The sequence below is a fragment of the Roseomonas sp. BN140053 genome, from assembly GCF_047690175.1.
Classification (GTDB): Bacteria; Pseudomonadota; Alphaproteobacteria; order Acetobacterales; family Acetobacteraceae; genus Roseomonas.
This window is the reverse complement of record NZ_JBLLEB010000036.1, coordinates 1-42,447: the sequence shown is the minus strand read 5'-3', so window position 1 is coordinate 42,447 and position 42,447 is coordinate 1. Positions and strand designations below refer to the sequence as shown.

53 protein-coding genes and 2 pseudogenes are annotated in these 42,447 nt (G+C 67.4%); 29 read left to right on the top strand and 26 right to left on the bottom strand.

Annotated elements, in window-relative coordinates:
- The 7 genes and pseudogenes from ACLIBK_RS21575 to ACLIBK_RS21545 form a co-directional block, all read left to right on the top strand.
- Positions 1-349, top strand: a pseudogene (locus tag ACLIBK_RS21575) (DDE-type integrase/transposase/recombinase); the annotation flags it as partial.
- Between the two features lie 230 nt (positions 350-579).
- A complete protein-coding gene (istA, locus tag ACLIBK_RS21570; protein ID WP_415389373.1) occupies positions 580-2,082 on the top strand; it encodes an IS21 family transposase in 1,503 nt (500 codons plus the stop codon).
- The gene (istB, locus tag ACLIBK_RS21565) at positions 2,079-2,900 is read left to right on the top strand and encodes an IS21-like element helper ATPase IstB (RefSeq protein ID WP_415389370.1); all 822 of its coding nucleotides are present in this window, start codon (positions 2,079-2,081) and stop codon (positions 2,898-2,900) included. The genes istA and istB overlap by 4 nt, the downstream gene beginning before the upstream one ends.
- A 122-nt stretch (positions 2,901-3,022) precedes the next feature.
- Positions 3,023-3,328 (top strand): annotated as a pseudogene (locus tag ACLIBK_RS21560) (integrase core domain-containing protein); the annotation flags it as partial.
- 34 nt (positions 3,329-3,362) lie between these two features.
- A complete protein-coding gene (locus tag ACLIBK_RS21555) occupies positions 3,363-3,647 on the top strand; it encodes a hypothetical protein (RefSeq protein ID WP_415389369.1) in 285 nt (94 codons plus the stop codon).
- A gap of 66 nt (positions 3,648-3,713) precedes the next feature.
- Positions 3,714-3,983 carry a hypothetical protein gene (locus ACLIBK_RS21550; protein ID WP_415389368.1) on the top strand — a complete coding sequence of 90 codons (270 nt, stop codon included), beginning with the start codon at positions 3,714-3,716 and terminating at the stop codon, positions 3,981-3,983.
- Between the two features lie 1,717 nt (positions 3,984-5,700).
- The gene (locus tag ACLIBK_RS21545; protein ID WP_415389367.1) at positions 5,701-5,991 is read left to right on the top strand and encodes a hypothetical protein; all 291 of its coding nucleotides are present in this window, start codon (positions 5,701-5,703) and stop codon (positions 5,989-5,991) included.
- A 125-nt stretch (positions 5,992-6,116) separates the two neighbouring features.
- Here the strand turns inward: ACLIBK_RS21545 and ACLIBK_RS21540 are convergent, their stop codons facing one another.
- The 3 genes from ACLIBK_RS21540 to ACLIBK_RS21530 all read right to left on the bottom strand — a co-directional run bounded on the left by ACLIBK_RS21540 (position 6,117) and on the right by ACLIBK_RS21530 (position 9,172).
- Positions 6,117-6,371 (bottom strand): DUF6894 family protein, encoded by a 255-nt coding sequence (locus ACLIBK_RS21540; protein ID WP_415389366.1) that lies wholly within the window; start codon positions 6,369-6,371, stop codon positions 6,117-6,119.
- Between the two features lie 151 nt (positions 6,372-6,522).
- Positions 6,523-7,751, bottom strand: a protein-coding gene (locus ACLIBK_RS21535; protein ID WP_415389365.1) for an IS3 family transposase whose coding sequence is annotated in 2 segments (ribosomal slippage) — positions 6,523-7,415 and positions 7,415-7,751 — 1,230 coding nt in all. Because the reading frame shifts where the segments join, the coding sequence is not laid out codon by codon here.
- An 848-nt stretch (positions 7,752-8,599) separates the two neighbouring features.
- Positions 8,600-9,172 (bottom strand): hypothetical protein, encoded by a 573-nt coding sequence (locus ACLIBK_RS21530; protein WP_415389364.1) that lies wholly within the window; start codon positions 9,170-9,172, stop codon positions 8,600-8,602.
- A 381-nt stretch (positions 9,173-9,553) separates the two neighbouring features.
- Between ACLIBK_RS21530 and ACLIBK_RS21525 the strand changes: the two genes are divergently transcribed.
- The 3 genes from ACLIBK_RS21525 to ACLIBK_RS21515 all read left to right on the top strand — a co-directional run bounded on the left by ACLIBK_RS21525 (position 9,554) and on the right by ACLIBK_RS21515 (position 11,197).
- A complete protein-coding gene (locus tag ACLIBK_RS21525; RefSeq protein ID WP_415389363.1) occupies positions 9,554-9,796 on the top strand; it encodes a DUF6894 family protein in 243 nt (80 codons plus the stop codon).
- Positions 9,797-9,964: 168 nt separating this feature from the next.
- Positions 9,965-10,711: a Crp/Fnr family transcriptional regulator gene (locus ACLIBK_RS21520; RefSeq protein WP_415389362.1), complete on the top strand. Its 747-nt coding sequence runs from the start codon at positions 9,965-9,967 to the stop codon at positions 10,709-10,711.
- Positions 10,712-10,900: 189 nt separating this feature from the next.
- Positions 10,901-11,197: a hypothetical protein gene (locus ACLIBK_RS21515; RefSeq protein ID WP_415389361.1), complete on the top strand. Its 297-nt coding sequence runs from the start codon at positions 10,901-10,903 to the stop codon at positions 11,195-11,197.
- Between the two features lie 14 nt (positions 11,198-11,211).
- Here the strand turns inward: ACLIBK_RS21515 and ACLIBK_RS21510 are convergent, their stop codons facing one another.
- From ACLIBK_RS21510 to ACLIBK_RS21490, 5 genes are read right to left on the bottom strand one after another with little or no spacing between them, the layout of a single operon-like run.
- On the bottom strand, positions 11,212-11,541 hold the full coding sequence (locus tag ACLIBK_RS21510; protein WP_415389360.1) for a hypothetical protein: 330 nt from the start codon (positions 11,539-11,541) through the stop codon (positions 11,212-11,214).
- Positions 11,538-11,909, bottom strand: coding sequence for a hypothetical protein (locus tag ACLIBK_RS21505; RefSeq protein ID WP_415389359.1), 372 nt, complete (start codon positions 11,907-11,909; stop codon positions 11,538-11,540). The genes ACLIBK_RS21510 and ACLIBK_RS21505 overlap by 4 nt, the downstream gene beginning before the upstream one ends.
- Positions 11,906-12,142 (bottom strand): hypothetical protein, encoded by a 237-nt coding sequence (locus tag ACLIBK_RS21500; RefSeq protein WP_415389358.1) that lies wholly within the window; start codon positions 12,140-12,142, stop codon positions 11,906-11,908. Before ACLIBK_RS21500 ends, ACLIBK_RS21505 begins: the two co-directional genes overlap by 4 nt.
- 3 nt (positions 12,143-12,145) lie before the next feature.
- Positions 12,146-12,457 carry a helix-turn-helix domain-containing protein gene (locus tag ACLIBK_RS21495; RefSeq protein WP_415389357.1) on the bottom strand — a complete coding sequence of 104 codons (312 nt, stop codon included), beginning with the start codon at positions 12,455-12,457 and terminating at the stop codon, positions 12,146-12,148.
- Entirely contained in the window at positions 12,454-12,780 is a 327-nt protein-coding gene (locus tag ACLIBK_RS21490; RefSeq protein WP_415389356.1) for an addiction module toxin RelE, read from the bottom strand. The genes ACLIBK_RS21495 and ACLIBK_RS21490 overlap by 4 nt, the downstream gene beginning before the upstream one ends.
- Before the next feature lie 306 nt (positions 12,781-13,086).
- Between ACLIBK_RS21490 and ACLIBK_RS21485 the strand changes: the two genes are divergently transcribed.
- On the top strand, positions 13,087-13,542 hold the full coding sequence (locus ACLIBK_RS21485) for a hypothetical protein (RefSeq protein ID WP_415389355.1): 456 nt from the start codon (positions 13,087-13,089) through the stop codon (positions 13,540-13,542).
- Between the two features lie 192 nt (positions 13,543-13,734).
- Here the strand turns inward: ACLIBK_RS21485 and ACLIBK_RS21480 are convergent, their stop codons facing one another.
- The 7 genes from ACLIBK_RS21480 to ACLIBK_RS21450 all read right to left on the bottom strand — a co-directional run bounded on the left by ACLIBK_RS21480 (position 13,735) and on the right by ACLIBK_RS21450 (position 17,225).
- Entirely contained in the window at positions 13,735-14,298 is a 564-nt protein-coding gene (locus ACLIBK_RS21480; RefSeq protein WP_415389354.1) for a DUF4337 domain-containing protein, read from the bottom strand.
- A gap of 100 nt (positions 14,299-14,398) precedes the next feature.
- Positions 14,399-14,797 (bottom strand): hypothetical protein, encoded by a 399-nt coding sequence (locus ACLIBK_RS21475; RefSeq protein ID WP_415389353.1) that lies wholly within the window; start codon positions 14,795-14,797, stop codon positions 14,399-14,401.
- Positions 14,794-15,543, bottom strand: a complete 750-nt coding sequence (locus ACLIBK_RS21470) for a hypothetical protein (RefSeq protein ID WP_415389352.1) — start codon at positions 15,541-15,543, stop codon at positions 14,794-14,796. The genes ACLIBK_RS21475 and ACLIBK_RS21470 overlap by 4 nt, the downstream gene beginning before the upstream one ends.
- Positions 15,544-15,769: 226 nt before the next feature.
- A complete protein-coding gene (locus ACLIBK_RS21465; RefSeq protein WP_415389351.1) occupies positions 15,770-16,078 on the bottom strand; it encodes a hypothetical protein in 309 nt (102 codons plus the stop codon).
- A gap of 183 nt (positions 16,079-16,261) precedes the next feature.
- Complete coding sequence (locus ACLIBK_RS21460; protein WP_415389350.1) at positions 16,262-16,507, bottom strand: hypothetical protein; 246 nt, start codon at positions 16,505-16,507, stop codon at positions 16,262-16,264.
- A gap of 86 nt (positions 16,508-16,593) precedes the next feature.
- Positions 16,594-16,788 (bottom strand): hypothetical protein, encoded by a 195-nt coding sequence (locus ACLIBK_RS21455; RefSeq protein ID WP_415389349.1) that lies wholly within the window; start codon positions 16,786-16,788, stop codon positions 16,594-16,596.
- Positions 16,788-17,225 carry a hypothetical protein gene (locus tag ACLIBK_RS21450; RefSeq protein WP_415389348.1) on the bottom strand — a complete coding sequence of 146 codons (438 nt, stop codon included), beginning with the start codon at positions 17,223-17,225 and terminating at the stop codon, positions 16,788-16,790. Before ACLIBK_RS21450 ends, ACLIBK_RS21455 begins: the two co-directional genes overlap by 1 nt.
- An 88-nt stretch (positions 17,226-17,313) precedes the next feature.
- Here ACLIBK_RS21450 and ACLIBK_RS21445 point away from each other — a divergent pair, with 88 nt between their 5' ends.
- The 4 genes from ACLIBK_RS21445 (at position 17,314) to ACLIBK_RS21430 (ending at position 19,493) form a co-directional block, all read left to right on the top strand.
- Entirely contained in the window at positions 17,314-17,568 is a 255-nt protein-coding gene (locus ACLIBK_RS21445) for a helix-turn-helix domain-containing protein (RefSeq protein WP_415389347.1), read from the top strand.
- Between the two features lie 474 nt (positions 17,569-18,042).
- Positions 18,043-18,531, top strand: coding sequence for a GNAT family N-acetyltransferase (locus tag ACLIBK_RS21440; protein WP_415389346.1), 489 nt, complete (start codon positions 18,043-18,045; stop codon positions 18,529-18,531).
- 49 nt (positions 18,532-18,580) lie between these two features.
- A complete protein-coding gene (locus ACLIBK_RS21435) occupies positions 18,581-19,222 on the top strand; it encodes an AAA family ATPase (RefSeq protein ID WP_415389345.1) in 642 nt (213 codons plus the stop codon).
- Positions 19,203-19,493: a hypothetical protein gene (locus tag ACLIBK_RS21430; RefSeq protein WP_415389344.1), complete on the top strand. Its 291-nt coding sequence runs from the start codon at positions 19,203-19,205 to the stop codon at positions 19,491-19,493. Before ACLIBK_RS21435 ends, ACLIBK_RS21430 begins: the two co-directional genes overlap by 20 nt.
- A gap of 29 nt (positions 19,494-19,522) precedes the next feature.
- On the opposite strand, the gene ACLIBK_RS21425 is transcribed toward ACLIBK_RS21430, so the two are convergent.
- The 4 genes from ACLIBK_RS21425 to ACLIBK_RS21410 all read right to left on the bottom strand — a co-directional run bounded on the left by ACLIBK_RS21425 (position 19,523) and on the right by ACLIBK_RS21410 (position 21,988).
- Positions 19,523-19,780: a hypothetical protein gene (locus tag ACLIBK_RS21425; RefSeq protein ID WP_415389343.1), complete on the bottom strand. Its 258-nt coding sequence runs from the start codon at positions 19,778-19,780 to the stop codon at positions 19,523-19,525.
- Positions 19,781-19,868: 88 nt separating this feature from the next.
- Positions 19,869-19,994 (bottom strand): hypothetical protein, encoded by a 126-nt coding sequence (locus ACLIBK_RS21420; RefSeq protein WP_415389342.1) that lies wholly within the window; start codon positions 19,992-19,994, stop codon positions 19,869-19,871.
- Between the two features lie 46 nt (positions 19,995-20,040).
- Positions 20,041-21,110 (bottom strand): IS630 family transposase gene (locus ACLIBK_RS21415; RefSeq protein WP_415389341.1). Its coding sequence is split into 2 segments (ribosomal slippage): positions 20,041-20,601 and positions 20,604-21,110, totalling 1,068 coding nucleotides; the frame shifts between segments, so codons are not numbered across the junction.
- Between the two features lie 338 nt (positions 21,111-21,448).
- Positions 21,449-21,988 carry a hypothetical protein gene (locus tag ACLIBK_RS21410; RefSeq protein ID WP_415389340.1) on the bottom strand — a complete coding sequence of 180 codons (540 nt, stop codon included), beginning with the start codon at positions 21,986-21,988 and terminating at the stop codon, positions 21,449-21,451.
- Between the two features lie 142 nt (positions 21,989-22,130).
- Between ACLIBK_RS21410 and ACLIBK_RS21405 the strand changes: the two genes are divergently transcribed.
- Entirely contained in the window at positions 22,131-22,367 is a 237-nt protein-coding gene (locus tag ACLIBK_RS21405; protein ID WP_415389339.1) for a hypothetical protein, read from the top strand.
- A 179-nt stretch (positions 22,368-22,546) separates the two neighbouring features.
- Here ACLIBK_RS21405 and ACLIBK_RS21400 read toward each other — a convergent pair whose 3' ends face one another.
- Both ACLIBK_RS21400 and ACLIBK_RS21395 read right to left on the bottom strand, forming a co-directional pair.
- Positions 22,547-23,545 (bottom strand): hypothetical protein, encoded by a 999-nt coding sequence (locus ACLIBK_RS21400; protein ID WP_415389338.1) that lies wholly within the window; start codon positions 23,543-23,545, stop codon positions 22,547-22,549.
- A gap of 254 nt (positions 23,546-23,799) precedes the next feature.
- On the bottom strand, positions 23,800-24,771 hold the full coding sequence (locus tag ACLIBK_RS21395; RefSeq protein ID WP_415389337.1) for a tyrosine-type recombinase/integrase: 972 nt from the start codon (positions 24,769-24,771) through the stop codon (positions 23,800-23,802).
- 294 nt (positions 24,772-25,065) lie between these two features.
- Between ACLIBK_RS21395 and ACLIBK_RS21390 the strand changes: the two genes are divergently transcribed.
- The 8 genes from ACLIBK_RS21390 to ACLIBK_RS21355 all read left to right on the top strand — a co-directional run bounded on the left by ACLIBK_RS21390 (position 25,066) and on the right by ACLIBK_RS21355 (position 33,411).
- Positions 25,066-25,965 carry a hypothetical protein gene (locus ACLIBK_RS21390; protein WP_415389336.1) on the top strand — a complete coding sequence of 300 codons (900 nt, stop codon included), beginning with the start codon at positions 25,066-25,068 and terminating at the stop codon, positions 25,963-25,965.
- On the top strand, positions 25,943-26,245 hold the full coding sequence (locus ACLIBK_RS21385) for a hypothetical protein (protein WP_415389335.1): 303 nt from the start codon (positions 25,943-25,945) through the stop codon (positions 26,243-26,245). The genes ACLIBK_RS21390 and ACLIBK_RS21385 overlap by 23 nt, the downstream gene beginning before the upstream one ends.
- Before the next feature lie 152 nt (positions 26,246-26,397).
- On the top strand, positions 26,398-26,709 hold the full coding sequence (locus ACLIBK_RS21380; protein WP_415389334.1) for a hypothetical protein: 312 nt from the start codon (positions 26,398-26,400) through the stop codon (positions 26,707-26,709).
- Positions 26,706-27,113 carry a hypothetical protein gene (locus tag ACLIBK_RS21375; protein ID WP_415389333.1) on the top strand — a complete coding sequence of 136 codons (408 nt, stop codon included), beginning with the start codon at positions 26,706-26,708 and terminating at the stop codon, positions 27,111-27,113. Before ACLIBK_RS21380 ends, ACLIBK_RS21375 begins: the two co-directional genes overlap by 4 nt.
- A gap of 175 nt (positions 27,114-27,288) precedes the next feature.
- Positions 27,289-30,963, top strand: coding sequence for a toprim domain-containing protein (locus tag ACLIBK_RS21370; protein ID WP_415389332.1), 3,675 nt, complete (start codon positions 27,289-27,291; stop codon positions 30,961-30,963).
- A 143-nt stretch (positions 30,964-31,106) separates the two neighbouring features.
- Positions 31,107-31,727, top strand: a complete 621-nt coding sequence (locus tag ACLIBK_RS21365; protein ID WP_415389331.1) for a hypothetical protein — start codon at positions 31,107-31,109, stop codon at positions 31,725-31,727.
- Positions 31,724-32,044 carry an HGGxSTG domain-containing protein gene (locus tag ACLIBK_RS21360; protein WP_415389330.1) on the top strand — a complete coding sequence of 107 codons (321 nt, stop codon included), beginning with the start codon at positions 31,724-31,726 and terminating at the stop codon, positions 32,042-32,044. The genes ACLIBK_RS21365 and ACLIBK_RS21360 overlap by 4 nt, the downstream gene beginning before the upstream one ends.
- A gap of 192 nt (positions 32,045-32,236) precedes the next feature.
- Positions 32,237-33,411 (top strand): IS3 family transposase gene (locus tag ACLIBK_RS21355; RefSeq protein WP_415389329.1). Its coding sequence is split into 2 segments (ribosomal slippage): positions 32,237-32,504 and positions 32,504-33,411, totalling 1,176 coding nucleotides; the frame shifts between segments, so codons are not numbered across the junction.
- An 18-nt stretch (positions 33,412-33,429) separates the two neighbouring features.
- On the opposite strand, the gene ACLIBK_RS21350 is transcribed toward ACLIBK_RS21355, so the two are convergent.
- On the bottom strand, positions 33,430-33,630 hold the full coding sequence (locus tag ACLIBK_RS21350) for a hypothetical protein (protein WP_415389328.1): 201 nt from the start codon (positions 33,628-33,630) through the stop codon (positions 33,430-33,432).
- 1,141 nt (positions 33,631-34,771) lie between these two features.
- On the opposite strand from ACLIBK_RS21350, the gene ACLIBK_RS21345 reads away from it, so the two are divergent.
- Together ACLIBK_RS21345 and ACLIBK_RS21340 are read left to right on the top strand one after the other, a co-directional pair.
- Entirely contained in the window at positions 34,772-35,452 is a 681-nt protein-coding gene (locus tag ACLIBK_RS21345) for a recombinase family protein (protein ID WP_415389372.1), read from the top strand.
- Positions 35,445-37,928: a PAS domain S-box protein gene (locus ACLIBK_RS21340; protein WP_415389327.1), complete on the top strand. Its 2,484-nt coding sequence runs from the start codon at positions 35,445-35,447 to the stop codon at positions 37,926-37,928. The genes ACLIBK_RS21345 and ACLIBK_RS21340 overlap by 8 nt, the downstream gene beginning before the upstream one ends.
- A gap of 334 nt (positions 37,929-38,262) precedes the next feature.
- Here ACLIBK_RS21340 and ACLIBK_RS21335 read toward each other — a convergent pair whose 3' ends face one another.
- Positions 38,263-39,003: a Crp/Fnr family transcriptional regulator gene (locus ACLIBK_RS21335; RefSeq protein WP_415389326.1), complete on the bottom strand. Its 741-nt coding sequence runs from the start codon at positions 39,001-39,003 to the stop codon at positions 38,263-38,265.
- A gap of 323 nt (positions 39,004-39,326) precedes the next feature.
- Here ACLIBK_RS21335 and ACLIBK_RS21330 point away from each other — a divergent pair, with 323 nt between their 5' ends.
- Positions 39,327-40,043 carry a Crp/Fnr family transcriptional regulator gene (locus tag ACLIBK_RS21330; protein WP_415389325.1) on the top strand — a complete coding sequence of 239 codons (717 nt, stop codon included), beginning with the start codon at positions 39,327-39,329 and terminating at the stop codon, positions 40,041-40,043.
- Between the two features lie 49 nt (positions 40,044-40,092).
- Here the strand turns inward: ACLIBK_RS21330 and ACLIBK_RS21325 are convergent, their stop codons facing one another.
- Positions 40,093-40,329 carry a DUF6894 family protein gene (locus ACLIBK_RS21325; RefSeq protein WP_415389324.1) on the bottom strand — a complete coding sequence of 79 codons (237 nt, stop codon included), beginning with the start codon at positions 40,327-40,329 and terminating at the stop codon, positions 40,093-40,095.
- Between the two features lie 39 nt (positions 40,330-40,368).
- On the opposite strand from ACLIBK_RS21325, the gene lpxD reads away from it, so the two are divergent.
- Positions 40,369-41,397, top strand: a complete 1,029-nt coding sequence (gene lpxD / locus ACLIBK_RS21320) for a UDP-3-O-(3-hydroxymyristoyl)glucosamine N-acyltransferase (protein ID WP_415389323.1) — start codon at positions 40,369-40,371, stop codon at positions 41,395-41,397.
- Between the two features lie 47 nt (positions 41,398-41,444).
- On the opposite strand, the gene ACLIBK_RS21315 is transcribed toward lpxD, so the two are convergent.
- On the bottom strand, positions 41,445-41,714 hold the full coding sequence (locus tag ACLIBK_RS21315) for a hypothetical protein (protein ID WP_415389322.1): 270 nt from the start codon (positions 41,712-41,714) through the stop codon (positions 41,445-41,447).
- On the bottom strand, positions 41,711-42,301 hold the full coding sequence (locus ACLIBK_RS21310) for a hypothetical protein (RefSeq protein WP_415389321.1): 591 nt from the start codon (positions 42,299-42,301) through the stop codon (positions 41,711-41,713). Before ACLIBK_RS21310 ends, ACLIBK_RS21315 begins: the two co-directional genes overlap by 4 nt.
- Here ACLIBK_RS21310 and ACLIBK_RS21305 point away from each other — a divergent pair.
- On the top strand, positions 42,283-42,447 hold a 165-nt coding region (locus tag ACLIBK_RS21305), incomplete at its 3' end, for a transposase (protein WP_415389371.1). The two genes, ACLIBK_RS21310 and ACLIBK_RS21305, sit on opposite strands and share 19 nt — an antisense overlap.

Sequence of the window (42,447 nt, the reverse complement as noted above, 5' to 3'; positions counted from 1 at the left end):
GCGGGTGGAGCGGATCTGGCGGGCGGAGGGGCTGAAGGTTCCGGCGCGCCAACCCAAGCGCGGGCGGCTGTGGCTGAACGACGGGTCGTGCGTGCGGCTACGGCCGGAGCGGGCGAACCACGTCTGGGCGTACGACTTTGTAGAGGACCGCACCCGGGACGGGCGCAGGTTCCGCATGCTCAATATCGTGGACGAATACACCCGCGAGTGCCTGGCGATCCGGGTGGGCCGCAAGCTGAGCTCGACGGACGTCATCGACGTGCTGACGGACCTGTTCATTCTGCGCGGTACCCCTGGCCACATCCGCTCGGACAACGGGCCAGAGTTTGCAGCCACTGCAGTGAAGGACTTGTAGCGCGGCGATCAGGGTGGTTGTGAGCGTCAATCAGGATGGTGATCGCCGGAGCTGACCGGAGGTTGGGCGTGGGCCGGCCGCAGGTCGGCCCCGGCACGGGCGGGCCCGGATGGGCCTGGTGGTGGCTGCGTGAGGCGCGCGGCGGGATGGAGTGGTCTCCCTTTGCCCGGGAGATCGCCTTCGTGCCCGGCACGCACATCACCGACCAGCAGGCGAGACTGTACATGCACCACCGCAGGACCCAGACCCGGCAGATCGCCGCGGCCCGCGCCGGCATCAGCGCGAGCACCGGCGCGCGGCTCGACGCCGATCCCCGGCTACCCTCCCAGGCACGCGCCCCGCGCGGCCGCCGCCGGCCGGACCCGCTGCTCGCGGTGTGGGAGGCCGAGATCATGCCCATGCTGCAGGCCACGCCTGGGCTGCGGCCGGTGGCGGTGTTGGAGGAGATGCTGCGCCGCCATCCCGAGCTGTCGCCCGGGGTGCGTCGCACCCTGGAGCGGCGGGTGCGCCACTGGCAGGCGCTGCACGGCCCCGAGCGAGAGGTGATCTTCCGCCAGACGCACCCGCCCGGGGCCCAGGGCCTGTCCGACTTCACCGACGCGGGCGGGCTCGGGGTGAGGGTCGCGGGCGAGGTGCTGGCACACCGGCTGTACCATTTCCGCCTGGCCTTTTCCGGCTGGGCGCATGCCGAGGTGGTGCTGGGCGGCGAGAGCTTCGCTGCCCTGGCGAGCGGGCTGCAGAACGCCCTCTGGGCGCTGGGCGGCGCCCCGGCCGAACACCGCAGCGACAGCCTCTCGGCGGCGTTTCGCAACCTCGAGCGCGACACGGCTGCCGACCTGACCCGGCGCTACGAGGCGCTGTGCGCCCACTACGGCATGCAGCCGTCCCGCAACAACCCGGGCCTGGCGCACGAGAACGGTGCCATCGAGGCCCCGCACGGCCACCTCAAGGCCGCCCTGGAGCAGGCCCTGCTGCTGCGCGGCAGCCGCGACTTCGCCGACCTCGCGGCGTACCGGCGCTTCGTCGACGAGATCGTCGGCCAGGCCAATGCCCGGCGCCGCAAGGCGGTGGAGGCCGAGCGCGCCGCCCTGCGGCCGCTGCCGCCACGGCGCACCACCGACCACGACGAGGCCCTGGTCACCGTCACCCGCAGCGGCGGCTTCCTGCTGCGCAAGGTGTTCTACACCGTCCCCTCGCGCCTGATCGGCCACCGCCTGCGGGTGCACCTGCACGACGATCGGCTCGAGTGCTTCCTCGGCGGCACCCTGGTCGTCACCCTGCCGCGCGGGCGGCCCTACCAGGGGCGCCACGCGCCCAACCGCATCCTGCACGTCGTGGACTACCGCCACGTCATCCACGCCCTGCGCCGCAAGCCCGCCGCCCTGCTCAATCTGGTCTACCGCGACCAGCTGTTCCCCCGCGACGCCTACCGCCAGACCTGGGAGGCCTTGGTCGCCGCCCTGCCGCCGCGGACGGCATGCCGCACCATGGTCGGCCTGCTCGCCCTCGCCCACGAGCGGGCCTGCGAGGCCGATCTCGCCGCCGAGCTGGAGCGCCGCCTCGCCGCGGGTGACCTGCCGGACCTCGTCGCCCTGCAGCGCCACTTCGCCCCGGCCGATGCCGCCATCCCGGCGGTAAGCGTGACCTTGCCCGCGCTCGCCACCTACGACGCGCTGCTGCGGGTGGATCCGGCCGGCGACGAGGACTGCGCGGAGCTGCCGGCATGAGCCGCCTCGAGGTCGACACGGCGCGCCTGCCGCTGCTGCTGGGCGAGTTGCGCCTGCCCGCCATCGCCCGGACCTGGCCGGAGATGGCCGAGCGCGCCGACCGCGAGGGCTGGCCCGCCGCCCGGCTGCTCTCCGTCCTCGCCGAGCTCGAGATCGCCGAGCGGGCCCGCCGGCGTATCGAGCGGCACCTCGCCGAGGCCCACCTGCCGCCGGACAAGACGCTGGAAGGCTTCGATTTCGCGCATGTGCCCATGCTGAGCAAGGCCCGCATCATGGCTCTCGCCGCCGGCGACGCCTGGCTGGCCCAGGGCGCCAACCTGCTGCTGTTCGGCCCACCCGGCTCCGGCAAGAGTCACATCGCCGCCGCCCTGGCGCGCACCCTCGTCGAGAACGGCTTTCGCACGCTGTTCACCCGCACCACCGATCTTGTCCAGCGCCTGCAGGCCGCCCGCCAGGAGTTGACCCTCGAGGCCGCCATCACCAAGCTCGACCGCTACGATCTGCTGATCCTCGACGATATCTCCTACGTTCGACGTGACCAGGCGGAAACCAGCGTACTGTTTGAACTGATCAGCCGACGCTACGAGCGACGCTCCCTGCTGATCACCGCCAACCAGCCCTTTGCCGCCTGGGATAGCGTCTTTCCCGATCCCGCCATGACCGTGGCAGCCGTGGACCGTCTCGTTCACCACGCCACCGTCGTCGAGATGAACGTCGAGAGCTATCGCCAGCGCGCCGCCGCTACCCGCAAGGGTCGTACGCCGACCACAAAGAGGACAGCGCCGCAGAACCCACCGCCCGACCCACAGCCAACCTGATCTCCGTTCGCCCTTCTTGCTTGCCAGCGGCAATCTGGCGCGGCAATCATCATCCCAAGCGCAGCCGCATCACCATCCTGATTGCCGCGCACTCCTCATCCAGATCGCCGCGCTACAAGGACTGGATCCGCGGCGTCAGGGCCAGGTCGGCGTTCATTGAGCCCGGCAGTCCGTGGGAGAACGGCTACGTCGAGAGCTTCAACGGCAAGCTCCGCGATGAGCTGCTCAACGCCGAAGCGTTCAACACCCTGGCCGAGGCCAAGGTCCTGATCGAGCAATGGCGCGTGCACTACAACACCGTCCGCCCGCACTCCGCCCTGGGCTACCGGCCGCCCGCCCCGGAGGTCGTCATGCCCGGCCAGCCAGTCCCGCCTGCCAGCCCTGGTCCGGCCAGTTCAGCCCCGCCCTCTACCGCCATGCTCCACTAAAACCTTGCCCGGATCACCTCATGGGGGCTGGTCATTGGACCCGGCCGGGATCGAGCGCGTGGTGGGAGGTACGGCCAGCCGCTTCGTGCGGTGGCTTTACAGCGGCGCGGAAAGCCAGCTGCAGGACTTGGTGTATCGCGCCGCACTGGATCCGGAACTTGCCCGCCGGCTGGTGCTGAAAGCCACCCCCGACAATCTCAACGCCATTGCGGAAATCGGGGAGCGGACACTCGGGCAGCGGCTCCGGGGCGCGGCCGGCAACGTGGTGCGGCAGCTGGCCCCCGCTGGCGCTAACGCTGGCGCGCAGGGGCGCGACTAGCGCAGCGAGCCCTCTAGCCCTCCGTCCGTTGCTGCCGCAGATTGAACGGACGGAGGGTGAAAATCCATGCGGTTGCATCTGGTGGGTTTGGGCGTGGCGCTGCTGGCGCTGGGTGGATGCGCGACGCAGCTCACGCTGTTGATCACCGACCTTCACCCGCCCGGGTTCTTCTCCGCGCTGCTGCATGGTCTAATCGCGCCGTTTGCGCTGGTGGGCGGGATTTTCACAGAAGCTCGCGTGTACGCTTTCCCGAATAGTGGGTGGTGGTACGACTTCGGCTTTCTGCTGGGGCTGCTTCCGTGGGGCGGGATTGGCGCCAGCATCGCCGCGGCATGAAGGGGCGTAGCCAGATCGGGGGACGATACACGAAACGGTTGCGCTTTTGGCCCTGCGGCCGGGGTGCATGACTACCTGCCCGGCCGGGGAACCTAGTCGGGGCGACTTTTGGCGCAACTTGCGCCGAAACCCAGCCCAACCTGCCCACAGTGGACAGGTTTCCACCGGCCGAGTTTCGGACAAGTTGTCCAATACCCTGCGGCCAGTGAAACAGTTCCGCTTGATCTATGGAGCCTTGATCGGCCCCGCCTTGCGGGCCAGTGCATCCACCCCGTGCTTGGTGGGCCAAGTTATGGTCCGAGCTGCTGCGCCCTAACCGTTACTTGGTGGCATCCGAGAGTTTACCCGCTGCAAACGGGAAGGCTTTCGCGGCACCCGTCCAAGAAGGTTCTCTACGAGCTTTGGCCCGAGGTTCGGCTCCTTCCACTGCCAGTCCTGTGGAAGCGTGGAAGATACAGAATGGACAGCATTGAGCAGATCAAGATTGAACTCAGCCGAAGCCTTCACATGCTCCGGTAGGTGTAGAAGGGCCACTCGCAACATGCTCGCCAAGCCTGCGTACGCTATCTGAAGGCGCTCTAGTTCGAGGTCACGGGCTCTCATCTGGGCGTCCAAAAACTGTCTCGGTGTCCCGATATTGCACTGCACCATACAGGTTCCACAATGGTTTTGACCGACCGTCGCTGCCCTGCTGCCAATCCCGCCACATAGGCGCTTGGCAAGTCGCCCAGGGTCGAGGCGAGGCTATTTATCTCCCGGCCGCCCGCCACCCGTCCTGCAGCGCCGCCGTCCGGCACAAGTACTCTCCGCGCCGGGTCCGGCCGAAGAGCCGCGCGCCCTCGGCGTGGAACACCCGGGACGCCGGGTTGCCCCACACCACCGGATCGGTGCCGCAGGCCACGCGAGTAGCCTCTAGGCCAGCATGTTGCGCGCCTGGGGCGGTACGGCGCGGCCGTGCTTGCCGGGGCGCTGGCGCAGGGTTCGGGGGCGCTGGTGCAGGTGTCACGGTCGCCGCGGGTGCGTCATCGCGCGCGAAAGGGTTGGGGCCAACGGTGATCCCCTGCGCCCAGGCCGTACCCATCAGCGCGAGGAAGCCAAGCGCCAGGCAGAGCCCCTTCACGCCGGGTTCGGCCCGCCACCAAGCGCAGGCCGCTCTGGCGCTGGTTCCAGCAGTGCCGGTCCGTTGTTCCGCACCAAGTTCACCGTCCTGCTCACCGGCTCCATGGTCAGCAGATCATCTGGCGCTGGCCGAAGCAGTACTGGGAACTCCCTGTCCGCCTCGGGGCAGCTTTCAAAGCTGTGGCAATCGCGGCCTTTCACGGCTTCTTCACCCCTTTCCGCTTGTCATGCTGCATCGCAGCAATCATGCTCCCGACACGGCTTAGGGAGGATCAGCAAAAGGATGCTGCCCCTATGCTCGCTCTCACCTCCATACTCGTGCTGGCCGGCCTTGTGGCCGCTCACGTAACGGCCCGGATCCTCGTGGACCGTGCGGACTTCCCCAAAATGCCTGCAAGTCCCCACGGCGCCTGACCAGAGCTTTCGCTTCGCAGCGGAAGCCTGAAGGAGCGGCCCGCCTGCGGTGCAACTCGTTGCGGGCCGCTCACGTGGGGCGCTTGGTCAGCGATGGCTAGGCGCCCCACCTTTCGCTTGGCGCTGGAACGCTGCCGCCCGATGCGCCCACTATGAGCGGTGGTAGGCGTAGGAGACCGGAACCGTGAGCGGAGCGCTGTTGGAGATCGATGGCGGTATGCCCCTCATTGTCGTTGGCAGTCCCGACTGGTTCAACGGCCAACCCTTGGTGCCGGCCTACATCGCCGCGACCGTGCGACTGCCGCGCGGCATGGATGTCGCGAAACTGGACAGCAGTTGTGCCGCCGTGTGTCTGACCTTGCGAGATGGCCGCGCCATCGAGGGTGTAGGGATGTGGCGGGCGGGAAAGCTCGCGGTATGGGGCGACCAAGTGACGTTGCGCTATGAGGGCACGGCTGTGGTGAAGGTAGCCTAGCTGCCCCGACACGAGCGGCGCGAGCCAGAGCGGCAGAGCGGCTACATCTGCGCGGCAGTCTGCTCGTGGACAACCCGGCGGCCAAGGTGGGTCTATGACGCTGGCCCACCAGGCACTCTGAGGGCTTACAGAGGGCGATCGCGACGGGTCGCAGGTGCCTCCGTGGCCAGGAAGGTAAGGACGAATAGGGTCAGGCCGGTGTGGTCGGTGACCTGTAGGGTCCACTCTCCCTCAGTCCAAAATGTCTCAGCGTGTTGTGTCAGGGTTTTAGCCGCAAGCCTGACAGCTTCCACCTTGGCCGCGGTCAGGTCCGGCAGTTCCGTTCCCGCCCTGTCCGGAAGTGTCTGGTTGTCCTGCGTGTGGAAGTAGTAGAGCGGCATGGGCGCCCCCGGGGTTGTGCGGGGTGCTAACGCACAATGCTGTGCCAAGGTCGGGCGCTAGCCGTAGCTGACTACCTGACCGGCCGAGGAACCTAGTCGCCCCTGCCACTGAAACAGTTTCGCTTGATCTATGGAGCTGGAGTTGCCCCCATCAAACCGGACACGGGGCTGGTTGAGACTGTGCGCGGATGAACTCACGGGGTGAGCGCATCCGCAAGCCTTTGTGGGGGTGAGCCTCGTTGTAATCCTCGATCCAGGCCGGGAGCTGCTGGAGGACGGCAGCGGCATCAGGGCGGGGGTGGATGCGGGCGTAGTCGCGTTTGAGGGTCTTCACGAACGCCTCGCTGACACCGTTGCTCTCAGGGCTGCGGACGGGCGTGAAACAGGCGACTAGGTTCAGCGCGATGGCGAAGTCGCGCGTGTCCTGGGCGGTGTAGGCCGAGCCATTGTCGGCCAGCCACTGTACGGGGTGGGGCGCCCGGATGGTCGCGAACCGCCGTTCGATGCAGGCCAGCATGAGATCGCGGATCATCTCGCCGCTGATGCCGCCGGCGGTGGCGACGTAGGCCATGACCTCGCGGTCATGGGTGTCGATGGCGAACGCCAGGCGCACCACCTCGCCGTTCCAGCACGGGATCTCCAGGCCGTCGGAGGACCAGCGCAGGTTCGACGAGGGGGCGATCACCGTGCCCTCGTGTACCCGGATCGGCCGCTGCGTTGCGTGGCGCTGCAGGAGCAACTGCCCCCGCAGCATCAGTCGATAGACCCTCTTATGGTTCAGAGGCTCGGCGCCCGAGGCCCGGCGGGCGCGGTTCAGTAGCGCAGTAATCCGGCGGTAGCCGTAGGTAGGCCGGGCGTCGGTGAGCTGGCGGATGGCGGCCAGCAATTCGTCGTCGCCCTGGCGCCGGTAGTGGCCCCGAGGCTTTGCGCTGCCGCGCACCTGCTCGACCAGGTTGGAGCGGGCCACGCCCAGGGTCTCGGCCACAACCTTCACCGGGAACCGGCCGGTGGCGGCGACGGCAACTGCCAGACGGGCTTTTTTCCCCGGGAAGCACTCAGCGCCTCCCGCAGGATCTCCACCTCCATGGTCTTGCGCCCGAGCAGGCGCTCAAGGTCGCGGATACGGCCCTCCAGCTCCCGCAGCCGCCCCGCGGCGACCACATCGTCATCGGCCTGGATCGCGGCCCTGCCGCCCTCGCTCATGCGCCGCCTCCATCCGAACAGCAGGCTCGGCGAGACGCCGTGCAAGCGGGCGACGGCTGAAACCGTCATCCCTGGCTGCATAGTCTCCTCGACCAGCCGCAGCTTGTGATCGGCACTGTAGCGGCGTCGGCGCTCGCGCCCGGTAATGATTTCGACGCGCGTCGGGTCGTTCGGCATAGGCGTATGCCCAGGCGTAAGCCTAGGCCCTCAGGGTTACGCCCGGTGTCCGGTCGAATTGGGGGCCACTCCAGGAGCCTTGATCGGCCTCGCGCCCAGCTAGAGCACTTCCAGGTTGGGCGAACTCAGCAAAAACGGGCCTCGGAGCTGCGAAGCCTACTTGGGACCAGCAGGAGAGCAATTATTGCAGCTGAACACACCTAACCCGGAACTGCTCTAGTGCATCCGTCTCTTGCCTGATGCGGAAAATGCCCCTTGCGCCCTCCCTGCCCCATCTGGACAGCCGCGGGCAGCAACCAAAGTCATGCCCCGTGCCCACTGCCATTCTGCGCCTCTACGAACTGCTCCCAAGCCCTGCCCGCCTAGATGCTGTGGAGTGGGTCGGCAGCCTCACCCGCGACGCGGTGCGCGTGCTGGCTGGCAATGGCGAAGAAGCGCGGCGGATCGCATGGCGGGCGTTATGGGAGGCTACCGGTGACCGTGACCTCGTCTGCCCTTGGCTGCTGGCCGAGCTGGTGGACGTGGAACGGCTCCCGGATCCACCGCCCGCCGATGCTGTAGCTGGTGAAGCGTGGTGGAACGGTATGCGCTGGGACGGCCTGGGGTGGCGGTACGATCCTGCGCAGTACCCGCCCGTTAGGCGGCTCTAGCCACGGGGGAGCCTCACCTCTGCGCCGCCCGCCACCCGTCCCGCAGCGCCGCCGCCCGGCACAAACACTCTCCGCGGCGGGTTCGGCCGGCCGCCCGGCGCAGGCCGCTCCGGTGCCGGTTCCAGCAGTTCCGGCCCGTTGTTCCGCACCGAGTTCACCGCCTTGGACAAGGGCTGCGTGGTTGGTGGGGTGCTAGGCCTACTGCTTCAGAAATTGTCGTTCCAAGTCGTCCAGGACAGCCGCTTCTGCCGCGGAAATCTTTTGCCCTATGCCCATGAAGCCACCTGCTGCCTCAGCTACCCCTCGCGCGCGAGACAGAATGCCTGACTTGAGCGCCTGTCGCGCATCGTCGGTCAGCGTTGCTGAAAGAGCGCGAATATACTCCTTCCATGTTGCAGTCAGTTCCGGTGCTGGCTTTCGAGCAAGCCAGCCTTCAAACAGCTGGTAGCTCGCATCCTCCTTGCTCAGGCCAGAATGTTCGGCACCAGCCAGAACGGCGCTGCGCTCCTTCGCGTCGATGCTGCCGTCCGCCCAAGCCACCAGTACCAAAGGCACCAGGGTAAGGGCTGTCAGTGTTACGCTGGTGATATTGAGCGTCAGCAGCTTCTCCAGAACGGCATCATCCTTGATGCCGGACGCGACCGAGAGCGCTTCCTTTCTTGCCTTGGTCTCGTCCGCCTCTCTGAGGCGCTGGAGCAAACGCGCGTCCTGCTCCGCGAAGAAGGCGTTCTCGAGCCCAGCCTTGCGGTCATCCAAGAAATCAGCGGCCATAATATTCTCCCTGGGTGATCAGGCGTCTGACAAAGGTTCACCTGTGCCACGGGTGATCCGCGCTGGCCATGTGCATTGCCGAAGGCAGCCCAGCTGCGCCAGGCATCAGCCACTCCGGCGAGTGCATCCACCCCATACTTGGTGGCCGGGATGCTTGGTCACGGCGGTGTGCCGCCGGTACATGACTACCTGCCCGGCACGGGAACCTAGTCGGCTCCGCTTGATCTATGGAGCCTTGATCGGCCCCGCCCGCCGGGCCAGTGCATCCGCCCCATGCTTGCCTCAGCGGAACATCAAACGGACGACAACACCGCCCGGATCAGTAGCGGCCTAGCCACAATGGCCCATGATGGACTGATGCCCAGGTTCTATGATGGACTGATGCCCAGGTTCTTCTATGAAATCGACAACGGTAACCTCCCCCCCGTCCACGATGACGAGGGGCAGGAGTTCGCCGACCGCGAGGCCGTCCATCAGGATGCCGTGGCCACGCTGGCAGAAATGGCCCGTGCATTGCCGAACCGAAGTTCAGACCAGAACAGGATCAGCGCCAGCGTGCGGGATGAAACCGGGAAGCTGATCTTCACGGTGACACTGTCACTGGACGTGCAATGGAGCAGTTAGAACCCGAAGGGAAAATGCACTCGGTCGGCTGAATAGCCTGGAACGGTACGATACTTACATTCGGTGGCTCGGGACACCACATAGCGGCTATTGCCTGCCGAGATCCTCGGCGCAGGCGACTGAGAGAGACTTGCACTCCCGCCGACACCCCGTCGCAGGAGAGCCGCCATGGCCCTCAGTCTCGTTCCCACATGCTCCCCCGATAACCATCTGCTCGCGGCCCTGCCACCCGCGGACCTGGCCCGGCTCTGGCCTCAGCTTGAGGCTGTTCCCCTCTCGTTACGCCAGGTCCTCTCCGCGCCAGGCGAGCCGATCACCTCCGTCTACTTCCCCGAGACCGGCTACGTTTCCCTGCTGGCCTACCTGAAGGAGGGTGACGCCATCGAGGTCGGGGTGGTCGGCCGTGAAGGGATCGTCGGGCTACCAGTGCTACTCGGTGACAACAGCGACGAGTGTGAAGCCATGGTGCAGAACCCCGGCACTGCCCTGCGCATGAGCGCAGCCGCGTTCCGCGCGGAACTCGATCGCACCCCCGCTTTCCGCGATCTCATGCTTCGCGCGGCTCTGTTTCAGCATCGGCATGTGGTGCGCACCGCGGCCTGCAACGGGCGGCACCACACTGAACAGCGTCTCGCACGTTGGCTGCTGATCGCGCATGACCGGGCCGAGGGTGACGACTTCGCGATGACGCATGAGTTTCTCGCCATCATGCTGGGCGTGCGCCGGGCCGGGATCACTGTGGCGGCTGGCCAGTTCCAGGCGGCGGGCCTGATCCGCTACACGCGGGGTCGTATCGAGGTCACCGACCGGCTCGGTTTGGAGGCGACCGCCTGCGAGTGCTACGGCGTGGCCCGGCGTGCTCTCGATCATCTGTTCGGGTCGAATGCAGGAGGGCAGAGCCTCCGGTGTAACTGAGGCGGCCGGAATGAAGCGAGGTGGCCTCAGATCAAGGCGGGTAAGCCTGATTTCACACGATTGCCCTTGAGGCGGCCTGAAAGAGCCCCCGCCCAGTCTTAAGCATGCCACAACTCCGGCGCGTCTACGCCCCGTTTCGGCCAGCGCTGCTCAGCCAGCATAAACCTGGCCCAGCGAGGACCTGGCTTCATGCTCTCCGACGCTTTCCCGCTTTTCGCAACCGGGCCAGTCACTGGAACCACATCCAGCGATCGATCACAGGCCGAGGTGTTCACCGCCTGGAACCCTGCTTGGAAGGTGGAGGAAGCTCGCGACGACGAGGGTGCGACTTACCTCTCCGTTGTTCCCCCTGGGCAGCAGTGTGCATGGTGGATCTGCCGCACAACCGAGTACTGGGTGACGGCTCTCTCGCCTTGCGGTGCGAAGGTAATCCGCTTCACCGATGTCGCGGCTGCATTGGCTGGGGTGTGGGAGCACGCCACCTGACGAAAGGTCGCCGGCTAGAGGCGCTTAATTCGGCGGGCCTCGATCGCCTCCACCGCATCCCGCAGGAACATCATGCGCGCATCCCAGCCGGGTTGCTGGGCCAGGGCCGGCGTCCGGGCGGCGATGGTGTCTTGTTCCTCGATGTGCCGACGCAGCTCGGCCAGCACGTCGCGGGCGAGGTTGGCGCCGCCGGGCTCCATCACGCGGCGGGTTGCCAGCTCCACCGCATAGGCTTCCAGCCGGTTCCGCATCTTCGGGACTATCTCGCCCGCCTCCTGCACCTGGGCGGCGAGGTCGCGCAGCACGTCCACGAACTGCTGCGCCGAGAAGGGCGGCGAGGTCATGGCGGAGGAGGCGCCTGCACCTGTTTTGCCTCTAGTTCCTTCACCTGCAGCTCAAGCTGCCGCAGCTTCAGCATTGCTTCCCGTGTCTGCCTGCGCTCCGCCCGCCACGCGAGGGTTAGGTTGGAGATGCTAGCCACCGCGGCCAGCAGCCCGGTTAGTGTGGAGCCGATTGCGGCAACTAGTGCCCATGTGCCGTTCCCGCCGGCAGATTGAATGTCCCCGCTGGGTGGTGGGGCGTGCACCAGTCCCGTTTCAACCCAAAACCAAAAAAGGATCAGCACGCCGGGCACCAGTAACCCGGCCGCCCACTTTGCGAGCCGGAGAGCTATCTGTCGCCGCGCTAAGGCGAACTGCTCGGCTTCGCTCACGCCAGCGCTACCCCGCGCGCCGCCTTGTGCGCCTCGTAGTCCCGCAGCGCCCATGCCTCTTGCGCGATCCAGGCGGACAAGAAGCCACCCGATTGGTTCCGGTTGGGCAGGTTGTCGGCGTACTCCACCACGTCGAGCCATTTCGCAAATGCGTCCAGCGTGTCGGCCGCGGTGCGGATAGTCTCGGGGGTGGGGTTGGCCCGGAGCTGCCGGGCGGTGTCGCGGGGCGTCATGGGCTATGCCGGTGCCAGGGCTCGCACCACCGCCTCGGGCTCCCGCGCGATCACCCGCAGCAGCGTCCGGGCAGCCGGGTCCGGCTTCCGCAAGCCCTGTTCCCAATCCCGCACCGCGGCCAGCTTGAGGCCGAAGCGATCCGCGAACGCCTCGCGCGACAGGCCGGTGCCGGCGCGGATCGCGCGTACATCCGGCACGTCGGCGGCCAAGTGGACGCGGGCAGGCTCGGCCTCGCCGCGCACGATGGCTGCGGCCTGCTCGAGCGAGGCGATCAGCTCGCGGCCGAAATCCGTGTCGTCGGTAGTGTCGGTCATCGGCTCCCCTTCATCGCTTGTGTCAGGCGCACCACGGCGTCGCGCTGGGCCGGGCTCAGGTCCGTCTGCTGGTTCTTGCCGTAGATCAGCAGGGCCAGCACCGGCATGTCATCCGTCAGCACGTAGTAGATCACCCGGAAGGCGCCGGACTTGCCCCGGCCCTTGGGCGCCCACCGCAGTTTGCGGATGCCACCCAGCCCGGGGATCACGTCGCCGGTCATGGGATCGGCCGCCAGCACCGCGACCATCTCCGCCCGTTCCTCGCGCGACAGCAGGCTATCGGCCTGCCGGGAGAAGATCGGGGTTTCGAGGACCGCGTGCATGGGCAGTATATACAGCATTGCGGCATCTTACACAACCGCATTGCTGTAGCTTGCGAGGCGGGAGTTCTGTCGGGGGCAGGGCATTGGGCGGGAGTTCCAGAAAGGAATTGCAATGCCCCGGGCAGCTACCGGCGATTAGGTCGCAGAGGCGAGGGGGTGTCCGACACGCCAACGGGAGCCCCCGCAGGAGCCCCCGTTGCGCTGGCCGGTTTGGTGCCCCGGCCGGCTCCTCCCCTTCCGACTGGCCGTCCTCCCCGGCATGCTCAACGTTAATCGCCTAATGAGGCCGCGATGCATGCGAGACTGATGGTGATGCTGCTGGCATTGTTGCCCATCGGCCCAAACGTGGGGCACAGCCAGCCAACCGTCGCCCTGGGAGGCCCGACCCGCCCGAGCGTTGAAACTGCTGACACCGAGCGAGCCTCGGCTATTCACAGCGCCATGGTCAGCCTTGCGCAGCACTGGGCCATCGCGGCCGAAGCGACAGCGTGTGGCATGCGAACGCGCACATGGAAGGACAACGCCTACTTTACCATTGAGGATGAGGCCGAGCGCCTCGTTCAGCAGTTGGCCTACACTGCCGAGTGGACCGGATATGCTCGTGGTGTGTTCGCAGGTGCTCGTGCGACAGCAGGCGCAATGGCAGCTAGGGCCGACGCGCACCAGCAGCAGCGGCTCTGCGATGAACTTCGTGCAGATGATGCGGCCTTGCAGCGGCTGGACACCTTCTTGGCGCACAGATCGACCACCAATGGTGGCTAACATGCTGAGGTGCTGGCGCGCGTGGGCTCCGGGAACCATGCCGCCGGCTCGATAGGCTCGGGGTTCCAGCCGACCGGCGGCGCAGGCTTCGGGTTGGTCGGGCTGAGCGAGCCCGGCACGGGCCGGCGGGCGGCGAGGGTGGCGCCTACCATTCCCCAGGCACCCAGCAAGCCGCCAGCGCCTGATAGCCGCTTAGAGGTGGATCAGCTCCGGGGCGAAGAAGCCCAGGCCGGCCAGAGCAATGCCGATGACGCCCAGGATGGCGCCGCCGAGCGCTAGCAGCGGAACGCCCGTGACGATGCTGGCGGAGGCGATGACGATAGCCACCTGGAAGATGGCGGAGCCGTATTCGTACATGTGGTAGGCGGCCATGGAGCGGTCGCGGACGCGTTCAGCGGCCTTGGCGCGTTCGGCTAGCTCTCGCCGGCCTTCGCCGGTGGCGGGCTCGCTCTCCCAGCGCTGGGCGGCGGCCTGCCACGCCTCGATCTGGCGTGTCGTCGCAGCACGGCGATCCTCATCAACGGCGGCGAGCCCGATAGCGGCGCCCTCGGCGGCGGTGCGGACGGTGGTCTGGCGAATGCTGCGGGCCTGGAAGAAGGCCCAGAGATTGGATGCCTCAACGTTGCGGGAAAGTGCCTCAGTCTGAGCGCCCTTTGCGCCGGTCTCGGCTAACGCGAGACAGAGGGCGAGGATGGCTATGAGGAGGGCAACGCGCTTGTTCTCACCGCTGTGGTCAACATGTCCATGGCTGGCCATAAGGCACCCCGTTTGATGAAAAATCCTCCATGACATCGGGTCACAGCGCTGTGAAGGCAGTGCGACGGGGCTGCAGCCCGCTGGGCGGGGAGAGGGGCGCTCACGCGCCCGGCCCTTCGCGCAGAATGTCGGCCACCAGGGAGTGCGCGATATCTTCGCTCGCCCGCTCCCCCATGCGCTCGGCCACCTTCGCCTTTGCGTGCATCTCGGCACAGGTCCGGGCGGGCGCGCCCGCTATCTCCCGCTCCAAGCGCAAAGCCACGTTGTCGAGGCGGTCAATCTCACCTGCAACACGCTGCTCATCCTCGAAGGTCCGCACGTTGTCTGCGTAGAACTGTTCGTGCGTGTCCTTGGCCTCGTGCCATGCCGCGCACAGGGCCAGGAAGGCGCTCCGCTCGGCCGCCCGCTGCACCACCGGCACGGCCACGGCCGCCACCGGGATCAGCACCGCGCCAGCCCCCAGCAGGGCGCGGCGGGAAGAACTGCGCGAGCCGGTCATGCCACGCCACCCCGCAACACGTCCTGCAGCAGCGACCACGCCATGTGGTCATCGCTGTTCATGGGACCGGCGGAAGCGGCGCCGTTGTCCCCCATGTCGAGAGACACGGCGCGCGCCTTCGCCCGCAACCCGGCTGGTGTTCTCGCCCGCGTGTAGGTGATGCGCTCGTGCAGTTCCGCGATCTCGTCGTCCAGCAGGTTGGCCTGCTTTCTCAGGGCGACGCATCGCGGGTCGCGGTCGCGCATCTTACCAGCCGTGTTGAGCAACCGGCAGCTTTCCGCCTCAAGCTCGGCGTACCGGCTGCAATCCGCGATCAGCCGCGCGTCGGGCGCCAGCGCCGCCACCGCAGCCGGCGGGAACGCTACGGCGCCGGCCAGCCGCAGGAGGTCGTGCAGCAGGTCCCACGACCAGGGCGCCGCTAGGGTGCCCTCCGGGTTCGTGGTGTAGCCGATGCCCAGCTGTTCCACCTTGGCGGCCTGGGCCTTGGCGATCATGCCGGCGAGGGTCTGTGGCACGGCGGCGTTGATTGCCTCGCAGGACCGCTCGTAAGCCTGCCAGGTCGGGCCATCGTCCGGCTCGCTGTCGGGGGCGGCGTGCAGGGCGGCCAGCTTCGCCGGGTGTTCCGCACAGATGCGGATCAGCTCGGCGTCGGGGCTGGCCTCAGCCGACGCGGCGAGCGTCACGGCGGGCAGGGCTGCGGCAGCGAGGGCGGCACCGAAGGCACCGCGGCGGGAAAGCTTGGTCATGCTGCATTGCTCCCGGGCTTGGTTGGCTTGGAGGACTTGCCGGTTCTTCTCGGCGGCCAGTTCGGGCGCGGCTTGGACGGGAAGCGCGGGGGCGCGGCTGGGGCAGGAGCAGCGGGCGCGCGGAAGCCGCGGGCGTCGGCTCTTCTTGCGGCGGGCGCCTCCCCTGCCCTGGCAGGGGCGAGGTCGCGGAACGGGATCACGTTGGACAGGGCGGGGCTACGGCCGGTCACAGGCCGATGCTCCCCAGCAGGCCGCGCCGCAGGTTCAGCGGCAGCCGGCCACCCGTGGCGAGGTAGGCGGCGCGCTGCTCGGCGGTGGTGGCGCGGATCGTGACGGCGGGATGGGTGAAGGGGGCGAGGGTGGCGGCCTGGACGCTGGCCTCGGTGGGCTCGGCCTCGCCCTCGTGGTCGGGCTCAAGGTCCGCCGCCGGGGCGTCCAGCGCGTCCGCGAGGTCCAGCAGGGCCTCGGCCAGAGACAGGATGCGCCGGCGCTGGTGGGCGATGGCGAAGCGTTCGGACAGAGTGGCCGGCGGCACTCTTCTTCCGCGTAGATCGGCAGCCATCAGCCGCAATCTTCTGGGCGAAGTGGTGGTAAGGGTCGCGGTAGCCATCAAGTTTGATCCCTTCTTCCTTGGTGGTTAGGCCGGGCGGTGGTTTCGCTCCCCACCGCTCGGCCGCTCTTTCCCGGATCACCCGCCGGACGCGGGATCGGTTGGGGCCTAGCCCCGGTGCGCCTCCGTGGCGGCCTCGATACGCTGCGCCAGGCGCCCCACCGTGGCGGGCATGTCGGCCGGCATCACGTCGATGGCGGGTCCAAACTCCCGGCGTAGGGCACGTAGGACGGCGGGCCACTCCCCAGGTCCCACTACGTTGCGCAGAGCGTCGTGGCGGGTAGGGATCAGCGCCGGGCAGCAGACGCGGCACAGCACGTCCACCACGCGGCGGAGGGTGTCGGGGCGTTCCATGGCGGGCCGATGCGCACGCAAAAGGTGCGGAAACGTGGCTGCGGCGAGGCGGCGCGTGGCGTGGGCCGGCAGGTTGGCGGGGCGGGTCACAGCGCCACCGCCTGCCGCACCAGGGCATCGGACGCGCTGCGGTAGCTGGCGGCGTCGGTGGCGTAGAGCGCGACCAGGGCCACGGTCTGCTGCGCGGTGGCGAGACGGGTGCAGCGGCCCGCCATCCAGCGGAGGAAGCGCGCCCGGTTCAGCAACAGCGCCCGGCGCTGCGCGGTGCGGTCGGGGCACATCAGGAAGCCACCGCGGCGAAGGCGGTGCGGGCCACGTCCAGGGCGCGCTGTGCGGCCCGCAGCTGGGCGCGGCGGCGGTTGATCCCGCGCATAGCGTCGGCCTGCAGCCGGCGGCGCGTCTCGGCATCCACGGGACGGCGGGGTAGGCCGCGCGCCAGCGGCGGCAGGCTGGTGCGGTTGGCCTCGCCCAGCGTCAGCCGGGCACCGTTCCAGCAGCGCACCGCGTCGCGGAGGGCGGCCTCGGCGGCCTGCAGCGCCTTGGCGGCCAGGGCGGCAGCGTCGGGGGCAGCGGCGGGGGCGAGGGTGACGTGCAGGGGCAGGCCGCGCATCGCCGCGACGTTGGCCAGCACCGTGTCGGTCAGGGCGCCATCGGTGAACAGCTCGGCGGCGGCCAGGACGGCGGGGTTCAGGCTGAGGTCAGAGCGAAGGGGGAGCATGGGGCGGGGCCTCAGTGCTATTCGTTGGCATCAACCAAAATAACTGCTAGGCTGGGGGTGTCAATGGAAAATGTTGAGGTCGCCGTAAATGATTGAACCGCCCGCTACCCCTGCCCCGGCGCAGGTTCGGGCCGCGCGTGCTTTGGTGGATTGGTCGCAGTCGGACCTGGCGGAGAATGCCCGCGTGTCTCTCAGCACAGTCCGGGATTTCGAGGCTGGCCGGCGTCAGCCCATGCGGCAGAACATCGAAGCCATGCAGCGCGCCCTAGAAGGCGTGGGCGTGATCTTCGTGGCTGAGAACGGGGAAGGCCCCGGCGTGCGGCTGCGGAAGACGCCCCAGTGACACAGGCGCAAAGCTATCGGGATCAGCCGGCCTTCCTGTACGTCTTCGGGAAGCCAGACGGTCCCTGCAAAGTGGGTGTGACTAACAACCCAGCATCGCGAGCTCGATCACTGCTGGCGTATCTGCCTGGCGCTCGATTAGGGGGAGGTGGAGCCATGCTCTGGCAGTCCCAGCCTTTGCCCAGGCAGAGAGCGGAAGGTTTGGAGAAGGTGACGCTGCAAAGCTTGGCCGGCAGGGAGGACCGAACAAACCAGCTCGCCTGGCAAAGGTGGCGGACAGACTGGTTTGCAGTGCCCGCGCAGGAAGTGCTGGCAGCCCTCCGCTGCGCCCTAGAGGCTGGCGGCGTCGAGTTCATCCCTGAGAACGGGGGCGGTGCTGGCGTGAGGCTGCGGGAGCGGCGTGCCACACCGTGACAGCCTTCCTCCATGCTCTGCTCACGTATCTACGTAGGTACGTAGATAGGCACGTTTTCTGATGTTGGACTGGCGTATCCGCGCTGGCAGAGACTTCGACTGGCCACAGCTCCAGGTTCTTGCGGAAGGTGCTGTGGAGGAAGCCATATCTCGCGAAGGCTCTATGACCTTACGCAGGCCGGGTATGCCCCTTCCGGAAGACTTATGGCCGCCAAGAAGCGGGTATGTGGCGTTTAGACCAGTTGATGGGGGATTAGTAGGCTTTGTGGCAGTTCAGTTTTTTGAGCCGACACCGCACCACTCAGGTAGGCATGCGGACATCTCGTTGATCGTCGTCGCCGCTGAGGCGCGCGGGCAAGGGATTGGGACTGCTCTACTGCAGTATGCCGTAGAGGGCGCGAAGCGATGGGGCGCAGCCACGGTCAAACTTGATGTGGACGAGGGGAACCTCGCCGCCCGCAAGCTCTACGAGAGAGCAGGATTTGCGACTATTAGCCGGCTGATGGGCCTGCAATTGCTAGAACCTCAACAGGAGCCCAGGACGCGATGAGCAGTGTGCTCCTACGCATCTACGTACTTACGCAGGTACGTCCGTGCGGGTGATCCTGCTGCACACCCCGAAGGGTGGTTCCGGCAAGTCTACGCTGGCGCGCGAACTAGCGGTTGCCTTCACCCTGGCCGGGCAGCGGGTGGGGCTGGTGGACCTAGATCCCCAGGGCACCACAACGGGGTGGTACGGGAGGCGCGAGGCCGCCGAGCCGGTGTTGTTGGACGGCAAGGGCGGTACGCCCGACCTGGCCGGCGCTGAGGCAGCGGGCATTGACGTGCTGGTGGTAGATACCCCGCCGGCGACGCCCGCCTTCCTGCCTGCGCTGATCCCGCAGGCGTCGGCCGTGCTGGTGCCGGTGCGCCCTTCCCCGGATGACCTGCTGGCAGCGGCGCCGATTGCGGCCAGCCTTGCTGGGCATCCTGCCTGGGCGTTCGTGCTGGCGCAGGCCCCGACGCGCTCCCGCCTCACGATGGGCGCTGTCCGGCAGCTCGCCGCGCTGGGCCGGCTGGCTCCGGTGACGGTGGGGTTCCGGGCAGACTTCCCGGCCGCCGCGATCGAGGGCAAGGCGGCCGTGGAGTTCCCCAGCACGAAGGCAGCGGAAGAGGGTACGCAGCTACGTGCGTACGTAGAGCAGATGATGGGCGGCAAGCCGGCCGGGACGGGAGGGAAGCGTGGCAAAACCCCGCGGTGATCTGGGCGCCCTGGTAGTGCCGAAGGCGACGGCGGCGCAGGCTGTGCCGCACGCCCAGGCCACCCCTTCCCCGGCCATCGCGCCCGCCTCGGTGGCAGTTCCGGCTGGGCAGGACGGCGGAGCGCCGAAGGCTCTAACCGTGAAGCTGGACGCGGCGACCTACCGGCGGCTGCGGCGGTACTGCCGGGAGGAAGAGGACGCGACCGGGAAGGCTCCGACCCATCAGCAGGTGATGGTGGCGGCGCTGCTGGCCTTCCTGCCGCCCGAGTAGGCGCGTGCGTAAGTACGCAGCTGCGTAGACTAGATCGCGACCGGTCGCCCCAGCCCGTCGCGGTAGTCCACCACGTCATCAGGCATCTGGTGCCGGCCGCAAGGGAACAACAGTTCGCGCGCCTGGGCGGGGTCGAAGGGCTGCCGCTCCACGTACCTGCCCGTGTCGCAGCGGGGGCACCGCAGGTGGATCCAGCAGCCGCAGCGGCCGAGGCCGGGTGAGCCGCACCGGACGCAGCACACCGCCTCGTCTATGGCCTGGGCGATGGGATTGGACGTGGTGAACATCAGCGCACCTACCTACGTGCGTAGCTACGTAGGCAACACACGCCGCGGAGCGCAACGGCCTTGCCGAGCTGTGGCGGTTCCGCTTGACCTAGCGCGCCTTGACGGGCGGGTACGCGGCAGGATCGTACCGCCAGTTCTGCCCGTCCCAGCGCATCCCGTCCCACCACGCTTCGCCCAGCGTGGCACCGACAGGCGACAGATCAGGTAGCGGCATCACATCCACCAGCTCAGGTACCAGCCAGGGGCAGGTTATACCCGGCTCATGAAGTTCTGACTGACCGCAGGTATGGGTAGTTGGTCAGGGAAGCGATGCGGCCCGTCTCTGCGGTGAGTTGGTTCCAAGCGTCGCAACAGCCGTGGACGATGGCATCGAGGCCTGGGAAGAGGCGGAGCGAGAGGAAGCGCTCGCGCAGGTACAGCCAGACGCGCTCGACCGGGTTCAGCTCGGGCGCGTAGGGCGGCAGGAAGATGAGGCTGATGTTGGCCGGCACGGCGAGGCGGCCTGCGATGTGCCAGCCCGCGCCGTCCAGCAGCAGGGCGGCCTGTGCCCGCTTGGGCAGGGTGGCGCTGAAGCGGTCGAGGAAGACCTGCATGGCCGCGGTGCCGACCTCGGTGAGCACGAGAGCAAAGGCTTGGTCGGTACCCGGTCGGACAGCGCCGAAGATCCAGGCGGACGCGTGTCGCTGATCGACCGTGCCGCGCGGGCGAAGGCCGCGCTCGTACCAGACGCGGGCACCGCGGCCTTTCTGGCCCACGCGGGCCTCGTCTTGGCACCAGAGTTGGACCTCGGCGTCGGGGTGGGCACGGGCGATCTCCTTCAGGGCTGCGTCGAGGCCCCCTTTTTGAACCGCTCCCTCGCGGCCGGATCCGCCTTCGGATGGCTGGGCCGGGTCTTTTGCCAGCTCAGGTCGAGCGACTTCACCAGCCGCAGCATGCCGCTCTTGCGGTAGCTCACGCCGAAGCGCTCCTCCGCCACCCGGCACAGGTCCACGATGCGCCAGGACGACACGCCGTCCCGCTCGCGATTGGGCCCGCGCAGCACGACCGCCTTGAAGGCCGCCTGCTGCCCCTCGCTCATGCGCGTTGGCCGTCCCGAGCGGGGGTGATCACGCAGGCCCGCCACGCCGTCCGCGTTGAAGCGGATCACCCAATCCCTGAGCGTCTGCCGGTCCATCCCCGCAGCCCGGGCCGCCGCCTCGCGGCTCATGCCGTCCAGCACGTTCGCCAGCGCGATCAGCCGACCCGAGACCCGCCCATCCCGCTCGCGCCGGGCCAACCGCCGGAGCTCCCCCGCCTCCATGTCGCTGCGGACCGCTACCGCCGCACCCATCCCGTGCTCTCCTCCACCTCAGAGAGCACCGAATCACAACACTCCGCCCTATGCCTCACACGAATGAGTCAGCATTTCGTGCGCCGGGTATTAGACCGCGCTCCTCGGTCGCCTTCCACAGCGCACGCCATGTGATCCGGCGCGCCTGTTCGGGGTCAGTAGCCAGCACCCGCACTACCTCACGAGCGATGCTCCCAAGCCACTCGGGGGCGTCCAGGCGGGCGACGTTCGGGTGCAACGCGAACATGCAGAGGGCAGTGGACATAGGGCAGGGCTCCGGTTGCTACCCTTCGGCTGTCCAGATCAAGCAGGGCGGGCGCAAGGAGCATTTGCGAGCATTAGCCCGGCTTTTTGGTGGAAGGCCGAGCCCTCGCCTTGGATCGGGCCTTCGGAGCTTTCAGAGCTCTCATAGCGACCAGATGCTCGCGCTTAGCTTCAGCGCGGATCTCCCCAAACTCTCGGATGCCTCTATGCATCTCGTCGTCGCCTGCCGCCTCCTGAGTGCGTTGGCCCAGGAGTTTTGAGGCAACAACCTGCAGGGCACCGCGAACGACTTGTTCCTCGGCGTCGAGGCGCTCGGCTTCTCTCGAAGAGAGGCTAGGCAGATGACGATAATGCTCCTGGATCCGCAGCGCCGCGGCTATGTCATCAGCGAACAGGGTCGGGCCGGCGATCTCTTGGTAAGCCTCGATCGCGATCACGACCTCAGCCGCATCCTGGCCCAGGGTCCAAGGCTTCCCGGCTCCACGGATGACGCGCAGCAGGTTGGCGGCCAACTCACGGAGAGCTCGGACAACCTGCTCGCGTGCTCGGTCGGTGGCCTCTTGCTTTCGCCGAGCCTCCAACTCGGCCTCGGAGTTCTCGGCAACAACCTTCACGTCCCACCTTGCCTCTAGCGTTCACGGTTCGAAACGGTATCGCCATGTTCGGTTCGGGAGGAAGGCGGTCTGGGGACTGGACGCCGCTCAAGGGGCAGGTTCAACCTAAGCGGGATAAAGGGGGAAACGGACACACTCTCGCATGATCAGCCAACCTATCCCGCTCGTGCTCCATAAGGCCGAACTGATCGCCCAGACTGCACGGCTCGGCGGCCCGTCCTACCGCTATCGCGGCTCTACTCTCGACGCGACCGATGCCGCCGACCCACAACTCGTGAAGTGGTTCCTGAAGTCTCCGGGGCACCCCTGCGACGGGCACGCTTTCGCCTCGCAGGAGGAGTGCAGGCGAACCGTGAATTACTGGCTGGACCAGGACTAGCCGGCGCCAGAGCCGGAGCCGACTAGGTTCCGCCACCGGGAACCTAGTCACGCATGGGCAGCGCGCCGCCGTGACCAAGCATCCCGGCCACCAAGCATGGAGCAGATGCACTAGCCACTGGGGCCTTCGACCCGCTGTCGCACAGGTGAGCGCTGAGGAGCTGCGTGCCAGTCGCCATCTTATGGACGAGTACCACGTCGTCTCTTGCGAGATGCGGCGCGAGGGCCTGCCCAGCGTAGGCGAGACAGGCCTCTCTTCGTGCCGGCTTTGAAAGCCTTCCTGCTTCGTGCAGGCCTTTTCTGCCCAGTATCCTGGTCTCGAAGAGGACGCCAGACAGTGGCAAACCACAGGCGGGTGATGCAGTGCGAGACCAACGGCTTTGCGCGTTCGATGAGTGTTTTCAGTGGGCTCCCTGTCAACAGCAAAGGATGCCACAGCGATACTCCCGCCGGCTTCACGGGATGCCAAAGCGTGTTCTGATAAGGCAGAACCTTCTGAGCCGGTCGGAACACAAATGTGCCGGGAGAATGGGAGTAGGTTCCGGCCTGCGCGAAGTAGAAACGGTTGCGGTTTTCCGGCCGGACATAAGGGCCGTTGCCGCCGATGTCCTCCACACGCATCCCGGTTTGGGCAGCGATGCTCGGCACCGTGATTTCATAATGGCCGCCCAGACCCGCCTGATAGGCATCGTGCAGAGCTTGGAGCGCTCGTCGGCTGAGCCGGCAGATGGGCAGAAAGCCCTTCAGCAGGTTTGCGGACGTCCAGTTCAGTGCTGCCGGCATCACCAGTCTTGGGTAGGACAGAACCGCCCGCTTGTGAGGCACCTCGTCGATTGGCAGGATCGTTGTGGCGAGAAGGTCAGCGCCCGTCCGCCGGAAGCGTTCAAAGAAGACGCTCCAGTTTCCCTCCCAGTGGACGTCGTATTCGACAAACCAGTAGCGGTCGTAATAGGGACGACGGCGCGCGAACTCGAGGAACACGAGATCGAGGTTGCCCGCCATCTCCCAGTCTGCAGCACGGCATTTTTCCGGGTAACCTAAGCGGAACAGGTCACTGAGCGTCACGTGCACGAGTTCCTGCGAACTCATCCCAGCTTCGCAGGGCGGCGGTTCATCGTTGCTGAGCAGAAACGCAACATCCATCATTGGTGGTGCTTCGCGGCGCAGACGTTCGAACACGGCCCGGACTGGCTCATTCAGCACATGACTAACGAATGTGATACAGTCTCGCATAAGCAACCAACACCCCGGAGATAGGGGGTCAACAGCACAGGCCAGGGCAGTGATCACAACACACTTTGGGATGAGCTAGGCCAGCTTCGCGCGCACGGGAGCGCGCTGCCGCGTCATCGAAAGGCGTCGGAGCCGACTAGGTTCCTTGTGCGGGAGGATAGTCATTTACGGCTAGAGCCCGGTCTCGTCCGCCGCGCCAGTTATCGCCGGTTCCGCTCGTACAGCCGTGCCACCGCACCTCGCCCAGCTGCCAGCCTTTCGCCGTACCTCGCCGGCATGGTGGGCGACTTCCACCGCCCGGCCTGCATGATGCCGGCCGTGTCCTCGCCGGCCGCTACCATGTCCTGCGCCGTGCCGACGCGGCAGGAATGCCCGGACACGTCGGAAGGATCTAGGCCAGCTCCTTCCGCCAGCCGCTTGAGGATGCGTGGCACGTCGCCGCCGGTTAAAGGCTCCCCGACACGCCCGGCCTTGTTCACCGCCCGGAAGATCGCCCCTTCCGTGATCCCGGCCGCCTGCGTCCACTGGCGCAGCGCCGTGACGGTGCGAGGGGACAGCCACAGAACCGCACCCGCGCCCTCCTGGTCGGTCTTGCTGCGGCGGATAAGGGCGGTGGCACTGCCATCCGGCGCGTGCTGCACGTCCTCCATGGCGAGGGCCACGGCTTCCGATCGGCGGGCCAGCAGGTCCGACATGGTGAGGACGAGGGCGACATTACGGAGGGCCGGCAGGGTCCGGCCGGCGGTGGCTAGGATGCGCTCTAGCTCACGCCCGCCCAGCGGTGCCGCCTGGCGCTGGCGGGTGCCGAGCTGCCGGGCCATGCGCTTGAGGGCAAGGCGCACTTCCTCGCCCTTCGCGGGATCGGGATAGCGGGCCATCCGGTGCGTGACAGTGATCGCCCATACCGCCTGCCGGATCGTGGCGGCCTTCACGCCCTTGAGCGCCAGGGTGTCCACATAGTCGGCCACCACTTCGGGTTCGGCTGGCAGCGCGCAGCGTTCGCGGTCCTCGCACCAACGGAAGAAGGCGGCCCGGCCACGTTCCCAGGCCCGCACTGTCTCAGCCGCCATGGTGCCGCGGGCGTGGTGCGCGCTGTGGGCAAGGCGCTCCGCGAGGTCGGCTTGGAGGGCGGGGAGGGTACCTGGAACGGCGGCGGGAAGCTGGTCGGACATGCTGGCGCGGTCCCTGGGGCTGCTGCACAGCATAGTTCCCGGTAATTGCCATTACCATGAGCTATAATGGTAAGCAGGGAGTGGCGGAGGGAATGCGGGAACAGGGGTGTCCATTCCGGCCGAGAACAGGCTAGCCTTCGCCCTGCCCACAGCTTGGGCCGCTAGGTGCCTTTCAATCGCCCTCGGCCCGGAAGACAACATCGGGGCCTCTTTCATAACTTCCTTGCTCCCGCGCTCCGCAGATGGTACACCCACTTCCGAAGGTGGAGCCGTCCCATGCCGTCTGGGCCTGTCGTGCTGAAGGAGCTGACTGAGCAGGGTCTCGACTATGGCTACATGCTCGGCGTCGTTCGGTACCTGCGCCCGGCCGGGCTGTCGAAGATCAGCGGAAAGGGTGGCGGTAAGGCAGTGGTCCATTGGGACTACCCCGATTTCTCCAACTTCATCACAGGGCTTGCTGGGGATCAGCCCAACGCTGCTCCTGAAGCGGTACGGACGCTTTGCCCCTTGCTGCACACTCGCTCGTTCCAGGGCGAGATTTGGGACAAGCCGACTTTCGTCCCCTCGTACCAGCGGGATTTCGAGAAGAACCCACAGGACCCGGAACGGGATCTGACCTGGGAGCGCTTCCTTCAAAGTCAGATGCAGCGCCTGGTTGATATGGACCCGAGCGAGCGGGAAGAGGACCGGAAGCTTGCTAGGGGCGATCTCATCACGATGACGATGAGCCCGCCGCGGGTCGACGTGACGTTCTACATGGGAACCAAGTACACGACCTTGGTCTTCGAGCGGCCAAGCGAATACAAGAACGCTTTGCTTACTCTGATGGACGCTCAGCCGCAGGCGCCTCTCTGGCGGCGGCATACCACCCAGCTGCCGCTCACCATCATTTACGCTGCCGCCGAACTGCTGGCCAAGAACCCGGCCAGCACAGGCGGACTACTGCCTCAGGCGGAGGCGAACGCCAACGCCGAAGCCTTGGGCACCCCCCAACACGAGAACGCCCCAGACCTGCCAGGGTCCGGGGCGCGTACTCGTACAATCCAGCCGCGCGCCAACGCGACCGGGGCAGTCACCAGCCCGGAAATTAGGGAAGTAGGGATTAAGCATCAACCCTATTCCTTCGCAGACGTGCGGCACCCCTCCGTGATCGGAAAGGATGCCCTGCATCATGCCGAGTTCCCCCGCCCTTAGGGGCCTGCTCCCACTGAGGGCCGCCAGCTCGGCGGTCCTCCATCATGTCGGACGTGATGGCGACCCCGTAGCCGAGGCCAAGGCGCGCTACCGCCTGCTGTGGCAGGCCATCGTCGGCAACCCGACCCTCGCCGAACGGATCGGCGGGCGGCTGTTCATCCGGGAAGAGAAGGCGAAGCTCGACGCGCTCGCTGTCGCCCTCGGGTTGGCGCCGGCTGTTCCGAAGCCGTCCCGGGCGCGCCGGGTGGCCCCGCTCTCCAACCAGGCGGCGGCGGCCTAGTCCCTAGAACGCGAAACAGCCCGCCCCCGATGCGGATCGGGAAACGGGCTGTGGGTACGCTACTACGGGACTGAACTTCGCCGGCCCGAAGATAGCGCGAGCCCTTCGCAGTTCCAAGGGATTTGGCCGCTGCCCCGCGAGGGGAGGCGACATTGACCATTCGTACCAAGTTCCCGGCCGACACTGCAGCCCGGCTGAACATTATCCCGACCGGCCTCGTCGGCGGCTTTCCCTACGTTGTGATCCTGGCCCGCCCGCCGGTGGAGCCTGTCACCGCGTCGCTGGTGCGGCCGGGCGAGGTGTCGACCATTCTGACCCACGACGCCGATGTGTCCTGGCCTGACGATCACGGGCATGAACTGGCCGCCGCGACGCTGGGACGGAATGGCGTTGCGCTGCTGGCCTTCGCCACCCTGGCCGATGCCATGGCTTGCCACGCCGAAGTTCGGAGGATCCAGGCATGAGTGCCCTCATGGATCCCCGGACCGCCGACAAACTGGCGAAGGTTGCTGGGCTACTGGCGTCCGACCAGGACGGGGAACGCGCTGCCGCTGCTTGGCAGGCATCGCGGCTGCTGACCTCCTGCGGGTGGAGCTGGGCCGAGCTGGTGGAGCGCGCCACGACGCCCACGCCGATCCCGCAGTCCCGGCCGCAGCCCAACCCCAGCGCCTACTCCTACGCTTACCCGGGCGGTGCCCCTGACCACGTTGCTGCGGCCCGCCGAGCGCTGATGAGCGCGCATCTGCTGACGCCGTGGGAAGCGGCCTTCTGCAACAGCATCGCGGGGCAGCGGCGCGGCCTCAGCACTAAGCAGCGTACCACCCTCGACGCCATCACGGCGAAGCTGCGCCAGGCGGGTGCTGCGTGATCGCCCCCGCCACGATCAAGCTGCAGCTGCTCCCCGGATCCGATGCGGGTGAGCCCCGTGCAGGCTTGCTGGTGACGCCCAGCAGCGCCAGCACGAACCGCCGCCCCGTGCTGCTAGCCTTTGCGAACATCGCCGCAGCCGTAGCAGCAAAGCAGACGATGGAAGCGGGGCGCGGTTGAGAGACGCCCCCAACAACGATCTGGATCTGATCCGCGAGGGCCTTCGGGCCAGCGTGCAGCAGCTCTGTGTCGACCTGCTGGGCAAGCCGTCCAGCAAGTCGGGCAGCGAATGGCGGTGGGGCCGCAAGGGCTCCATGGCGGTGTCCGTGTCGGGGGCCAAGCGTGGCCTCTGGCATGACCACGAGAGCGGCCAGGGCGGCGACATGCTGGCCCTGATCCGGCGCGAGCGAAGCGGCGACTTCTCGGCCACGGTAGCCTGGGCGCGCGGCTTCCTGGGGATGGGCGAGGCGCCCGAGTGGGCGCCGCACGAGCGCAAGGCGAAGCCGCAGGATCGGGCGAAGCAGGCCGCTGCGGAGGCAGAGGATGCAGTTCGCCGGGGCGTCGCAGAACGGCTCTGGCGGGATGCGGTACCGATCGCTGGCACGGTGGCCGATCGCTACCTGACCGAGACGCGACGCATTCCCCGTCCAGATGCGGGTTGGCCTGCCTCAGCAGTGCGGTTCCACCCCGGCCGGTGTGCCCTGATCCTGGCCGCTACGGCCGAGGCCGGCGACGTCCAGGCGGTGCAGCTTGTCCACCTCACGGCCGAGGGCACGAAGCGGGAAGAGGAAGGCCGCCCGACCAAGCAGAGCTTCGGTCCCCAGGAAGGCGCTGTCGTGCGCCTCCCCGGCGACCGAAGCGCGCTGCTGCTGGCGGAGGGGCCGGAAACCAGCCTCAGCGTGTGGGCTGCAACCGGGCGTGAAACGTGGGTGGCGCTGGGCAGCGTGGGCAAGATCCAGCCGCCCTCGCTCCGCAAGGTCGTGGCCTGCGCCGATGACGATCCCAAGGATGCGCCGGCCGCCAAGCAGCTGCGCAAAGCAGTGTCGCGGTGGCGTAGCGAAGCCCGCGACGTGGCCGTGGCGACGCCTTGGAACCCGAGACGCTACGACAAATCCGACTTCAACGACCTGATCCGGCGTGAGGGTCCGGAGGCAGTCGCGGCCCGGATCAAGGCAGCGCTCTCGCCTCGCGGCAATCCTGGCCCCAGCGGGAAACCACAGCCTGCCCCACTGGCCCGGCACCGGCTCGGCGAGGCCGTGAAGCGCTTCTTCCGCCTGGCGCGCGACTACGACCCGGATCTGCAGGACGATCCCGCGCCGCCGATCGCGCACGGCATCAAGGTGGATGTCGGCGTGGGCAAGAGCGAAGCCGCACGCCGCGAGGCGGCCGACTACCTGGCGGAGCTGCGAAGCGCCGGAGACGATCGCAACATCGCTTTTGCCGTGCCGACCCACCAGCTGGGGGAGGAACAGGCCCGCGCTTTCGAGGCGTTGCCCGCCGCACGATCCGCCGAGCTGCGAGCAGCAGTATGGCGCGGCCGTGAGGCCGACGATCCCGACGCGCCGGGCGAGAAGATGTGCCGGGATCTCGACGCGGTTCGCGACGCGAAAGCCGTATGGGCTCCCGTGGAACAGACCGCTTGCCGCAACAGCAAGACCGGCGCGGTGTGCCCCTTCTTCGAGGAGTGCGGCTACCAGCGGCAGAAGAAGCAGCGAGCCGACCTCTGGCTCGCGCCGCACGAGCTGCTGTTCAACAGCAAGCCCGCAGCCATGGGCAAGCTGGCGCTGCTGGTGGTGGACGAGGCCGCCTGGCAGGACGGATTGGAGGGCGTCAACGGCCCGCCGATGGACGTGACGTTGGACACCCTGGCCAGCGACATCGCCTCACTGGGCAGCCTGGGCGGCCTGAACGCTCAGCGCCTCCGCGACACCCTGCGGCGCATCGGAGCGGCGCTGCAGGCGGCGCCAGACGGGCCTGTACGCCGCGCCGACATGCTGGCTGCGGACGTGACGGCCGAGACGGGGCGGGACGGCCGGGCCCTGGCGCTGGACTGGCTGGTCAAGGCCGAGATGCAGCCCGGCATGACGCCGCAGCAGCGGCGGGAAGCGATGGGTGGCGCTGCCGGCAACCGCACCATGATCCGCCTGTCCCGCCTCTTCGGTGCGGTTGAGGCGCTGATGCGCGAGGACGGCCCCGAGGCGAGCGGCTGGGCCGAGGTGGTGACGGAGAACACCGAGGACGGCCGGCAGCGCCTGATCCGGCTGCGTGGGCGTCGGGAGGTGCGGAAGGGCTGGCAGGTCCCCAGCCTGCACCTCGACGCCCTGCTGAACCCCACGCTGGTGCGCCCCTACTGGCAGCAGCTGGAGGTGGTGGCGGAGATCGCCGTGCTGACGCCGCACATGCGGATCCGGCAACAGGTCGGGAAGGACTGGGCGAAGTCGGCGCTGGTGCCGGACGAGTATGATCCTGACGACCGAGACCGCCGGCTCAAGAACAGCGAGAAGCTGCGCGCTGCGGTGTGGCGCGAGGCCCGTAGCTCTGGCGGCCGGGTGCTGGTGGTCGCGCAGAAGGCGGTGCGGACCTACTGGGAGGAATGCGGCCCCATCCCCGGCAACGTGGAGCTCGCGCACCACAACGCCGTTGCCGGCCGCGATCAGTGGGGGCCTGGCCCTGACCGGGAGGGGGTAAGCCTGCTGACCGTGGTCGGGCGGACGCAGCCCCGTACCAGCTCGGTGGAGCGCATGGCGGAAGCCCTGACCGGGGCCGCCGTGGCCAAGCGGGCTGCCGGCTTCCGCTACGACCGTCGGGACGCCGCGATCGAGCTGGCGGACGGCTCCTCCGTCTCGGCCGAGGCTGACTGCCACCCCGATCCGACAGCCGAGGCTATCCGCTGGCAGATCTGCGAGGGCGAGCTGATCCAGATCATCGGCCGTGGCCGCGGCGTGAACCGCACTGCAGCGAACCCCCTGGAGGTGCTGATCCTGACCGACCGCCCCTTGCCTCTGCCCGTAGACGAGGCCGTGACCTGGGAGGACCTGGCCCCGGCTGCAGCCGACCTGATGCTGTCCCAGGGAGGCGTGGCGCTGGAAAGCCCGACCGATGCCCACCGCTGCTATCCGAACTTCTGGCCGAGCCCGGACGCCGCCAAGAAGGCTGCCCAGCGAGGCCAGTGGGGGACAAACCCCATAGAGTATCTATCAAAGGGGGAATGTCCCCCACTGGTCACGGCTACCTACCAGCGTGCCGGGGAGAGGCAGCGGCCAGCGCGGGTCCACTTCGACCCGGCTGCGGTTCCGAAAGACGAGCTGCGGGGCTGGTTGGAGGACCGTTTGGGACCGTTGGTGCGGTTGGACCTAGACCCGCCGCCCGAACCGACCCCGCCCGGCCCCGGAAACCGCCCACCAACGCCCGAGGCGCCTCCGGCGGGGGTGGTGGAGCCGGTCAGCGCCCCGGAACCTGTCTGGGCGGGGCCATTGGGAACAGGCGGGATCAATGAGGGGCCGGATCCATTGCCTGCAGGGGCTCTGAATGGATCGCCGCCCCGCAGTAATGCGGGCGAGTGCGGGCCTCCGCCCTTTGAAAACAATCATAGGAAATCAAACGAGGCCGCCGACGATCTGGGCGGATACCTGCACCCCTCCGTCATGGGGATGCGGCCGATGTGCCGGATCGGATCGCCTCTCGACGGGCTCCGGTTCGGCAGCGCCGCCGAGCGCAAGGGGGTTTCGGGCATGTACGCTCGCACGCGAGAGGGTGGAGCGCCGCCAGGGCAGGAGTTTCGTTCGATGTACGTGCAGGCGCGCGAGGCACCGAACCTACAGGGCATTACAGGTAGCGAGGCGCCAGCATGACAGACAAGTCCGAAGCGCCCCAGCCGTCAGTTCTGCCCCTGCCTCCGCACCGCTCTGCTGCCGATGGGGTGCGGCTCTTGGCGAGGGCCAAGCGCAGCCGTGCCCTGGCGGCGAAGCAGCGGGAGGAGTTCGGAGATCCATTGGTGGCGAAGTACGAGGATCAGGACGCTGAGCGGTGGGAACAGCATGGCGCCGCGGCGCTGGAACCATTCATGCACACCACCACGCCGCTAGAGCCTGGTCGCGGCGGTGAAATGGTCGCGGCAACTGCCAAGAACCTGACGAAGCGGCGCGCTCTCGTGGATACCGTGCGCGAGCGGCCTGACATGCTCGCAGCCGACGCCAGCTTGGAGCGCCTGCACCTGGCGGAGCGGGCCGGTGTGTTGACGACTGCGGTTGATGCTGCCGAGACGATCCAGGCGGAGAACAGCTTAGAGCGGATGCTGGCGCACCAGATGGCGGCGGCTCACTCGCTGGCGATGACGCTGGTTGCCGATGGCCAGGAGGAACTACAGGCGTACCGCAACAGCGGCCACCGCCACCCGCACCGGAGCCAGGAAGCCGCCCGGATGGTCGGTGCCGCGGCGCGGCTGATGGACACGTTCAACCGGTCCCTGCTGACGCTGGAGCGGCTGAGGAACGGCGGCGAGCAACGCGTGGTTGTGCAGTACGTGACCACGGTTGAGGAAGGCGGGCAGGCCGTGGTGGGGCCGGTGGTGCCGGGGCGGGGCAGCGGGAAGAAGGGGGCGCCGAAAACGAGATGAGCGACCAACCCCAAGCGCCTGAGTGCTGCGCCGGTATTCTTGCGGCTCGCCAGGCTCCCCGATGCGGCGCGAGGACCCGGCGCGGGCTGGCCTGTGCCGGTCCTGCCATGCTTAACGGTCGATGCCGGATGCACGGCGGCGCCAGCACCGGGCCGCGAACCGAGGAAGGGCTGGCGCGGTCGCGGCGCGCGACGTGGAAGCACGGGAAGCGCAGTGCCGAGATGATCGCGGGCGCGAAGCGTCGGGGCGAGGCGCGGCGCCAAGTGCAAGCCCTGCGCGCGCTGTTCCGTGGATGGCAGCAGTTGACAGACGAGTGACGCTGGCTGCTGGCGCTGCAAGCGCCCGAGTTCTGCGGCAGCAACAGCAACATCAGGGCAACCGCGCGGAAGTCAAAAACCTAGATAACAAACGGAAAAAATTGGTAGGTAATACCTCTTAATGCTACTGACCTGCCCCCGTAGAAGCGGTCCGCCGGTAATGTACCCGGTGGACGCGGAGGGGAGATCTGGATGGGCAGGCAGAAGGCACACACGCCCGAGGAAATCGTAGCCAGGCTGCGCCAGGTCGAGGTGCTAACCGGGCAAGGCAAATCGGTGGCGGAGGCGGTGCGGGCGATCGGGGTGAGCGAGCCGACGTACTACCGCTGGCGGGCCGAGTTCGGTGGGCTGAAGTTGGATCAGGTGAAGCGGCTGAAGGAGCTGGAGCGGGAGAACGCGCGGCTGCGCCGGGCGGTCTCGGACCTGACCCTGGATAAGGTGATCCTGAAGGAAGCGGCGTCGGGAAAATACTGAGCCCCGCGCGCCGCCGGGCGGCGGTGGGGCACGTGAGGCAGCGGCTGGGCGTATCCGAGCGCCGGGCGTGTGCGGTGCTGGGACAGCAGCGATCGACGCAGCGCAAGGCACTACGGGGCCGGAACGACGAGGCGGCGCTGAGGGCGGACATCGTCGAGTTGGCCAAACGCTATGGCCGCTACGGCTACCGGCGGATCACTGCCTTGCTGCGGACCCAGGGCTGGGCCTGCAACCACAAGCGTGTCGAACGGATCTGGCGGGCAGAAGGGCTGAAGGTGCCGCTGCGGCAGCCCAAACGCGGGCGGCTATGGCTGAACGACGGGTCGTGCGTGCGGCTGCGGCCCGAGAGGGCGAACCACGTCTGGGCGTACGACTTCGTGGAGGACCGCACCCGGGATGGGCGCAGGTTCCGCATGCTCAATGTCGTGGACGAGTATACCCGCGAGTGCCTGGCCATTCGGGTGGGCCGCAAGCTGGGCTCGACGGACGTCATCGACGTGTTGTCGGACCTGTTCATTCTGCGCGGCACCCCTGGCCACATCCGCTCCGACAACGGGCCCGAGTTTGCGGCCACCGCCGTGAGGGACTGGATCCGCGGCGTCAGGGCCAGGTCGGCGTTCATTGAGCCCGGCAGTCCCTGGGAGAACGGCTACGTCGAGAGCTTCAACGGCAAGCTCCGCGATGAGCTGCTCAACGCCGAAGCGTTCAACACGCTGGCCGAGGCCAAGGTCCTGATCGAGCAATGGCGTGTGCACTACAACACCGTCCGCCCGCACTCTGCTCTCGGCTACCGACCGCCAGCCCCGGAGGTCGTCATGCCTGGCCAGCCAGTTCCGCCCGACAACCCTGCTCCGGCCAGTTCAGCCCCGCCCTCTACGGCTATGCTCCACTAAAACCTTGCCCGGATCACCTCATGGGGGCTGGTCAAGCGCCTCGTCGGCCGCCCATTCCTGGACCAGCAACACTACCAGATCGCCGTCGTAGCCCTCGTGCTGCTCGACCGACCAGGCGCCGGGCAGGTCACGCAGGCCCAGGGAGAGAGACACGGCATCGTTCTCGGTCAGGCTGTGCAGCGCCCGGATCAGGCTGAGAGAGGCAATGTCGACGGGCATCTGAGTATGAGCGCACATTTTGTGCCTCCCCGGAGTTAACGCCCGCCCCTCATGGACAGGTAGGAAGGCCTTAAGTTCTGGGCCTCAAAGGTTAATGAGAGGTTGAGATCGCCTGTCCCTCACGGCGTTGTTAGGAACGTGCGGCAGCCAGCTTCGGCCTCACTCCTCGCGTGGGAGAGCGGTGGCAGCGTCAGTTAATCCTGGTCCAACCAGTAGTTCACTGTCCGTGTGCACTCCTCCTGCGAGGCAAAGGCCTGCCCGTCGCAAGGGTGCCCTGGGGACTTCAGGAACCACCTCACGAGCCTTAGGTCGGCCGCGTCAGTGGCGTCGATCGTAGAGCCGCGATAGCGGTAGGACGGGCCGCCAAGCCGGCCTGCCTGGGTGATCAGTTCAGCCCTGTGGCGCAGGAGCGCGATAGGTTGGTTGATCATGCTGTGAGTGTGTCCGTTTCCCCCTCGACCCGCTTAGGTTGAGGCCACCTCTCGGGCGGCGTCCAGCCTTCGGGCCCTCTCGGCCATTCTGCGTGGCTAGCGTTACCCGTCGATGACTACCTGGCCGGCGCGGGAACCTCGTCGGCTATGGAAGTGAGAGGTTCCCGCTTGATCTAGGGTGGCTTGATCGGCCCCGTCTGGCGGGCGAGTGCATCCGCCTCGTGCTTGGCGCCTAGGATGCTTGCTCACGGCGGGGTGTTGCCCGTGCATGACTAGGTTCCCAGCCATGGAACCTAGTCGGCTCCTAGCGCTACAGTTACGCATCCCTAAGGGGCTTATCGCCCCGGCGGGTTAGAGCAACTGTAGTGTTAGCCCTTGTTGGCCTGTCTACGTTTAATCCGGAGGCGCTTGCGGGCGGTCTTCAGGCTGCGTTTTGGTCTTTTTGGTCTGACAGGCACGACGGCACATCCCCTGCGTGAGTTGGAACGTCAAACCCTTAGCAAGCTAGCCTCCGACTGCAAACGGACGGCGCGGCGGGATATGGCGCTGGCTCCAGGAAGCCGCGGCGGTGGCGGGGCGTCACGCAATCTTGCTGCGAAAGAGTTCGTGCCAAGCAGATCGAGTGACCGTCAATGTGACAATCTGGACATGCCGGAGAGCAACGCCTGATTTTGTCACTTATTCGGCCGTCTGTGGAGCGGAGGATCGCCGTGCTGATCGGCTACATGCGTGTGAGCAAGGCGGACGGCAGCCAAGTGCTGGACCTGCAGCGCGACGCCCTGCTCGCTGCCGGGGTGGACCCGGTCCGATTGTACGAGGACCACGCCTCGGGCAAGCGCGACGACCGGCCCGGGTTGGAGGCGTGCCTGAAGAGCCTGCGCCCAGGCGACATGCTGGCCACTTGGAAGCTCGACCGGCTCGGGCGCGACCTGCGTCACCTGGTCAACCTCGTGCACGAGCTGACCGGGCGCGGGGTGGGGCTGCGCGTCCTCGCCGGCGAGGGGGCGGCCATCGACACCACCACCCCGAATGGCCGGCTGATGTTCGGCGTCTTCGGGGCGCTGGCGGAGTTCGAGCGTGAGCTGATCGTCGAGCGAACCCGGGCCGGCCTCGCCGTCGCGCGGGCCCGCGGCCGCCACGGGGGACGCCCCTACAAGATGACGGGGGCCAAGCTGCGCCTTGCCCAGGCCGCCATGAGCCAGCGGGAGACGGCGGTGGGCGAGCTCTGCGCCGAACTCGGCATCACCCGCCAGACGCTCTACCGTCACGTCGATCCCGAAGGCCGGCTCCGGCCGGACGGCGAGAAGCTGCTGCGCCGCCTCGACACGGGACAGAAGCCGGGGCCTCTGGTAGGCCGGCACGGATCGAAGGTCGGCGAGCGACATGTCTGATCTCGAGCGGATGGTCTGGCGGCAGCGATTGCTGGCTGACTTCGGCGACTTCACTCTACACAGCCAAGACCTCGACGAGGTCCTGACGGAAGCCTGCCGCCTTGTCAGCGAGGCGCTCGGGACAAAGCACGCCAAGGTTCTCGAAATCGAAAACGGTGGCCGGTCCATCCTCCTGCGGGCGGGCGTCGGCTGGCCCTCCGGGCTCGTCGGCAGTCTGCGCCTGGAAATGCGCGACCGGTCCTCCGAGACCTACTCGATCAAAGCCGGCAAGCCCGTGGTCACCCAGGACACCTCCAAGGAGGACCGGTTCGAGGTGCCCGCGTTCCTGAAGGACGCGGGCGTGGTGGCCTTGGTGAACGTGCCGATCTTTCTGCCCGGTGGGCAGGCCTACGGCCTGCTGCAGGTGGACAGCCGGGAGCCGCGGGACTTCGGCAGCCACGACATCGAGTTTCTGCGCACCTACGCCAGCATCCTGGGCCCCGTCATCGATCGCCTGCACCAGGTCCACAGGCGACGTACGGCTGAGGAGCGGTTCCGTCTCATCGTCGAAGCCGCGCGTGACTACGCGATCTTCGTGACTGATGCGGAAGGCCGGATCACTGACTGGTTCCCCGGAGCGGAGGCGGTTTTTGGGTGGACGGCTACCGAAGCGGTCGGGCAATCCGCCAGCATCCTGTTCACGTCCGAGGACCGGGACAACCACGTGGACGCGGATGAGTTCGAGACGGCCCGCACGGAGGGTGTCGCGCCGAACGTGCGTTGGCATCCCTGCAAGAGCGGAAGACGGGTGTTCATCGAGGGCAGCAACCGGGCGCTGCGCGGGGACGGGGGAGAACTGCGCGGCTTCTTCAAGATCGGCCAGGACGTCACCGAGCGTCGCAGGGTCGAGGAGCAGTTGCGCGAAAGCGAGCAACGCCAGCGCGCTTTGATCGAAGCATTGCCGCAACTGGTCTGGCGCGCGGCGCCAGGCGGAGAGTGGACCTGGGCCGGGCCGCAATGGACCGCCTTCACCGGCCTCTCAACCGAGGCCAGCCGAGGCAAGGGCTGGCTGGACGCGCTGCACCCTGATGACCGGCAGGCAGCATGCGATGCCTGGGCCGCGGCAGAACCGGAAGGTCTGTTCCAGTCTGACTACCGCATCCGCCACGCAGGCTCAGGGCAATACTTCTGGTTCCAGACCCGCGCCGTACCAGTGCACGACGAGGGTGGACCCCTTCTCGAGTGGATCGGCACCTCGACCGACATCCAGGACCAGGTCCAGGCCCGTGAGGTTCTGGCGCGCAGCCATGACGAACTCGGGACACTGGTCGCCGCGCGCACGACGGAGCTGATGGCGGCCGAGGAAAGCCTGCGCCATGCCCAGAAGATGGAGGCTGTGGGCCAGCTCACGGGCGGTATCGCGCACGACTTCAACAACATGCTCCAGGGCGTCACGGGCAGCCTCGACATGGTGCGCCGTCGCCTCGCGCAGGGTCGCACCGGGGAGGTGGGACGCTACCTTGAAGCCTCGCAGGAGGCGGTAGGCCGGGCAGCGGGCCTGACGCGGCGTCTGCTGGCCTTCGCGCGGCGGCAGCACCTGGAACGCAAGCCGGTCGACGCGGACGGGCTGGTTGCGGGAATGGCGGACCTGATCCGCCGTACGGTCGGCCCTGGCATCGAGGTCGAGCTGCGCCTGCACGACGGCATCGGACGTGTGCTGTGTGACGCCAACGAACTGGAGAACGCGCTGCTGAACCTGTGCATCAACTCGCGCGATGCCATGCCCAGCGGTGGACGGCTGATGATCGGCACCGAGGTGGTGCAGCTTTCGGCGGAGGATCTGAAGCGCCTCGAGGATCCTCCGCGGGGGGACTTCGTGGCGATCCGCGTCGCGGACACCGGCACGGGCATGCCACCCGAAATCATCGACCGTGCCTTCGACCCGTTCTTCACCACCAAGCCGATCGGTCAGGGCACCGGGCTGGGGCTGAGCCAGGTATACGGCTTCGTGCGGCAGTCAGGCGGGCTCGTGCGCATCGAGAGCGCGCCAGGACAGGGTACGACGGTTCGCCTCCTGATGCCGCTGCATGACCATGTGGAGGAAGTCGAGGTGCCGGAGGAGCCATCCCCACCTCGCGCCGCCTCGCAAGCGACGGTGCTGCTGGTCGACGACGAGGACGCCGTGCGCCGCCCGGCAGCCGAGCGGCTGCGCGACCTCGGCCACGTGGTGCTGGAAGCAGGTGATGGCCCGGAAGCGCTACGGATCCTGGGGATCTCTCGCCCGGACCTGTTGGTCACCGATGTCGGGCTGCCGAACGGCATGAACGGGCGGCAGCTCGCCGAGGCGGCACGTGAGGGCGCCCCGGGGCTGCCCGTGCTGTTCATCACCGGCTACGCAGGGACGTCGTTGCCGCCGGGCGCCGACGTGATCGACAAGCCGTTCGAGCTCGACGTCTTCGTGCGACGCGTCCAGGCGGCCCTGCAAGTGGGTCGGTGAACCGTCACCAGTAGACACCGGGGAGCTTAGCGTGCCTTTTTGCATGGATCGTGCAGCGATCCCTACATGCCCGGCCAAGGAACCTAGTCGGCCTCAGCGGCTGGTTCCGCGCCGCCGTAGCGGCTGATGCCTAAAGACGGCAGCTGATCCGTCCTTGCGAGAAGCCGTCGAGCCAAGCCATTCGCTGCCGAAGGTGGGAGTGGCTGTAAGGGCAGTCGCAGGCCTGTAAGCCCTCGAACTGCCCTAAGAACCGACCCCGCTCCCGCGCCTCGGCTAGCGAAGCGGCGATGGCGGACCAGGTCTCAAACTCTTCCACAAGCCGAACCTCCTTACCTCAGCGCCGGTACTCGACCGTGCTGCCGTCCGACGAGCCCAGAAACTTATCCTGCGCCCGCCGCACCACGCCGTAGCATTCGCAGGTGACGTTCTCGAGCCCGGGCCGGTCGGTGATGGTGATGCGGCCTCGCTCGTAGCGTATCAGTCCCGCCTTCTGCAGCGTGCCTGCCGCAACGGTCACGCCCGCCCGCCGCAGACCCAGCATGAGCGCCAGCAACTCGTGCGTCATCGGGAAGTCGTCCCCTTGCGACCGGTCATGCGCCATCAGCAGCCAGCGCGCGAGGCGCTGCTCGGTGTAGTGGCGGCCGTTGCAGGCGGCGGTGCGAGCCACCTGCCCGTGATGCACCAGCGCGTAGCGCAGCAGCAGGTTCCGTAGCACCGGGTCGGCGTCCATCGCCTGCTGCATGGCCGGGGTGTCGATGCTCAGGGCGGTGCCGGGGCACTGCACCATGGCTTCAAGGTCGTCGTGGTCGCTTCCAAGAATGACCGGCAACCCAACCACACCCTCGTGCCCGACCACACCGACCTCGGCGCCATCGCCGTCCTCCAGCGTGGCGATCATGGATACCCATGCCGTTTCCGGGAAGTACACGGTGGTGATGGGCTTCTCAGGCAGGTGCAGGACTTGCCGGAAGGTGAGGTCCACGGACGTGAACTGCGGCCAGAGCTGGGCCAAGCTGTCGGCCGGCAGGGCTGCGAGGAGGCGGTTCTTAGGCGTGGGGTGATCGTAAAGGGTCAACACAAGGCTCCCGCGAAAGGTACCGGCGGGAGCGCGCGCATCTCTCAGCCACCCGCGCCGAAAGATCGCAGCGAGCGATACAGAAGACTGTAGCAGAAGATCTTGCCCGGCATTGTACGGAACCGCGCGGGCCACGCCTTCTGCTCGTGCCCAGGGGCGCGTCACTCGCCAGTCCTCAATCGCCTCCACCGCGTCCCGCAGAACCCCCATACGGCTGTTCCAGCCGGGTTGCCGAGCCGGGGCCGGCGTCCAAAAGTGAGCGCTGAGCGACCGCGGCACAGGCAAGGGCTCGACTTGGCAGCGCCTTTCCGAATACTGCGTCCATGCCCGCCCTCGAACAACGCAATGTTGCGAACCATCTGCTCGCCGCCTTGCCGCCCGCAGACTTCGCCCTACTGGCTCCGGCACTGGAGCCGGTTGATTTCGCGATCCATCAGATCCTGCTCCACGCCGAGGAAGAGGTCGGCGCTGCTTACTTCGTTGAGAGTGGCGTCATTTCCATGCTGGCCCGGCTCCAGGAAGGCGAAGCAGTGGAAACGGGCGTCATTGGGTCAGAAGGCATGGCAGGGCTCCCCCTGGTCTTCGGCACGCCGATCTCCCCGCTGGAAGCAGCGGGTGAAATCCCCGGCCGGGCGCTTCGCGTCGCGGCACCGGCATTGCGCAGGGTCCTCCAGGACAGTCCTGCTCTGATGCAGGCACTCCTGCATTACGCCCAGGCCTTCTACGCGCAGGTTTCCATCGCTGCGGGCTGCCATGCCGCGCACGACCTTCCACATCGCCTCGCCCGCTGGCTGTTGATGGCGCATGACCGTGCCGGAGGCGATGAGTTCCCGATCACGCACGAGGTTATGGCGCAGATGCTCGGGGTCCGTCGCTCGGGCGTCACCATCCAGGCGGGCTTGCTGCAGAATGCGGGCCTGATCCGCTACGCACGGGGCCAAGTGACCGTGTTGGACCGGGCCGGCCTGGAGGACGCATCCTGCGAGTGCTACCGCTTCATCCAGCGCATCACTGAACGCCTACGCGCACCACCCAGCTAGCTGGGGAGTGTCGCAGCTCTGATCTTTCACGGGTGGATGGTGCAGCGCGTCAGTCCAGCCAATCCCCTTCCAGCGACAGTGTTGCTCTGAAGAACTCTCGCCCGGCCTCGTCCCTGACAACCGCATAGAGATCCCGGCCACTGTCAGTGGCAGGAAGATCGCGCGCCAAATCTGGCAGCAGCGCCATGGCCTCGCGGCATGCATCCCGGTGGGTCGCCAGGTCCTGGCCTTCGGTGTCCCGATGGACGCTCTGACTGTCGTGGACGTCGAAGAAGAACTGGGGCATGCGTTGGTGCCTGATGGTGAGCAGCTAATGAACCCTAAAATGCCTGAGACGGTGATCGGGGATAAGCGCTTTTTCACGCGGTGTGGTCCGCACTCCCTCGCCACAGTTGCAGAAACGGCACGCGGCGTCGCGGCGGAGGTCGATCTGCCACTTTCAGGTGTCGCCCCACTGCAAATGGCAGGCCCTTCCGAGGTAAGTTTTCTGGACAACCGGCGATACGCGCCAGCGCTGGAGAAGACGTCCGCTGGGGCAGTGATCATCCATCCGGACATGCTCGCGCGGGTGCCGGCAGGAACGGTGCCTATCGTCACAGCGGAGCCGTACGCCGGGTGGGCGCGCGTCGCTGCGCTGTTCCATCCAGCTCTGCCCCTGTACCCAGGCGTGCATCCGTCGGCAGTTATCGCCGAGGACGCGCGTGTCGATCCCTCGGCGGAAATCGGAGCATTTTCAGTTATCGAAGCAGGAGCAGAGATCGGTGCTGGCTGCCGGATTGGTTCCTTTGTTGCCGTGGGAGCGGGGGTTGTCCTTGGTCCCCAGTGTCGGATTGGGGCACATGCGAGCCTGAGCCACGCCATTCTGGGCGCCCGCGTTTACGTTTATCCAGGTGCACGCATCGGGCAGGAGGGCTTCAGCTTCGCATCCATCGAGGCTGGGTTCCTGTCAGTCCCACACCTCGGGCGGGTGGTGCTGGAGGACGATGTGGAGGTCGGTGCCAACACCACCATCGACCGGGGCTCGACGAGGGATACGGTGGTCGGCGCGGGTTCCCGCCTCGATAATCTGGTGCAGGTCGGGCATAACGTACGCCTCGGTCGGTGCTGCGTTGTGGTGGCGCAGGTAGGGATCGCGGGCTCGACCGTACTGGAGGATTTTGTCCAAATTGGCGGGCAAGCGGGGATTGCCGGACACCTGCATATCGGCAAGGGAGCCAAGATCGGTGCACGGGCGGGCGTGATGTCGGACGTGCCAGTTGGCGCAGCGGTGGTCGGCAGTCCCGCCCAGCCAAGGCAGGAGTTCTTCAGGCAGGTAGCGGCCCTCAAGCGGATGGTGCGCCGAACGCCAAAGTAACTTCTTGGGCACGTATGATCCGTGCCCATGCAGAAATTCTAGCCGCTCTACGCCCTAGGCGCGTCAGGCTGGAGAAACACAAGCTGCTCCGCTGTGCGCTCGGCCGTCCGCAGCGTGCGGCGGATATCCTCGGACGGCGCCGCGTCGATCAGCCCAGCCACCGCGAAGGCGAAGGAATAGGCCGCATCGCGCGGGCTGGGGGCGAGTGCTACCGCCAGCGCGGCCCGATGGCTGGCCCGCCCGGCGCGGTGGCAGGACAGGTCCGCCAGCACGGCCGGGCTACGCCGTGCAGGCCGCCGGGGGAGAGGGGCGCTCACGCGCCCGCCCTCGCTGCCCGGAGCGCAGCCGCCTTGGCCTCGTACTGCTCCGCCGATGCCAAGACGCGGGCCACACCGGCTCGCATCAGCTCCGCCTGCTGCTCAAGCCATTCGGGCGTGTTTTGCTCCACGTCGCGAGCGGCTGCAGCCTCGGCTTCAATCCGCGTTTCGTTGGCGCGCTGGGCCGCTATTTTCGCGTTGATGAACGGCAGGGCTCTCGCGTTTCTTCTCGCCCGGTCTGCTTCCAGGGCCTCAAGGCTCTGGAGGTAGGCGGGATCGGAGTGCAGCAGGTCGCGCAGCAGGCCGGGCGTGATAACGCTCTCCCAGCCCTCATGCTCCTCCCGCAGCACAACGCGAGCCTTGGCCTGGAAGCCGGCGAGGGTACGGGCCGGGGTATCCCGGATGCGCTCGCACAGTTCGTCCGCGTGATCGCGCAGCAGGTCGCCTTGCGCGCCATCCGGGGCGTCGTCGTACCGGCCCGCCGCGGCGTCCGCATCGTCTTCCTGACCTGCCCCCGTAAAAGCGGTCCGCCGGTAATGTACTCGGCGGACGCGGAGGGGACTTTGGGATGGGCAGGCAGAAGGCACACACGCCCGAGGAAATCGTGGCCAGGCTGCGCCAGGTCGAGGTGCTGACTGGACAGGGCAAATCGGTGGTGGAGGCGGCGCGGGCGATCGGGGTGAGCGAGCCGACGTACTACCGCTGGCGGGCCGAGTTCGGTGGGCTGAAGTTG

Bases quoted from the DNA above. Each gene is read 5' to 3' on its own strand.
- istA (WP_415389373.1), top strand. From the start codon at position 580: ATGCACCACCGCAGGACCCAGACCCGGCAGATCGCCGCGGCCCGCGCC.
- istB (WP_415389370.1), top strand. From the start codon at position 2,079: ATGAGCCGCCTCGAGGTCGACACGGCGCGCCTGCCGCTGCTGCTGGGC.
- ACLIBK_RS21550 (WP_415389368.1), top strand. From the start codon at position 3,714: ATGCGGTTGCATCTGGTGGGTTTGGGCGTGGCGCTGCTGGCGCTGGGT.
- ACLIBK_RS21540 (WP_415389366.1), bottom strand. From the start codon at position 6,371: ATGCCGCTCTACTACTTCCACACGCAGGACAACCAGACACTTCCGGAC.
- ACLIBK_RS21530 (WP_415389364.1), bottom strand. From the start codon at position 9,172: ATGGCCGCTGATTTCTTGGATGACCGCAAGGCTGGGCTCGAGAACGCC.
- ACLIBK_RS21525 (WP_415389363.1), top strand. From the start codon at position 9,554: ATGCCCAGGTTCTTCTATGAAATCGACAACGGTAACCTCCCCCCCGTC.
- ACLIBK_RS21520 (WP_415389362.1), top strand. From the start codon at position 9,965: ATGGCCCTCAGTCTCGTTCCCACATGCTCCCCCGATAACCATCTGCTC.
- ACLIBK_RS21515 (WP_415389361.1), top strand. From the start codon at position 10,901: ATGCTCTCCGACGCTTTCCCGCTTTTCGCAACCGGGCCAGTCACTGGA.
- ACLIBK_RS21510 (WP_415389360.1), bottom strand. From the start codon at position 11,541: ATGACCTCGCCGCCCTTCTCGGCGCAGCAGTTCGTGGACGTGCTGCGC.
- ACLIBK_RS21500 (WP_415389358.1), bottom strand. From the start codon at position 12,142: ATGACGCCCCGCGACACCGCCCGGCAGCTCCGGGCCAACCCCACCCCC.
- ACLIBK_RS21495 (WP_415389357.1), bottom strand. From the start codon at position 12,457: ATGACCGACACTACCGACGACACGGATTTCGGCCGCGAGCTGATCGCC.
- ACLIBK_RS21490 (WP_415389356.1), bottom strand. From the start codon at position 12,780: ATGCACGCGGTCCTCGAAACCCCGATCTTCTCCCGGCAGGCCGATAGC.
- ACLIBK_RS21485 (WP_415389355.1), top strand. From the start codon at position 13,087: ATGGTGATGCTGCTGGCATTGTTGCCCATCGGCCCAAACGTGGGGCAC.
- ACLIBK_RS21480 (WP_415389354.1), bottom strand. From the start codon at position 14,298: ATGGCCAGCCATGGACATGTTGACCACAGCGGTGAGAACAAGCGCGTT.
- ACLIBK_RS21475 (WP_415389353.1), bottom strand. From the start codon at position 14,797: ATGACCGGCTCGCGCAGTTCTTCCCGCCGCGCCCTGCTGGGGGCTGGC.
- ACLIBK_RS21470 (WP_415389352.1), bottom strand. From the start codon at position 15,543: ATGACCAAGCTTTCCCGCCGCGGTGCCTTCGGTGCCGCCCTCGCTGCC.
- ACLIBK_RS21460 (WP_415389350.1), bottom strand. From the start codon at position 16,507: ATGGAACGCCCCGACACCCTCCGCCGCGTGGTGGACGTGCTGTGCCGC.
- ACLIBK_RS21455 (WP_415389349.1), bottom strand. From the start codon at position 16,788: ATGTGCCCCGACCGCACCGCGCAGCGCCGGGCGCTGTTGCTGAACCGG.
- ACLIBK_RS21450 (WP_415389348.1), bottom strand. From the start codon at position 17,225: ATGCTCCCCCTTCGCTCTGACCTCAGCCTGAACCCCGCCGTCCTGGCC.
- ACLIBK_RS21445 (WP_415389347.1), top strand. From the start codon at position 17,314: ATGATTGAACCGCCCGCTACCCCTGCCCCGGCGCAGGTTCGGGCCGCG.
- ACLIBK_RS21440 (WP_415389346.1), top strand. From the start codon at position 18,043: ATGTTGGACTGGCGTATCCGCGCTGGCAGAGACTTCGACTGGCCACAG.
- ACLIBK_RS21425 (WP_415389343.1), bottom strand. From the start codon at position 19,780: ATGTTCACCACGTCCAATCCCATCGCCCAGGCCATAGACGAGGCGGTG.
- ACLIBK_RS21420 (WP_415389342.1), bottom strand. From the start codon at position 19,994: ATGCCGCTACCTGATCTGTCGCCTGTCGGTGCCACGCTGGGCGAAGCG.
- ACLIBK_RS21405 (WP_415389339.1), top strand. From the start codon at position 22,131: ATGATCAGCCAACCTATCCCGCTCGTGCTCCATAAGGCCGAACTGATC.
- ACLIBK_RS21395 (WP_415389337.1), bottom strand. From the start codon at position 24,771: ATGTCCGACCAGCTTCCCGCCGCCGTTCCAGGTACCCTCCCCGCCCTC.
- ACLIBK_RS21385 (WP_415389335.1), top strand. From the start codon at position 25,943: ATGCCGAGTTCCCCCGCCCTTAGGGGCCTGCTCCCACTGAGGGCCGCC.
- ACLIBK_RS21375 (WP_415389333.1), top strand. From the start codon at position 26,706: ATGAGTGCCCTCATGGATCCCCGGACCGCCGACAAACTGGCGAAGGTT.
- ACLIBK_RS21360 (WP_415389330.1), top strand. From the start codon at position 31,724: ATGAGCGACCAACCCCAAGCGCCTGAGTGCTGCGCCGGTATTCTTGCG.
- ACLIBK_RS21350 (WP_415389328.1), bottom strand. From the start codon at position 33,630: ATGCCCGTCGACATTGCCTCTCTCAGCCTGATCCGGGCGCTGCACAGC.
- ACLIBK_RS21340 (WP_415389327.1), top strand. From the start codon at position 35,445: ATGTCTGATCTCGAGCGGATGGTCTGGCGGCAGCGATTGCTGGCTGAC.
- ACLIBK_RS21330 (WP_415389325.1), top strand. From the start codon at position 39,327: ATGCCCGCCCTCGAACAACGCAATGTTGCGAACCATCTGCTCGCCGCC.
- ACLIBK_RS21325 (WP_415389324.1), bottom strand. From the start codon at position 40,329: ATGCCCCAGTTCTTCTTCGACGTCCACGACAGTCAGAGCGTCCATCGG.
- lpxD (WP_415389323.1), top strand. From the start codon at position 40,369: ATGCCTGAGACGGTGATCGGGGATAAGCGCTTTTTCACGCGGTGTGGT.